Origin of the sequence: Methylocystis sp., assembly GCF_051061225.1 — a bacterium.
Classification (GTDB): domain Bacteria; phylum Pseudomonadota; class Alphaproteobacteria; order Rhizobiales; family Beijerinckiaceae; genus Methylocystis.
Map to the genome: position 1 here is coordinate 1 of NZ_JBPFEB010000153.1, position 41,778 is coordinate 41,778.

Below are 41,778 nucleotides of genomic sequence, written 5' to 3' on the forward strand. Positions count from 1 at the left end.
GCGCAACGCCAATCCGCGTCCCTATAAATGGAAGGCGAAAGGCGAGGCTATCCTCGAAAAAATCCATCGGGCCCGCGCGGCGCTCGACAAAGCCCACGCCGCTTGAGTTTTTGGGCGGCAATTGAGAGTCAGGACACTAGACCTGCGACTAGTGGCGAAGCTTTTTGCCTAGAAAGTGCAATCAGCCAAGGCGCTAACCCTTGTTGTTCCCCAAGCTGGCACGCGCAACCGCAGTCGTTCGAGACCGGGAGCCGAGCTTAATGCTCCGCAGGGGATTAGCTTATGGAGCTTAATGGAGGCGAAATGACTCGGAGACGCAGCACGAAAGAGCCATGATCCATTCCTTTCGAGGAATCCTACGATTTCGAGAGAGTGAAAGGACAATGTCGTCGTGTCGGAGAAACGCCAACACGCGAGGATGGTTCCGTGCAATTTAGGGTAGATAGCGAGTTGGAATTAAGGAGGATTTCACTGTCGAGAGGCCTCACCTCAGTCGATTGGAGGGCCCTTGAGTTCGACGACGTTGCCGTCCGGGTCCTTGACGTAGATCGAAGGACCAACCCCCTCCGCACCATAGCGCATGGTCGTCTCTCCGGCCGCAACCCCATGGGCTACGAGGTAACGCCGGATGGCTTCCTCATCAAAGGGATCGACCCGGAAGCAGAAGTGATCGAGGTTCCTGCCTTCCTTCCCCGGCGCGGCGCCTCCGGCTTGGCCTAGCTCTCCATCCACCGGCACAAGGTCGAGAAGCGAGCGGCCAGCCCGTAGCTGAATCAACCCGATTTCGTCCAAGCGTCTCTCAATGGCGCAGCCGAGAACGTCGCAATAAAAGGCGAGCATGGCTTCCAGATTGGTCACACGCAAGACGAGGTGATCAAGTTCCCGGATGTGGATCATGATGGTCTTTCTGCTGGTTCGCGAGCCTTCGGGCTTTATGCTCGACACACCCCGCTTCTCGGGCGCATTCATGAACGGCCAATCGCTGTCACGGTGAGCATCGTATAAAGAGCGACATGGTCTTTGCGCGAGCGGCCACTTCAGGCGCATCAAGGTGTGTCTTTGAGGGGCTGCCAACCGCATAAGGGACTCCGTTGGCGTCCAAGAAATTGGCGAGCAGAGACGCCTTTATCGCGAAGTTCACGTTTTGCGCGATGTCGTCGGTGGCTTGTGCAACCCGGAGAACATTGAGCTTTGCGACAACGACGCCGACCACGTTGCCATCTTGATCCAGCAGAGGACCCCCGCTGTTCCCGGGCTGAACGGGCGCAGTGATTTGCAGATAACGCGTGTCGTCGCCCAAGCCTGCGGCGGCAGCAACCGTTCCTGTCGTGAAGTTCCCCCCGGTTGCAAGAATGCCAGATAGGGGGAAGCCGAATACCGAGACGCTTTCACCAACCCGCACACCGCTGCGAAGGGATGCAGGGATATTCGTCTTAACGGCTGTTTTCAACAACGCCAGATCGTTCGCCGTGTCTCTGGCAATAACGGAAGCCGCTTCCTGTCGAGAAAGGCTTGGCGTCACCTGAACAGTGGAGCACCCCTCGACAACGTGCGCGTTGGTGACTGCGAAGCCTTCAGAAACGAAGAAGCCTGTTCCGGTGGATTCGCGAGCCTCTGGCCTCTGAATGGATGCTCCCGGTGTCGGCTCCTTGGGTTCGGTGGTCGCGACCGGGGGTGATGGTGGCGCATGCGCCTCAAGGAGATATGGGTCCATCGCGAAGAAACGAAGATTGCCGGTTCCCTGCTGGTCGAAACTTGCCGCCCAGACAAAGCCCTTGCCACCGGCAACCCTATAGACCGGCAAGTTCAGGCGCGCCGACCGGTGAAAGTCGCCAAGCAGATCGACGAGGATACCCGCATGGGGCGCGCCACCATGCGCAAGGATGTTCAAATCACTCCTGCTCAGAGGTTGGAGTTGAATGTCCTTCCATGTCGCAATGAGGGCCATTACCCCGTCGCGTCCATCTGTGAGCTTCTTGATCTGCGGAGAGACCTCGAACCGACCCGAGAGGCGAGAAAGCTCCTGCTCGATATCACGCACAGAGAAGTGGGCGGGTTTGATCGATTGGTTGATATAGGCAACCACCCCATCGGCAGAATGAAGAATCGAGGTTGTAACATCAACCTTCTCCCCCCGAAGCGCCTTGCTCTCGTGCCTCACGCATCGAGTGAACCCGGGATAATCCTCGCTGGCTCTGCATTTATACGCCCTGTAGGCGCTTGACTGGGGAGCGACCAATCCCCCAACGGCGAGGCCGTCTACCGCAAACCGTTTGTCAGGGTTGACTGTGATCCCGAACTGTTCGGCGCGCGCGACAGTTGGGGACGCCATAAGAACGCAAATGGCGAGACAGAAGGGAACGACGCGCACCACAGCACCCCCGGAAATCCAATCACTGATGATGCTAACGATACGCGCCCGGGGGTCAATGACATTCCAACGTCAGCGTAAGCGTTCGCCCCCGTCTCCGCTTGGGCGTTCACCTTCCTACAGCTATCGAGGAATGGGGTTACCCTACAAGAGCAACTCCGGCACCTCCGGACGCTGAGGTTGCTCAGTCTTTCGCGGTTGCCCAGTTCGGTCCGGTGTGCGCGCTCCCAAGGCCGAGCGTCGGCACGTCTGGCAGCAAGGCGGAAGCCGCCGCAGAATCTTCGCCCCGACCATGCGGATCCGCGGCCCTGAGAATCGCTCACGACGCTCTGAGCGGGCAACTCGGGGAACTCGGGCAACTTTCCAGCCGCTTCATGCCTCCGCACAACAAATCTGCAGGACGATCCGAACTCGCCTTCCGGTCGGTTGCGTTATTGCTTTCGTCTCTGGGCTGGAAACACACGGTGTGCTTGCAGTCTTTGAGCATCGACCTCGGGAAAAATATCTTGCCCTCCGCGTATGACGGGCTGAGAAGTTCCCCGAGTCGCCCGAGTTGCCATCCGCAGAGGCTTCAACGCCATGCTGGTGACAGGGAACCTTCGCAACTGGCTTTCATTGCCGACGTGTCGAGCGCCACGGACGGGCCACCAGCTATGCCACCGTAAACATGGCCGTAAAAGCAAGGAGGGCCGGTTGCCTCGCTGGTCGAATCATTAGAAGATTCGGCCCGGAAATGGGACGCTCGCGAAGCGGCATGTCTGGCCCTACCCAACTCGTGAACCGAACGGGATTTCACAACTCAATGGCGCTGAAAAAATCCGATCTCTATTCCTCGCTCTGGGCATCCTGCGACGAGTTGCGCGGCGGGATGGATGCAAGCCAGTATAAAGACTACGTCCTCTTTATGCTCTTCATCAAATATATCACAGACAAGTACGGAGACAGTGACACCTTCGCGCCGCCGGTGACGATCCCCAAAGGGGCAAGCTTCAAGGACATGATCGCCCTGAAGGGCAAAAGCGACATTGGCGATAAGATCAACACACAGATCATCCAGCCTCTGACCGACGCCAACGCTCGACTTTCCAGAAGCGACTTCCCTGACTTCAACGATCCCAACAAGCTTGGCGAAGGTCAGGCGATGGTGGATCGTCTGACCAACTTGATTGGCATATTCCAGAAGCCAGAGCTTGACTTTTCGCAGAACCGCGCCGAGCATGATGATATACTCGGCGACGCCTACGAGTATCTCATGCGGCTCTTCGCTACCGAGAGCGGCAAGAGTAAGGGGCAGTTCTATACCCCGTCTGAGGTCAGCCGTGTGATCGCAAAGGTGATTGGTATCTCGGTGTCGAGCACGAAGGCGTCAACAACCGCCTACGATCCGACCTGCGGCTCGGGATCGTTGTTGCTTAAAGTCGCGGCCGAGACGGGCAAGCACATCACTCTCGAAGGGCAGGAAATGGACGTGACCACCGCAGGTCTCGCCCGGATGAACATGATCCTGCACGACTTCCCGACTGCCAACATTCAGACCGGCAATACACTTGCAGCCCCCAAATTCAAGGACGGTGAGCAACTCAGGACCTACGACTACGTCGTCGCCAATCCCCCATTCTCGGTTAAGACATGGAGCGTCGGGCTGACCCCGGCGAACGACCCGTATCAACGTTTCGCTTGGGGGGAACCGCCTGCAAAGCAGGGAGATTACGCTTTTCTGCTGCACATCATCCGTTCCTTGAAAGGCACGGGGAAAGGCGCGTGTATCCTGCCACACGGCGTGCTCTTCCGGGGTGGCGCTGAGGCGGTCATTCGCCAGAAGTTGGTTCGCTCTGGCTATCTGAAGGGCATCATCGGCCTGCCGCCTAATCTCTTCTACGGAACCGGCATACCTGCCTGTATTGTCGTCCTCGACAAGGAGAACGCCACCGCCCGCAAAGGCGTGTTCATGATCGATGCATCCAAGGGCTTCATCAAAGACGGGAACAAGAACCGCCTTCGCGAACAAGACATACACCGTATCGTAGATACCTTCGCCAAGCAGGCCGAGGTCCCGCGCTACGCGCGTATGGTCTCTCTCTCGGAAATCTCAGACCCGAAGAACGACTACAACCTCAACCTCCCGCGCTACATCGACAGCACGGAACCTGAAGACCTTCAGGATATCGAGGGGCATCTGCGTGGCGGCATCCCAAGTCGGGACATCGACGCTCTGGTGGAATATTGGGCGGCGCTGCCTAGTGTTCGTGTGGCGCTCTTCGAGTCGGCAGGGCGGCCCGCCTACGAACAGTTAAAGATACCGGTCGCAGACGTGAAGCCAACAATCCTTGGTCACCCCGAGTTCGCAGAGTTTCAGAAGACAGCCACAAAGCCCTTCGATGAATGGAGGAAGGCGACCACCGCCTTGATCAACAAGTTCGGGAAGGATAGCCATCCCAAAGCGCTGATCGAGACCGTCGCCGAAGACCTTCTCGCAGTCTACAATCAAACGCCACTGCTAGACGCCTACGACATCTACCAGCATTTGATGGATTACTGGGCCGAGACGATGCAGGATGACTGCTACCTGATCGCTGCAGACGGTTGGGTCGCCAAACCGGCTCGTATCGTAGAGATCGATAAGAAGGGCAGGAGCAAGGATAGGGGTTGGATCTGTGACCTAATCCCAAAGTCACTCATCGTCGCGCGTTACTTCGCCAAAGAGCACGCCGCCATCGACACCAAACAGACGGAACTGGAAGCGGCGATCGCCAGCCTTGCCGAGTTGGAGGAAGAGAACGGTGGCGAAGAGGGTTACCTCGGTGCGCTCGACAAGATCGCCAAGGGCGAGATTAACGCCCGTCTCAAAGAGATCAAGAGTGACAAGGATGCAAAGGACGAAGCGTTCGTTCTGAAGCGCTGGCTGGAACTCTCTGAGACCGAATCTTCTCTGAAGCGCGCCATCAAGGATGCGGAAGCCGCCCTCGACACCCTCGCATACGAAAAATACCCAAAACTCACAGACAATGAAATCAGGTCCTTGGTGGTGGACGACAAGTGGATGGATAGCTTCAAGACCACCGTGCAAAGAGAATTGGACCGCGTCTCACAGACCCTCACCAGCCGCATTCGTGAGTTGGCGGAACGCTACGCCACCCCACTGCCGGAGCTTTCCAAGGAAGTGGAGGCCTTAGCGGCCCGCGTGAATGACCACCTTACAAAAATGGGTGCGTCATGGAGCTGAAGCCCGGTTACAAGAAGACGGAAGTGGGTGTCATCCCAGCGGAGTGGGTATGCGAACCTCTTTTCGCCTTTTTCTCTTTCATCTCTTACGGGTTCACCAACCCCATGCCGACTGTGCGGGATGGTGTCTTCATGATCACGGCAGCAGATATAAATGACGGACGCCTTCAACTAGAGACTGCGCGGAGAACATCAAAAACAGCTTACCAAACATTACTCACCGCAAAAAGCAAACCGCGCAGTAACGACATACTCCTCACCAAGGATGGAACTCTGGGAAGACTCGCTGTCGTCGGCGACGAAACTATTTGTATCAATCAATCTGTCGCAGTCATTCGTCCAAACGAGCGAGTCGACCCACAATTCCTGAAGATGTTGCTGGAGAGTCCTTTTTATCAAAAGAGAATGCTTGAGGATGCCGGTGGCTCAACGATAAAACACATCTACATTACAATTGTCGACAAGATGCCAGTAGGCCTTCCACTCGACAAGTTAGAACAACTTGCCATCTCACAGGCACTAGGTGATGTCGATGCCCTTCTCTGTAGGCTAGACAAGCTTATCGCCAAGAAGCGCGACCTCAAACAGGCCGCCATGCAGAAACTCCTGACTCGCGAGACCCGCCTTCCCGGCTTCAGCGGAGAGTGGGAGGCAAAACCACTTGGACATGCCGGAAGTTGTCTGCGAGGGGTGAGTTACCGCGGCGCAAGTGATCTTTCACAATACGACACACCAGACACAACGCGCCTGCTAAGATCAAGCAATGTGCAACAAGCGGTTGTTGTAATCGATGAAATTCAGTTCGTGAATTCTGCACGAGTGTCTCCTGATCAGATCCTCCAATCAAATGACATTTTAATCTGCATGGCAAACGGCAGCAAAGCGCTTGTTGGAAAAGCAGGTGTTTTCACTATCCATGATAGCTATAAATACACTTTTGGGGCCTTTATGAGCTGCTTTCGCACTGATCCAAAGATCGCGCACCCACAATTTATTTTTCATCTTTTCCAGACAGGAAGATATCGGGACTACATAAATAACATACTTGCCGGCTCAAGTATCAATAATCTCCGACCGGGTAGCGTAGAATCACTTGAGTTTGATTTCCCAAAACTCAGAGAACAAATTGCCATCGCAAGCGTCCTCTCTGATATGGATGCCGAATTGAAGGCGCTAAAGGCGCGCCGCGATAAGACCCGCGCCCTGAAGTTGAGTATGGTGCAGGAACTACTTACGGGCAGGACACGGCTAGTTTCCTCTGGAGGCGCGCATGCCTGAGCAACCCCGTTCTGAACGCAAGACGCAGAACCGTGTCGTCGCCCTTTTCACCGACCCGACCCTATCCGATTGCCTCGGCTATCGTTACCTTGGGGAATGGAACAAGCGCGAGAACAACCGCCCAATCGAGGCCGCGATCCTTCGCGATAATCTTGCCGCTCGTGGCTACTCTAGCACCCATATCTCTGCGGCACTACAGAAACTTGAGACTGCCGCCGACTCCACCGGTATCACGCTCTATCAAGCCAATCTGCGCACCTACCAGATTCTCCGGTACGGCGCGCCGGTTCAGATCGCTGCGGGTGCATCCCACGAAACCGTTCACCTGATCGACTGGGAAAATCCAGAGAAGAATGACTTCGCTTTGGCCGAGGAAGTGACGCTGAAAGGCGGCTACCAACGCAGACCAGACCTCGTCATCTACATCAACGGTCTCGCTGTCGGCGTGATCGAACTCAAGCGCAGTTCGGTCGAGGTGGCCGAGGGTGTTCGTCAACTCATCACAAATCAGGAAAAGATTTTCAACAAGGGTTTCTTTAGCACCGTTCAACTCGTCTTTGCAGGTAGCGACTCGCAGGGGCTGCGCTATGGCACTACCGGCACGCCGGAACAGTTTTTCGTCGAGTGGAAGGATGAGCAGCCCGGTGCGGCAGCTTCCTCTGCTGGTGCGCTGCTGGACCGACCGTTGTCTCAGATGTGCAGCAAGAGCCGGTTGCTCGATTTTATTCGGAACTTCATCATCTTTGACGTCGGTCAGAAAAAAGTGCCACGGCCGCATCAGTTCTTCGGCGTCAAGGCCGCACAGGAGCGGATGGCGAAGCAGGAAGGGGGCGTCATCTGGCACACCCAAGGCAGCGGCAAGAGCATCCTCATGGTGCTCATCGCCAAGTGGTTGCTGGAGCACGATCCCGACGCGCGCATTCTGGTTGTCACGGATCGGGACGAACTGGACAAGCAGATTGAAGGAGTGATGAAGAATGCTGGCGTCATCGGCCCGGATTCGGCGTCCCCCCGTATCACTTCCCGCGCCGACTTCGTCCAAAAACTCGGAGCAACGACGCCACGGCTCCTCTGCGCCCTGATCCAAAAGTTCGACATCGCCGACCTCAAAGTGCCACCACCGGCAGTCCACGGACGCTTCTATGTATTCATAGACGAATGTCATCGCTCGCAAGGCGGCGACATGAACAAGCAGATGAAACGTTGGCTAGAGGGAGCGATCTTTATCGGATTCACCGGCACCCCGCTCCTGCGCAAAGACAAGCTGATGACGCGGGACGTATTCGGCACCTACATCCATACCTACAAGTTCCATCAGGCGGTGGCCGACAAGGTCGTGTTGGACTTGAAGTATGAGGCCCGAGATGTTCCGCAGCGGCTGACTTCGCCAGTGGCTATCGATAAATGGTTCGAGCAAAAAACCAAGAATCTAAATAACTTCCAAAAGGCCCTTTTGCGGAAGCGGTGGGCGACCATGGAAGAGTTGATGAGTGCGGGCGAACGAAAGCAGAGAATTGTCGCGAACATCATTGAGGATTTCAGCCTCAAGCCGAGACTGAATAATGACAGGGGGACCGCAATACTCGTTGCGGCTTCGATCTACGACGCCTGTCACTATTTCAGGCTATTTGAGAACACCAATTTTGGTGCGTTCTGCGGGATCATCACATCTTACGAGCCGAACCACAATGCGATTTCAAGGGAGCCAGCGAATAGTGACGAACGCTACAAGTTCGATACCTATACAAAGTATGTGTTGAAGAACAACCAAACAACCAAACAATACGAAGATGAGACCAAGCGCCGGTTCATTCAGGAACCAGCGAATATGAAGCTGCTGGTCGTGGTCAGCAAGCTCTTGACTGGCTTTGACGCGCCAAGCTGCACCTACATCTATCTCGACAACGAACTGCGGGATCACAACCTGTTCCAAGCCATCTGCCGCACCAACCGACTTGATGGCGACGACAAGGACTATGGGCATATCGTCGATTACAAGGAGCTGTTTGGCAGCGTCCAGCAGGCGATTGCCGTCTACAGTTCGGACGAACTCGATATCGATGATGGTGGCGATTTTGAGAACAACGTACACCTGAAAGATTGGCTGGGAGAGGGAAGGAAAAAGCTCGACGAGGCGCGCGAAGCCCTGCACTACCTATGTGAGCCGGTAGCGCCGCCGAGGGACGTTGAACAGTTCCTTCATTATTTTTGTGGCGATGCTTCCAACGCAAACGCGCTGAATGAGACGGAAGCCCTGCGGATTTCTTTCTACAAGGCGGTTGCGGTTTTCGTCCGTGCCTTCGCGGATATAGCGCAAAATCTCACCGATGCGGGTTACACCGATGCTGAGGCGGATACCCTCCAGAAGGAGGTCGAGTTTTATTCTGAGATGCGCGCAGCGATCAAACGGAACGCCGGGGAGGAACTAGACATTAAGCCATATGAAGCGGATATGCGACATCTGATCAACACCTACATTCAGGCCGATCCGGCGGCGGATTTGGGTGAGCTGGGTGAGATGTCCTTGACAGAACTCATTATCGAAACAGGAGTTCATGACGCAATCGCCCGCAAGCTAAACGAGAAGGGCAAGCTATCGAGGAACGCAATCGCTGAAGGCGTCATCAACAATCTGCGAAAGACAATCATTCGCCAACAACTTGCCGACCCTCGCTTCTATGTGGAGATGTCAGAGCTTCTGGACGATCTTATAAAGCAGAGCCGGGAAGATGCGGCAGCGTATGAAGAATTTCTCCGCAAGGCAGAGGCACTGGCAAAAAAGATGAGCGGCAAGGAGGCTGCTGCTGGAGTGCCTGCGATACTGCACGGGAACCCTAAGGCGACTGCGCTCTACAACAATCTCGGTAGCATCAGCGCAACGAGTTTTAGGTGTCCCACTTCTGATGACGACAAGGCCGCGTTAGCTTTGCAGATCGACTCCGCCGTCCGCGAATCGGCGCCAGCGGGCTGGAAGGGTGACCAAGCGCGTGAGGCGCAGTTGCTGAATGCGTTGTTCCCCCTGCTGAACCGAGACCGAGAGGCCACGCAGGCGCTCTTCGAGATCATCAAGAACCAGCCGGGGTATTGATGGCTGAGGCGATCAAGATCGGCGACATCACCATCGCGGTGACGCGCAAGGACATCAAAAACGTCCACCTCTCGGTGCACCCCCCGGACGGTCGAGTGACGCTTGCGGCTCCAACATCTACTCGTCTTGATGTGGCGCGCGCTTACGCGATCACGCGCCTAGGTTGGATACGAGCTCAGCAGGAAAAGCTTACCAGTCAGGCGCGTGAGGAGCCGCGGAAATATGTCACCCGCGAGAGCCACTATCTTTGGGGCCATCGGTACCTCTTGAACGTCGTCCATCGAGATGGGAAGCCATCCGTAGAGCTTGAACGCAAGCAGATCACCTTGAGCGTCCGCCAAGGAAGCGATATAGCCAAACGCGCCAAAGTTATGCACGACTGGCACAAGAAACTTCTGCACGAGACAATTCCGCCATTGATCGAGAAGTGGGAGCGGAAGCTAAGAGTTAAGGTTCAAGGATATTTCTTGCAGCGGATGAAGACAAAGTGGGGAAGCTGCAACCACCATCGCGGGAATATTCGGCTCAACACTGAGCTAGTCAAGAAACCCCGAGAGCTTCTTGAATATGTCGTCGTCCACGAGATGGCGCATCTTATCGAGCCGAACCACAGTGAGCGCTTCGTCACCATCCTCGACAAATATTTTCCCTCGTGGCTTGAAGCCAGAGCGGAACTCAACGCGTTACCTTTGGGTGCCGAGAAGTGGAGTGAATGAAGTCAGCCTTGCCGTCGTGTGAGATGGCTTTTACGCTTAGCGCGGCGCAGATATGAAAGAAATTATCGCTTTCTGATGGATCGGGGGCCAAAAAAGCTGCCTGACTCACCCGAGTTGCCCACCAAGGATATTAGTCTGGAGCGCTAAATTAGCCAATTTTTCTGGCGACTCGGGGAACTCGGGGAACTTTTCAAGCGTGAATGATGCTGACCAGAATTATTTTCCGGCTCGCAAAATGCTCTCGCAATTCCGAGCGCATCGCGCATTTCTGGCGATCACACGTGCCGCCCTCTCTGCCATTTTCATTGCTGCAAGCGCAGCGTCGACCCTCGCAGGATGCGGCTCACACGGTGGCCCCGGCTTCCGAGGCCTGAACGGACGTTGTGTAGGCTGGTCTACCCTCGGGGTCGTTTGTGGCGATCCACCAACAACCCGTTGCAAAAACGAGGGTGGCAAGCCGCCAGTGTCGCAAGCGCAGTCCGGGCTGCCTTCCTCCGGCCTCAGGAGGGGCGTGCCCCGCATCCGTCTACCCGTGAGCCCAGAAAGCGGCAATACTCTACCGCTCAACCCAGATGTAACCCAAGCAACCATCGGGCAAACGATCTGCGTCAGGGGATGGACTTCAATTATTCGACCACCGCAGTCCTACACGAACCGCGTCAAGGTGCGTCTCCTTCGGGAGCAGGGCCTGCCGCTTGAATTGGTCGGCGACTTCCAGCTTGATCACAGAATTCCTCTTGCGCTTGGTGGAGTGTCATCAGACCCACGGAACCTCCGGTTGGAAGACGCCAGAAGGACGATGTTGGAAGATGCCTCTCTCGTGCAGTATGCGCTGGAAAAATCAGTTGCGATGAGGCCCGACAGCGAATCTGGAACGACTGGCGAGAGGCCGCGAGCGCCTGCCACTGAAGTAGCTCTTTACTGCCGTGGACGCTGAAAAAGGGCGTTGGGAGTGTCGACATCGGTCATCGTCGCGACAGGCGTCACCCCTGCGGCCTTCGTGTCTGATCCAGTTTGCGCATTGGGAGTGGATGTGGGACCCGTCGGGAATTTGAGGTTCCCCACGATGCTCTGATCGAAAAGTCTCCTGAGTTGCCCGAGTTGCCGGTTCCGGCCTCCGCTGGCGTGAAGCGACCCCACGGCTTAGCCTTGGGCTTTAACCATTCCCCACTTGAAGGGGATCTCGGGGAAATTCCACAACTTTTCCGGCATGAACGCCGCTGATCGCGTTGTTTCTCGGCTCATGATAGCTTTGCGCCAGCGCTGCTGACGCGATGCCTAGCCGGAGAAGTGCTGCAATCTGCGAAGGGCATGGGTTTGAGGAGATGAAATGAGCCGTTCGCCAGAGCAACGCAATATTGACCGTCTCGATCCGGAAAAGGTGGCCTACTGGTATTTTCGATTGAACGGCTTCCTCCAGATCGAAAACTTCGTAGTTCATCCCGAGCGGCGCGGCGGCCAGCGAACGGACGCTGATCTGTTGGCAGTTCGCTTTCCCTACCGAGCCGAACGCTTGTTCGATAACCCACAGGATATCATGGCTGACGACGAGCAACGCCTCGCATTATCCAACGTTCTGATCGACGTGGTCATTGCAGAGGTGAAGACGAACCAACCTTGTACCTTGAACGGGCCGTGGACCCGGTCGGATCAAAAAAACGTCCATCGCGTTCTCGCTGCGATTGGCTGCCTTCCCCCTGACTGTATCGAGCGTGCAGCGGAAAATATCTATAGGGCCGGTATCCATGCAGGAGACGGCCAGCTTCGTGTTCGCTTGGTGGCAGTCGGACGCAACCAAAGCGAGGAGTTGGCGGCTGCTTATCCTGAGGTAAAGCAGTTGATCTGGTCAGAAGTACTTTCGTTCATCTGGGACCGACTTCACCGCTATCGCTCGCAAAAGACGCAAGTTGATCAATGGGACCTCCCGGGACGAGCGATCAAACACCTCGCCGATGCTTCGCCAAACACCGAGGCGTTTATCGACGAAGCCTTGCATCTTATGGGAGTTGAGACACGCCACTCACCGCAGTGATTTGGCTGATCGTAAAAGAAAATAACCGCAAACTTCACTAGAACAGCCGCACCGCGGCGGTCGGCAGCCGGTTGGATCGGGTGTGGACGGAACATTATGTCCCTGAACGCATTATCAAGCGTGCGGGAAAGAGCCGCACACGCGGCCCCCCGCGTGTCCAGTTATTGTAAACCGCGCGCCGCGGTAGTTGGAGGCGGCCAAAAACATAACCAGAAGCTTCCCGGCGATTCTGCTCGCCACATTCGGGTTGACACAGCCCGCCAGCGCCCGAGTTCACATCCATGTCGATATTGCAACCCAGACCATGCATGTCTCGTCGGCGGAGGGGAGCTATACTTGGCCGGTCTCGACGGCCCGGGCCGGGTATGTGACGCCGCGCGGCAATTTCTCCGCGACGGGGCTGCAGCGAATGCATTATTCGCGCAAATACGACATGTCGCCAATGCCGCATTCGATCTTCTTCCACGGCGGATATGCCATCCACGGCTCCTACGCGACCGGATCGCTCGGGCGACCGGCCTCGCACGGCTGTGTGAGGCTCGCGCCGGGAAACGCGGCGACACTCTATCAGATGGTTCAGGCTGAGGGAGCCAGCATCTCGATCACCGGCTCGAGGCCGGGACATGCAGAGCATTACGCGAGCAGCAGATACCTCTCCCATGCGAGCTACACGCCCCGGTACGAGCGATATCTGAATCCGTTTGCTGCGCTCTTTGGGGATTGAGAGACCGCTTGGAGCGCGAGAAGCTATCGAAATCCAAAGGGCGCTTTCCGCGCGACTCGCATGAAGTCGGCCGTGGCTGTCGCCTTCACGCCGTGCTAGGCCTTTGCGCCTCTTATGGGGCCGTCCGATGGGAGCCTCAGCAAGGTGCCGGAGAGATTTTAACGTTTGACCACGAGCCGACCAAAAAGTTGCCCGAGCTCCCCGCGTTGCCGTTTAACAAGGTCCAGAGCACGCGGCCTCTCTTCTCTCCACAAGTTCGAGCAGCCGGCTTCTAGCAAAGGCGCACGGGATGCCGGGCAACTCGGGAAACTTGGGGAACTTTTCAGGCGTGATGAGGCAAACAAAGCATTTTTTTCTGCTCATGAAAGGCTCGCGCCATCTCAATCGAGGTCCAGACGATCACCCTTTCAGCTCAGCCCAGTTGCGGCCCACCCCGACATCTACGAGGCCGGTTTGTAGCGCATGAGGAAACAAGGCCCCGAACCCTTCCCGCATACCCGCCTCCAAAGCCGCTGAGGCAGCAGCGACGCAGGTGGGTTCATCGTCCGCTTCGAGCAGGAACTCGTCATGCACCTGCGCGATGAGGCGCGCCTGTGGGATGTCGCGCAGGGCCTTTTCGATGCGGATAATCGCCTCCAGCGCCACTTCCGCCGCAGCGCCCTGAATCGGAAAGTTCAGCGCCTGCTGCCGCGAGATTTCGCCGAGAGGTTCGTAAGCCGCTGGGTAGATGCGGCCTCCCGCCGTACGGATGCACTTATAACGGTTCGCGTCGGAAGCCGCGTTTTCCATCCAGTCCGCGGCACCCTCATATGTGTTGAGGAACTGCGCCATTGCATGAGCCGCTTCCGCCTGCGTCATAGAGACGCCGTAGGCGTCGCGTGCGAACTCGGCCAGACCGGTGGCGCCGCAGCCATAGATGATTCCGAAGTTCACAGCCTTCGCCGAGGCGCGCGCGGCCTTGTGGATCGGATTGTCGATATCGAACTCCTCCGGCGCGATCCGCAACATCCCACAGGCCGTGATGGCGTGGAGGTCCTGCCCGTTTGCGAAAGCGGCGTTCATCGCGGGGTCGCCTGAGACAGCGGCCAGAACACGGAGCTCAAGCTGGCTGTAATCCGCGCCGATCAGAACACATCCGGGGGGCGCCACAAAAATCGAGCGCATGAATGCGCCTTGCTCGCCACGCGAAGGGATCTGCTGGAGATTCGGATCGGAGCAACTGAACCTCCCCGTCTTGGCGCCACTGATCTTCAGATTGCAATGCAGGCGCCCCGTCGCTGGGTTGATCTTCTTGAGCAGCGAGTGGCCAAAGCTGCTCGCCATTTTTGCGACTTTCGCCCGCCTTACGAGTAACTGGATCGCTTCGTGATGCTCCACGGCGCGTCGCAAAAGCTTCCCTTCAGTGGAGAGAGCTCCGCCCGAAGTTCTCGGCCACACCGCAAAAACCTCTGGCGGTAGAGCGCTCTCAAGCCATTTTCCGACGCACATTGGAGAGTTTGGACGTTCAGGCCCACCAACGGCACGAATCCGCCCGGTGAGATCTTCGATTTCTTTGGCCCATGCGTTCGCCGCCTTCTCAAGCGCGGTTGGGTCAATCGCCATCCCCGCAAGCTCTAGGTGGGCAACCGCTAAGGTCGCAGCGGAAGCCCGCAGGACGCATGCTTTCGATGGTTCATCTGGCAAGTTGTTCCATGACTTTGGGATCAAGAGGGCGAGGAGCGCGACATCGAGCGCGGCGTAGGTCAATTGCTCGCGCGACAAGGTCTCCCTGCTCCAGTCCGAGACCTGACCCGATTTCGGCAGATCGACGCCCAACACCGTTTCGGCGTATTTCGCGAGGGAGGGCCGTGATGGCGCCGGTAGATTGCCGTTGGGCTCGCAGCGGTGCACCATGCCAGCAAGGAGCATTGTATCAACGATTTCGGCGCGGCTCAGGTCAACGCCCGCTGCGATGAAATGTTTCACATCGAAGGCAGCGTTGTGAATCCAGAGCTTCGAGCGCCAGATCGGGAGTAATGCCTCGTCGGTAGCGGGGATCAAATCGGTGTCGATGATCAGCACCCGGTTCCGGATGTCCTTGCGCCTCCGCCCCGCAATCTGAATGAGGCGGATGCGCGAGCGGTGAGGATCAAGCGCGGCTTCCAGCGCATATCGAGGCTGATGATCCGCCACTGAGCCATCAGCCCTGAAGACCAGCGGGGGGCGAGCAATTTTCCAAGGGGGCAAGGTCGCCGTCTCGACATCCAGCACGAGGCCGAAATCCCCTGACGAAGCGATCAATTCCAAGACGAGGGTTTTGGCCTGCTCGGAGTTGGACGGCACGGTCACCTCTACGCCAAGCGCGCGCATGAGCTTATCTGCCCGCTGGCGTTCGGCAGGCGGGAACTCCGGCAATTCGTCAGCGAGGTAAGACTCAATCTTCGCGACACCCTCTCCATAAAGGTCAAGACCTTCCTGACGCTCCGGGGTTGTTCCTCCGAAGGAGATTTCGCTCTCGTAACCATCCCACGTTACGTTTGCTCCGACGCTTTTCAGGCGCCGGAGGATATCGATGGCTTCCTTGTGGTCCCGTCTAGGCGCGCGGGAATATTTGTTTTCCTGCGAATCGGCGGTCGAAAAGTTGCCCGAGTTCCCCGAGTCGCCCGCAGGCTGGGAGCGAGCGAAGAACCGTGACGCCGCACTGGGGCTCGGCGCGATGGGAGACAGGTTTCCGGTGGCTTCTGGGGAACTCGGGCGACTCGGGGAACTTTCCAGCCGGTCCGGCTCGCAATTGGGAACTTTTTCCAGTGGAGGCTCCGAACATGGAGCCTCCGACTGTTTCGTCTCGACGCTCTGCGTCGGTTTCTTTCGGAAGAGGTCCATGGCGCGGGACATTTTAGACCTCCTCCAGCCGGTAAGTGCGGCCCGCATGACCCGCGTGCACCACGCGCAGCCGCACAGTCTTCCCGTCAATGCAAACGGGACGGCCTACGGCCTTGCCGAGGATTTGACCGACGCGCTGATTCGGCAACGGCCCGGGAGGCAGCGGAACATCATGGATCGCCTGTAACGCCTCACGCAGCGCCTCGGCCTGCTCATGCGCGGCCTTCCGGGCCGCCTGCTCAGCCGGGCTGCCGAATGGGGTCGCCGCGGGACCGGAGTCGAGCAAGGCCGCGAAATCCTTCACGGCAAAAACTCGATCCGCGAACCGTTTGTTAATGGCGTCGCAGATCGTCGCGACGGAATCAACTTCTTCGTCGCCGAATTCATTCGCCGCGAACATCGCGCCGAAATCGACAGGCTCGCCGATCAGCGCTGTCACACCTTCAATCGGCGCCCCGACCGAGGCCCACCACGTCTTGAACCGCGTCTTGGCTTCGACGCGTTCATCAGCAGGCATGCGCAGATAGGGGTTCCAGAGCAGCAGTGTATACAGGCTCTTCATCAGCTTCATGCGGTTTTTGGCGGTCCACCGCAGAGGGTCAGGATGCTTGAAGGATCTGTTCTCAGGATCAGTTCTCGTAACGTCGATGGAGCACACCAGCGACCGAGACGCCATGTCGCCAGTCGGAGCGATATTGTTCCCCGTAAACAGCATCACCGTGAGCGACGGGACCGTCAGTTGCTCGGAAACGCCGAGAACCCGATCCGTATACTCAGCAGAGGTGAGCGCCCGCTCCATATGGGGGCACCTGATCGAAGCGCCGCGTGGGATGTTATCCCAGACGATGGCGGCGGCGCCCATCCGTAGGTAGCTTAGGAGCGCCTTGCGACGCTCCTCTTCGCTCGGGGCCCAAGCCGCCGCCGCCGGCGCACGCCCGAGAGCCGCCATAGTGATCATTGACGCAAGCGTCGTCTTTCCACCGCCCCTCTGCGCTGCCACGATAAAGAACGCAGGTCGCTGATTCAGCGCGATGCGCTGGATGATAGTAAGCACGGCAGCAATTACGGTGGCCTTCCCGTTTGCGTCAGTGGTCACATCGATCAGCCATTTGTTTGCAAGATATTTATAGGCTTCGATTGCCATCTCATCTGTAATCGAATCCGGGTCCGGCACGCAGTTCCTCAACTTGGAGGCGATTGCGTAGAAGACGCCCCTACGCCGATCCAGACCATCCCCCATGATCGCGTCGCATGAGTGCGGTGATATCACGGGAGCAGTAGAAATAGCCGCGCATACCGGCAACTTCGAAGCATGCAGAGACCTGTATGCCGCCACGAAAGAGGCAGGCAATCGGACGCTCTTAGTCAATCCGAACTTGTCGGTAGATGTGAACTCTATGTGCCGTTCGATTTCCATCGTTGCCTCAGCAATCGACAGCTCATGGATCAATGGCTCTTTTGGGGCCGGAGGCTTTTCATCATTTCCCTGTGCGGCGTCAGCCCCTTCGCTGGTAAGCATGTGAAGCCCGTGAGGCGCCTCGCTTCGAATGGCGACGAGACTGCCGGATAGGTTGCGCATCGGCGGCTGTGTGCCCCCAACCTTGCTCAACACCGCGTCGAGAAGCTGCACGACGGGAGTGATCTCCGCATCGGCTGCTGGCGCTGGATATACGGGACGCCCCGAAGACGGCCGTGCCGCTTCCATGGCCGCGAGCTTTTCGTGCTTGCGACGAGCGCGTTCCTGCTTAAGGCGTTGGATGATCGGCCGCTTACCCACGCCGCTGATTTGCGCGACCAAATCGATCAGCGTGGTCTCGTCGTCGGCCTCCAGATCAGACTGGTCGGCCTTTGCGACGAAGATGTCCACAATATGCTCCGGCTTTGACTCGCGGAGCACTATTTCAAGCAACTGCCGATCATACCGAAGGTCATAGCAGATTCCGCCGTGGGCGAAGCTTTTAACAAAAATATCGCCGTTGGCGCGATCATGCATGATCATCGCCTTGCAACGGCCATAGGAGGGCCCTTCCAGCGGATCGGCCAGCGTCTCCCCAACGAACCTTTCAGGATTTTTGAGAACGTCGGCGACCGTCACAGTGCCTAGTTCATCATCGTCCATGACGAGCGGCATTTCCGGCAGGAGAATGCGTTGATGACGTTTCCTGACCCGACGGATCACGGGTTCAAATGGAACCCCCTCCCGTTCTGCGATCTCCTGTGCGAGCCTTTCGTCGCTGGCCCTCCGGGCGGCATAAATTTTGGGGTTCATGACACGGCGTTCAGCCGCGATCATTCCAAGAAGATGTTCGCGTTCCGCTTCTGCCAGCGGCTTGATCGCGCTCCGCGTGTCCACAACCAACCCGGGTTTGGCGAGGGCACGGCGAGCTTCGTGGTCCTGCACGAGAGGCGGCTCGACAATCGGCGCGCCTTCGAAAACCAACCGCTCGGGGGAGCCGACAGAGGCGTCAACGAAGGTCCGGATCAGCGCCTGTCCCGAGAAGGTGACGTGAATCCACCCATATCCTTTCAGCCAGAGCCGCTTATTCAGATCGTTGAGCGCCCGCGCGATATCAGAACCATCCTCTACCGCGATGTAGATATGCAAGCCGCCCGAGCCGGGGAAAGTCTGGCCGGTCGCCGCGTTGGAGATGCCAGCAGAGGTCGAAGCGCGCACGACACGCTCTCCCGTCATCAAATCAGGAAACAACTCCGAGAGAACAGCTTCGATACCTCCCGCTTCCTCGATCCGATTCTTGATTTTCTGCGGCATGCCCTTGACGTCGATATCAAGCAGCATGAAGGCAGGCGCGCCAAGCATAAACTTCAGAAACGCCTGCGAGCGCGCGATAGTGCCCTTGAGCGCCGACTTCAGACACCGGACCGTAGTGACGGGAGCCGTGTCGCCGACGCCTTCGACAAGCTGCCCTAGGGCCAGCGCCTCGTTTGGAGCCATGTTGTTGATCAGAGCGGCCAGCGACTCGACGCCAGACAGCGGCATGCGCATCGCTGTTCCCGACGACATCCGACATTCGCTGGCGTCAGAGACGGGGGAACCGTCTTCGGCAGCCCTGATCGTCTTCGAGAGGATGCCTTCGTCTTTGCTGAAGACGGTGATTTCGATGGAGGCGTTCCTATCGATGGGCATATCTTTGGAGTTTTCAGGAAGTGTTGATGTTACGCGGTCGCTCATAAGAGCATCTCCTCACAACTCGGGTAGTTCCGAAGTGAGGTGATGATGACGAGGGATGGACTGAGGGGTAAGGCTTTGAGCCGGTTGGAGGAGTATTTCAGCCGGCTGATGGTGACTCAGTTTTGCTCGGTCCCGCTCGCGGTTGCCTTTTTTCGCTCCCTCAACAGTGTTCTTATGTAAACTCTGACTGTATCGAATTCGGGCAAGGTAGCTGGCAATTCAGTTTTCCACCTCTTCTTACGCTCAATTTTTTCCGCGCTTACCCCTCCTTCTTTCTTTTGCGACTCGTCTTGATTTTGTTGTCTCTCCTCCTCGATTTTTTGGGAAAGTTGCGTGCCGCTCAAGTTTGGGTTCACAGCCAACCTTGCGTCGACACGCTCCTTCACCGCTTCCTGCCATCCATGTTTTTTTTCGGTGAGGGCTTCTCCGCGCTTCTGTCCCTTCATTCGCTGTGATTCACTCTTATGAAAAGCCTTTGCGCTTTCCGTCAGCGTTGCGAAGACGCCGACGTCGAATACAGCTTCCAGCAGCTCCCGAAGTTGTTCATGGCCTTCGGCTGTGCGCTCTGGATTTTCTTGTTCGGTGATAAAACCCATCGCGAAGGGTACGAAGACTTTCTTAAGCTTTTTGCGCGCGTTCTCTAGCGCTTTCTTGTCGGGGTCCTTTAATCTTCCCGATTCAAGTGCGTTGTCACAGGTTTCTTCAACCAACCAGATGAAGCGCGCTAACTCCGAGATAGGATGGAGTTTGTGCTCGGTGGTCATGTCGTCGTCCGTATCCATGATCCAGAATCCGAAAGAGAGATCGGTCTATCCTGATGCGCGCGACATCGAGGAATCCTCGCCGATCTTCTTTCGTTCGGCGACACCCATTTGAACTTGCTTTCTCGACGAGTTCAATGCCACCAATTATTCAAAGCGACACGCCCGGCGATGGGTGACGGCGCGACAGAAGCCACTTCTCAAGATCAGCTTCCATAATTCCGCGACGGCGCGCCGTGATATGGACTATGGCTGGGCCTTCGCCTTTAGCAATCAGCCTCTCAAGTGATCTGCGTGCAATGCCTATCCGCTTCGCCGCTTCGCCATAAGTTAGAACACGCATACCTAGTCCCCGGTGGCGTTGTTTGCCGGGAGGAGGTAGCGAAAGGGCCTGATGTTCACGAGGTCCCCAGCCGGCTTTCGAACTTCTGGCAGCCGGGTGACGAGGTCACTGCATTCGCAGCGACGCCTGTCGTAATGCTTTGGATTAAAACCAATAAGCTGTTTTCAATTAGAACTTGATGAGCGCCTTCACATGCTCGCCCCATGCCGCCAGCGCCGCGCGCTTCTCCTCGGCGAAATCGTGCCGCTGGTAGACGCCGACGATGCCTGCGCGGCTGCCGGAGACGTGGTTGAGGATTTGCTCCGTCACCTCAAGGCGCACGCCGAGGCGCTGAAGTCCGGTCGCCATGGTGCGGCGCAGATCGTGCAGGCGCCAATCTCTGACGCCCGAGCGCGCGTCCAAGGCCGCCTTCGCCTTCGACCACCCGCTGAACGCGCCGCGCAGGCCGGGGAAGACCAGATCGCCGGTTGGAGCGGCGGCGCGCAACAATTCCTGCGCGGGGGCCGATAGCGGCACGATGTGGGCGACGCCGTTCTTGGCCCGGCTCGCCGGGATGGTCCACGTCGAGAGGTCCTCTGAAAGCTCGGCCCAAGCCATGGCGCCCACTTCCTCGCGTCGTTGGCCGGTGAGGATGAGCATCTGGACGATGCGGCTAAAGGCGCCTGCGCCCTCGCTTGCTCGCCAGACAGCCGCGAGTTCGCCGTCCGACATGACCCGGTCCCGTTCTACGGGAGGCGGAAGCGGCAGGTTCGCGAAGGGGTTGGCCGGGACGGCGCCCCGCTTCATCGCCCAACTGTAGGCCGCCTTTCCATACGCCGCCGTTCTCGCCGCCATCGCGCCGTTGCCACGAAGCGCCATGGCGTCCAAGATTTTCACAACGTGGTTTCGGTGCAGGTCGGCGGCGGGCAATTCGAGGTGGTGGCGAAAGGCAAGGCGTAGCGCTCGCCCCGCTTCAGCGGCGTAGCGCTCACGCTTGCTGGCGAGGTGCAGCGAACGCCAGTGTTCAAGCAGAGCCTCAAGCGTTAGCGCATCACGAGCCGCTCTCTGGCGCGCTTCGGCGGTAGCTCGCTGCCGCTCGGCTGCCGGATCAATTCCTCGCGCAACATCTCCCATGATCGCGCGCACGGCGTCGCGCGCCTTCGCCAGCGAGATGGCGTTGCACGACCCAAGCGGGATGCGCCGCTTCTGACCATGGAACGTGTATTGGGCGAGAAACGTCTTGCCGCCGCTCGCTGTGACGCGCACACCGAGGCCGCGCTGCTCATCATCGAAGACCAGTATGTCGCGCTTCTCGGGCGGGCACTGCAAGCTATCAATACGTGCTAACGTGAGCTTCACTTGCAACCCCCGCGACAACTCCTGAGGACCCCCAGCGGACCCGGCGGAAGGCAGCTTTCTGGCTGCTTGTGTCATCTTAAGTCAGGAGGTAAGCACCACATCAGACATAATGCAAGGGATAGCGTCGGGTCCGCTGTATCTCCTGTCGCGTCTTGACGGGGTTGACGCGCTTACTCTTAATCAGCGGGTCCTAGGTTCGAGCCCTAGTGCGCCCACCAATCAATCAACGGATGACGTTGGTTCTTGGCCGCTGACGATCCTGAAAGACTGGCTTCATGGCGGACCCGGGGTGCGGACCATGTCGGCCGACCGCGGGCGGCTTCTCCACTTCGTTACGATCGCGCGCGCGGCGGACAAAACCGATGCAGTCGTATCTCCCCATGACGTCTTCGAGCGTGGTGGGGGAAATGAAGGCGGACTCCTCGCCGGCGACAAAGACGAAGTAGCCGCCGACTTCCCGATAGGGCCTGAAAGAGCCAAATTCAAAACGGTCGGGCTCTACCTCATCACCTTCGAGAAGCGACGCCGCAATCTTGCAAAAATGCTCGAGCGGCGCGTTCAGGCCGGAAGGCTGGATGAGATAATTGCATCGCACCAGCTCACTCTCGTTATCAACCAGAATAAGCCGCATCCGTAAGTCCTCCTCTTCTCACGAAAGACTGAGCCGGGAACGCGTCCCGTCGCGGGTGTGTTCCATGCCGGTCTCGGGGTCGCAGCTTGGCGGGCGCGGTTCAAGCCGGCTTCTCGGGCGCCGCAATTCCTCCACTCGCCTCCTCCTGCGCCCCCAATTGTTCCAGCAGCGCGACAAACTGATCTGGCAAAGGCTCATTCAGCGTGTCTTCGTAGGCGCAGCGCAGCGCGCTGGCGATCTGGCTTTGGATGACGGCCTTGTCTTCGGGCGAAGGATCGATTTTGGGCATTCGGGGGTGGTTGCCCGCGTTGTGTGTTCATCTCTAACAAAAACGCTCTCGTGGCTGATCCACGCCTTTTCACAATATCGCGTGCGTGCCTGGCGCTTGATTTTGCTGATCGGGCGCGCGTTCAGGAAGAGTCCGAGGGCGACATCGAGGCGATATCCATGCGTCGTCTCGTGAAAATGATCGTGCTCAGTCGAAATGGACGCGCTGGCTCTCGGCCTCAAAGAAATCGCCTTCTGGCACAAGCTCTGCGTCGATCGACCCGAGCAAAACCAGGGGTGGTGCGGGGACGTGGGTAAAAGCAGCGAAAACGAAGACATGCGATGCGATGACTGCCGCCGCAGCAGGCGGCGGGAAGCGCTCTGGGAGTTTGCGCGGTTCGTTCCGGCTCTGCTTCAGAAGCGGGAGTCGAGCCGAGACGCCAGCGTTTCAGCTTGGGCGTGAGAACGCGTTTTCGCGTGAACGGCAAGTCTGGGGGATGTCGAACTGCATGCGGGCAAAAATGCAGCAGCTCCCGTCGAGACCATCAACAAGACGACATGCGCGGCGACCAGTATGCGCGCGCTCGTCGGTGCGTGATTGCATCGATCGGTCGCAGCCCCTCGAAGGCTTTGATCGTGATCAGCGGCGAGCGCCTTGCCGCGAGAAAGCTTAAACAGTGCTTTTATGCCGCGCGTCACAGCTCAGCGTCGCGGGGCCGCAGGGAAGATCAGAGAGGCGCTGCATGAGCGGCGCCTCCACAGACGTCGCCTTTGGCTATGCTGGAAGCATGACCACCTTCGTCTTCACCGGCGTCCGTGAATAGAGATCGAGCATGTCCTGACTGAGAAGGCCGGTGCAGCCGCTGGTGATGCCGGAGCCGATCGTGTCGGGGTCGCTGGTGCTGTAGATCGTATAGACCGTGTAGGCGCCGTTCTTGTAGAGATAGAGCACGCGGGCGCCGAGCGGATTGTCGAGGCCTCCGGGCATGCCGCGAGCATATTGACGCGCCTCTGGCTGGCGCTGGATCATCTCCTTGGGCGGCGTCCAGACCGGCCATTCAGCCTTGCGGCCAACATAAACTTCACCGCTCCACAGGAATCCGGGGCGGCTGACATTGGCGCCGTAGCGGGTGGCGTTTCCGTCGCCTTCAATGCGGTAAACAAAGTAGTTTCGGGGATCGACGATGATCGTGCCGGGCGCTTCCCTGGTCTCGTAGCGCACGGTCTGGCGAAAGAATTTCGGATCGAGCTTGCCGATATCGACCGCCGGAATCGGGAATCTCTCGCTGGGCACAGCCGCGTAGAATTTCGCCGCCTCGGCGCGGCCCATGTCGTCGGACGTCACGCAGCCGGTAAGTCCCAGCGCGCCGAGACCGGCGGCAGAGCCGCAGAGAAACGACCTGCGGTCGAGACCGCGCGACCGTAGCCCGAGCGGGCCTCCCTCGCACCTTTCGACGGCGTCGTCCAATCGATCGCCCTTGATGAGGATTTCTGAGTATTTCATGTTCTGCTGCCCAATCAGACCAGACTGTGGCGTAAAAACGCTAAAAAGTCTTTGCTGGGGCCGAAATTGCCATCACAGGGCGCGATTGGCAAGCTCGAGGCTTCGCTGCGGTTCTGGTGATGCGCCAAATTTGGCGACCCGTCGCCACATGGAAGGTGGGCGCAGAGAGAAACGCCACCGCTCAAGATGACGCCCCGGCCGCGACTTGCGGCGGGGGCGTCGTCCGTTCAGGCGATCGCGATCATTGCGCTTGTTCGAGATGGGTCAAAGCTTCCTCGGCGTGGCCGGTGGCGGCCTCGGCGTTCTTCTTCTTGCCTTCCGCGATCGAGGCTTTCAGATGCGTGATCCCTTCTTTCGTATGCGGATTGGCTTTCGCTTTCTCCGCCGCCTCAGCATGTTTGAGGGCCGCTTTGGCGTGAGTCGTCAGCACATCGGCATGGCCTTGCTTGCCATGGTCAATCGCTTCCTTCGTGTGGCTGATCGCCTCAGCCAAATGATCTTCGGCAAACGCCAGGCGAGGCGTAAGCGCGCCAGCGACGCCAAGCGCAATGACAAGGGCGAAGGCTCTACGGTTCATTGTTCCTCTCCAACTGCTTGATTTTGAAAAGCCGCAACCTCCAAAACGATACTGTATGGACTGAAAGAGTCCATAACAAACCGCAAATCATTCGGCGCGTTTTGAGAAAAGCACGCCAAACGCAACTGCAAAATCCAGGTTTATGTGCCGGCGGCGACGATCTGATCCGTTGCGCCACTGGCGGAAACCCTCGCCTAGGCTGTGCCGGCAAACAAGGCAAGCAAGCCGACGTTGATGATGAAGCCGGCCAGCGCCAGCCCCGCCGCGAGCGGCAGGGAGTCATCCAGAACTCCCAGCGCCAGGGCCGGAACAGTCAGCCAGAGAAAAACAAGATCGAACGGCAAAAGCCCATTCCGCATGAACCCGATCGTGAGCGACCAGAACAAAGCCTGCGCCATACCGGCGGCGAGCACGATCATCCGCAGGAGCGGGAATGCCCGGCCGCTGGCCATGCATCCACGGAGGTCCTGATCGTTGGCGCGAGCCCTATCTTTTCTGACTCTCATCGAAGACCCCGCCATCGGCGTAGAATTTCTTGTGCGCAGCGCGCCATCCGCCGAATTGCTGATCAACCGTCACCAGATCGCGCTTTGGAAACGGCCCGGCTCACAGTCCTTCGAACAGCGCGGTCGAGAGATAGCGCTCGGCGAAGGACGGAATGATCACGACGATCGTCTTGCCCTCCGTTTCCGGCCGCGCGCCAATTTCCAGGGCGGCGGCAAGCGCGGCGCCGGACGAGACGCCGATGGGCGCACCCTCGAGCCGGGCGGCGAGACGCGCCGTGTCAAAGGCCGTCTGATTGCCGATAGTGACGATTTCGTCGATGACGCCGCGGTCGAGAATCGCCGGCACGAAGCCGGCGCCAACGCCCTGAATCTTGTGTGGTCCTGGCGGGCGGCCGGAGAGAACGGCGGAGTCCTCCGGCTCCACGGCGACGACGCGGAGCGAGGGGCGGCGCGGCTTCAGCGCCTGTCCTACGCCGGTGATGGTCCCGCCGGTGCCGACGCCAGCGACGAAATAGTCGATCTCGCCGTTCGTATCGTTCCAGATTTCCTCCGCCGTGGTGAGCCGGTGGATTTCCGGATTGGCCGGGTTTTCGAACTGCTGCGGAATGACGGCGTCGGGGTTCCTGGCGACGAGCTCATCAGCCTTGGCGAGCGCGCCTTTCATCCCGTGAGAGGCCGGCGTCAGCACGAGTTCGGCGCCGAGCAGCGCAAGCATCTTGCGCCGTTCGAGCGACATCGATTCCGGCATGACGAGAATGAGCCTGTATCCCCGCGCGGCGGCGACGAAGGCGAGCGCAATGCCGGTATTGCCGGAGGTCGGCTCGATCAGGACGGTGCGCCCCGGGGCGATTCGGCCTTCGGCTTCCAGCCTGTCGATCATGGCGACGCCAATGCGGTCCTTGACGCTGGAAATCGGATTGAAGAATTCAAGCTTGGCAAGGATGTGCGCTTTCACTCCTTTGGCCTGTGCGATCCGGTCGAGCCGGACCAGCGGCGTGTCGCCGATGGTCTGGGTGATGGAGTCATAGATGCGTCCGCGTCCTGGTCGGGCGGCGGGTGTAAAGCGCGCACTGTGTATCGTCATGGGTCGCGTTCCTTTCCGGGAGTCGCTTGGGTCCGCCGCCGGCGCGCTTCAGATGCCTGCGCCATGGTCGAAGAATTCGACATGCGCCTTCGCCTGGGTGATGTTGCTGCCGGGCGGCACGCTGTGGGTGAGCCACACATTGCCGCCGATCGAAGAGCCGCGTCCGATCGTGATGCGCCCGAGCACGGTCGCTCCTGCGTAGATGACGACCTCGTCCTCGATGATCGGATGGCGCGGCTTGCCTTTCTCGAGCGCTCCGTTCTCGTCGACGCTGAATCGCTTCGCGCCGAGAGTCACCGCCTGATAGAGCCGCACGTTCTTGCCGATGATTGTGGTCTCGCCGATCACGACGCCAGTCCCATGATCGATGAAGAAACCCTCGTCGATCGTAGCTCCCGGATGGATGTCGATTCCGGTCTGCGAATGCGCGATCTCCGAAATGATGCGCGCGATCATCGGCGCGCCGAGCCTGTAGAGACGATGCGCGAGACGATGGTTGATGAGGGCGAGAACGCCGGGGTAGCAGAAAATCACCTCGTCGATGCTCTTGGCGGCGGGATCGCCGAGATAGGCGGCGTTGACGTCGGCGTCGAGCAGCGCGCGAACGCGCGGCAGGCCCTGGACGAATTCCTCGGCGATCTCTGTCGCGCGCCGATCGACCGCCTCTTCCGATGCGTCCGCCACAAACAGCTTCACTTCCCGGCGAATTTGTTCGCGGATCGCGAGGAAGAGCCGATCGAGTTGCCGCGCCAGATAATGTTCCGGCGCATGAAGCTGCTCCTCTGGCGGTCCGAAATGGCGCGGATAGAGAATCGCCGCGAGGTCGGTCAGGAGTTTCGCGATGACGGAGCGGGACGGGAGCTCCGGCGGAAAGACGCCGTTTCCGTAGCGGCGCGCCCGGGAGGCTTTCCGCAGGGCCGCGAGGTCCGACACAACTCCATGAAATCGTGGGCGTTCCGGCGCCAGTGCGTCACTTTCCAGCGTCCCCGTCATCTGTTCCGACCTTCTCGTGAAAATTCCCGCGCCACAGCTTCTGGCGTATTTACTTCATAAGATAGATAGACTAAACGGACTAAATCAACCGCTATTTTGGCGCGGGGGGAATTTTCGCCGCCAGCCGTCTTTGCAAGGAGAGTGCATGACCACAGAACCGGAAGTCCGCCGGACGTTGAGCGAGGCGGCCGCGCGCCAGCTCGCCAACGCCACCAAAACGCGCCCGCAATGGTCGGGCATTACGCCGAGGTGGCTCGTTTCGTTTCTGCCGTGGGTGCCGGTCGAGGCCGGCATTTACCGGTTGAACCGCGTCAAGGAATCCTCCGCGCTGACCGACGCGGACGTGCAATGCAGCCCGGCGCGCGACCGCGACGCCGATCTGCCGGAGACCTTCGTCGATTACGAGGACGCGCCGCGCGAATATTCCATGAACGCGGTGACGACGGTGCTCGACGTGCAGACCCGCGTCTCAGACCTCTACAACCATCCTTACGATCAGATTCAGGAGCAGGTGCGTCTCCTCACCGAAAAGGTGAAGGAGAAGCAGGAGGCCGAGCTCATCAACAATGCGGAATATGGCTTTCTCGCCAATGCGCATGCGTCGATGCGGATCAAGACCCGCAAGGGGCCGCCGACGCCCGATGATCTCGACGAGCTGATTTCGAAAGTCTGGAAAGAGCCGGCGTTCTTTCTGGCGCATCCGCGCGCCATCGCAGCCTTCGGGCGCGAATGCACGCGCCGCGGCGTGCCGCCGCCAACCGTCACGCTGTTCGGTTCGCCCTTCATCACCTGGCGCGGCCTGCCGCTCGTGCCGAGCGACAAGCTCTATATCGACGAGAACGGCAAGACCAACATCCTGCTGCTGCGCACGGGCGAAAAGAAGCAGGGCGTGATCGGTCTCTTCCAGCCAGGCGTTCCTGGCGAGGTGGCGCCGAGCCTGTCGGTCCGCTTCATGGGCATCAACCGCAAGGCGATCGCCTCCTATCTCATCTCGCTCTACTGCTCGGCCGCCGTGCTGACGCATGACGCGCTCGGCGTGCTCGAGGACGTCGATGTGAGCAAATTCCACGAATATGACGACAAGCGCGTCTGACGCGCGTCGCCCTGAAGAATGCCGGCGGCGCCGCCGCCGCCGGCTTTTGTCAATCTGAGAAAGTCCGCGCCCATGTCGTCCGCCAAACCCGCCGCGCCCGCCTCCGCCGATTTGCCGCTCGACGCCGTTCCGACGCAGGACGTTGGCGATCATGCGCGGCCGGTCCTCGATCCGGATTTGATCGCACGGCTCGCCAACGCCTTCTTCCAGCAGCCGCCGGTTGCGTTGTCGCCCGCGCCGCTGCCCTTCGGCCCGCCGGCGCATACGCCGAGCCTGCCCGACGCGCCAGCGCCCTCTGTCGTCACCACGGTTGCGCCCCATGCGCCGGCGCGCGCGCCTTTCGGCCCGCCGGACATTCCGCAGACGACGATCCCCTCCGTCGTGCCGACGCCCAACATCCCGGCGCCGGCCGCGCCGACCGGCCTCCAAGCACCGACGCGCCCGCTCGGGCTCGACCAGATTCCGCAGCCCGGCGCGTCGGGCGCGAGCGGCTTTCCTGCGGAAGTGGATTACAGTCTGATTCCACGCCTCCTCGCGGGCACGCAACTCAACGAGCTGGCGCTCGTGCCCGCGAACCATTTTCCGCCGTCCACTCTCGGGCTAACGGAGACGGGCGTTCCTGGCGGCGGCGCGCCGGCGCAAGTCGATAATCTCTACTTCCTGCACGAGCGCAGCATTTCTACACCGGCGCCCATGGCCGCGCCCGCGTCCTTTGCGCCGCATACGCCGGGCGTGGCGCCGCAGCCCGAGCTCGGTCACCCGGATATTCAGGTCTCGGCTCCGAGCGCGCCTGCGTTGGCGGAGGCGACCGCGACGCCCGCGCCGGAGAGCTTTGTCATCCCGACGCCTTCCGAAGCCGATCCGCATCGCCTCTCCGACGCAGCCTCGCTCGCGACGCCGCCCGTCGGCGGCGAGCAAGTGTCGAGCGGCTTCGACAGCTTTCCCTCGCCCGGCCAGAGTGGGCCGGCTGCGAGCGACGCGTTGTATTTTGTCAGCCACAGCGGCGGCCATTCGTCCCCCGCCGCGGCGCCAGCCGCGCCCGAGGGCTATGCGCCGCAGCTTTCCGCGGGCTCGGCGCAGACGCGGGGCGTCTTCGACCCCTATCGCGTCAAGCGCGACTTCCCGATCCTCCAGCAGCAGGTGCATGGCAAACCGTTCATCTGGTTCGACAACGCCGCGACGACGCAGAAGCCGCAATCGGTGATCGACCGGCTGTCGCATTTCTACGAGTACGAGAACTCCAACATCCACCGCGCCGCCCATGCGCTCGCCGCGCGCTCGACCGACGCTTATGAAGCCGCGCGCGAGAAGGTGCGCCGCTTTCTGAAGGCGCCGAGCGTCAAGGACATCGTCTTCGTGCGCGGCGCGACGGAGGGGATCAATCTCGTCTCCCAGGCCTGGGGCCGGCGCAATGTGCGCGAGGGCGACGAGATCGTCGTCTCGCATCTCGAACATCACGCCAATATCGTGCCTTGGCAGATGCTCTGCGCCGAAAAGGGCGCGCGGCTGCGCGTCGCCCCGGTGGACGATCGCGGCCAGATCATTCTGGAAGAATATGAGAAGCTCATCAATCCACGCACGCGCATCGTCGCGGTCGCGCAGGTGTCCAATGCCCTCGGCACGGTGACGCCCGTGCATGAGATCACGTCGATCGCGCATCGCCACGGCGCCTGCGTGCTGATCGATGGCGCCCAATCCGTCTCTCACATGCCGGTCGACGTGCAGTCGATCGACTGCGACTTCTTCGTCTTTTCGGGCCACAAGGTCTTCGGCCCGACCGGCATTGGCGTGGTCTACGGTAAGGACGCGGTGCTCGAACATACGCCGCCGTGGCAGGGCGGCGGCAATATGATCGCCGACGTCACCTTCGAGAAGACGATTTACCAGGACGCGCCCGAGCGGTTCGAAGCGGGCACGGGCAATATCGCCGACGCCGTCGGCCTCGGCGCGGCGATCGACTATATCGAGAGCATTGGCATGGAGGTGATCGCGCGCTACGAGCACAATCTCCTCGTTTACGCCACTGAGAAGATGCGGCTCGTGCCGGGGCTGACCTTCATCGGCACGGCGGCCGAAAAGGCGTCTGTCCTCTCCTTCATTCTCGACGGGCACAGCCCGCCCGAGGTCGGCAAGGCGCTGGATCGCGAGGGCATCGCCGTGCGCGCCGGGCACCATTGCGCGCAGCCGATCCTGCGCCGCTTCGGCCTCGAAGCCACCGTGCGTCCCTCGCTCGCCTTCTACAATACTTGCGCCGACGTCGACACGCTGGTCGCGGCGCTCCTCAAACTGCAGGCGGGCAGAGGGCGGATTTAGGGGGCGCCATGCTGACCAAGAAAGGGAAATACGGGCTCAAGGCCATGGTGCATCTCGCCAGCGCGGAATATGGCCAGCCGGTTCCGGTGCTCGAGATCGCCGAGCGCCAGCAAATCCCCAAGAAGTTTCTGGACGGTATTCTCTGTGAGTTGCGCAACGCAGGTTTCGTGCATTCGAAGATGGGAAAGGGCGGCGGCTATCTGCTCGCCCGCCCGGCGCGAGAGATCATGATCGGCGACATCGTCCGAACGATCGACGGGCCGCTCGCGCCCGTGCCCTGCGCCAGCAAGACCCGCTATCGGCGCTGCGACGACTGCATCGACGAAAACATATGCGCCGTTCGCCGCGTCATGCAGAGGGCGCAACAGGCCCTCTCCGACGTTCTCGACAATTGCTCGCTGGAACGCATGCGGAGCCTCGCGGGCATGGACGGCCACTGGACCGTGTAGGCTCGTCGGGCCATCCCATGGTGCGCAGGAGGCGCTTCGCGACGGCGCTCGTCTCAACCCCGATTGGTCGTTTGATCAATGTCTTCGGACGGCGAGCGCGGTGCAGGAAATTCGTCGGAAAGCGGGTCAGTGGACGCCCGTCCAGCGCCATCGCCGCCCGTCGCCGCGATCATCACGAGGGATTGATTGATGGCCTGTCGGCTCCCGGAAATCAGGCTGTCTGTCTCGGATCGAAGGTCGGTCGCACGGCGCTGGAAAGCAGTCAATTCCTGCGCGCAAATATAAAGCCGTTCAAGGATCCGCGTCATGGCGCGCTCCGGTTCGCATCGTAAGCGGGAGCGCGTGGGATCTCTCGGCCGTCGACGCCTACTGAATCGGATTGCCGACGATCCTCCTTAAATGGCGCTCATGACCTCAAAAGCGAGCTTCGTGGAGATCCTCCGCGCGCACCAGACCGCGATTTGCGTTCCACAAGTGGTTCGCGTAGATTTTTCGAAGGCGCGACGAACGCCCTGGCGGCAGATGCGCCAGCAGGGAGTCCTGCATTTTCTGATTCAGGCCGCACGAGGGCGTGGTTGTAACCGTGGCTTGGATAGACCCATACTGGAGTGTGGGTGGAGCCAGAGGAGAGAAATCATGTTTCGCAAAATTGCAACCACAGTGGCGGTCATCATGGCGATCGCCCTACCTGCAACAGAAGCATTGGCGTGGTATCGCGGCGGGTATCGAGGCGGTTACGGCTATCGAGGGGGATACGCGTATCGCGGCGGCTACGGCTATCGCGGCGGCTATTATCGACCCGGCTACGGCGCCGGCGCGGTCGCGGCTGGGGCCGCATTGGGATTAGGAGCGGCGGCGGCGGGTGCGGCCGCGGCGGGGGCCTATGGCGGCAATTCATGCTACGTCTGGAACGGCTACAATTGGGTTTGGGCGTGTTGATCTGGGCCGATTGGATCCAAATCAGGAGCTGACAGGAAGCGCCCCGACCGAGGATGTATCGGCGGGGCGTCTTGCCGGTTGAGCGGCGCCGGGGGCGCAGGGGCTGCCCTCCTTCGTCATCGCTTGACCGGACCCGCGTGCATGAGGCCGGCGTCGCGCGGTCCATCAACGATCAGAACACCCTCAAGGCCTTTTTCGATTCGCGAAAGGGCGTGGTCAACCAGACTGTAATGCCCCACGCCTCTCGTCTTGAGTTCGAATGTCGCCGCGTCCCCCGGGGCGATGGAAACCGTTTGCTCATCTGCGAGCGGCGCGCCTCCACCCTTCCGCACGCGGTCGAACATTTCGCCAACAATATGAAAGGCCGAAGGGAAATTCGGACCTCCCACCCCAAAGAAAATGCGGATGGTCTCCCCCAGGCGCGCCCGCAGCGGATGTTCCCTCGCGAAGGCGACCGCGCCGTTGAAGAGAAAATAATCCGGGGCTTCCGAAATGAGCTTTTCGTAGTTCATCTCCTGCTCGCCCTGCGAGCCGAAGGGCTTGGTCGTATAGAGTTCCCCCTGCATGACGTAAAATTCCCGGTCAACCTCCGGCAACCCGCCTTCAGGCTCGACGAGCAGCAGCCCATACATGCCATTGGAGATGTGTTGGGCAATGCTTGGCGTGGCGCAATGATAGACAAAGAGACCCGGAACAACCGCCTTGAAGTTGAAGACCTTTTCCTCCCCCGGCAGGGCCTGGGTGAATTGTGATCCTCCACCCGGGCCGATCGCGCCGTGGAAATCCACCGAATGCGCGAGGATGCTGGCCGGGTCATTCTTCAGATGAATTTCGAGCGTGTCGCCGAGGCGCGCCCGGATGAACGGGCCTGGCACTTTTCCGCCGAACGTCCAGAACTGATAGGTTGTCTTTTCGTCGAGCTGGCCCTTCACTTCGATCGTCGTGAGGTTCACCCGCACAATCCTTGGCGTTCCGGCATGCACTGGCGGCGGAAGATCCGCCGGGTCACGCGATATTTCGGTCGCAAGCGGCGCCGCGCCCCTCCGTGGGCCGGGCTCGACCCTCATGACGCCCTGCATACCAGCTTCCCGATGCCCTGGAACGGCGCAGTAATAGGCAAAGACGCCAATCTTGTCGGCGATGAAGGAGATCGTGGCGCTTGCGCCCTTGCCGACGACCCGATTGGAGCGGACGCCGTAAAGATCGACGACGATGTCGTGTTCGGCGCCCTCGCCGTTAATGATGTTGATCTGCGCCCTTTCGCCCTGGTGCAGCACAAGTGGCGGGTTGACCTTGCCGTCGATGTCTCCGCCAACGCCAAGAAAAACCATCCGCCCTTCGGCAATCCCCGACCGTAGCGTAAACGTAACAGAGGTGTGGCGGGCGACAGGATTGGCGGCGTCTCCCGCCCGCACGGGCGCGACTTGCGACCAGAGCGGCAACAGCGTCATGACGAGACGGACGACGACAGCTAAGGCTTTGTTTGAATTCATCATGTGGCCTGTGGATGGCGCCGGGTCCGCCCGCTTGCGGAAATGACCGCAAATCTAGGCGCGACCCCGATGAAGAAAAGTGGCGCGAGATCCCTCGCGCTGGGACTCGAGTCTCACCGGCAGAGGCGCGGCCGACGTCGTTGTTACGCCGCGTCGACCGTGCGCCGGCCTTCGTCGCCATCCGGCGCCCGGGTCGACTCTGACGAGCTGGCGGCGTTTCAGCGCGTGGCGATCAGCTCTTGGCGCAGATGTCACGCGGCCCGCGCAAAGCGCTCGCTCGGGTAGCTTTTGGCTAAGTGCTTGAAAAAATAACATAAGATAGAAGGAGCGGACGAGGGCGCGCAACCCGCGTCAGGAAAAGTTGTGACAAAAACAGCACATAATTTCCTGAAAATGGATAACGAAACCTTTTGTCACTAGACCCGATCAAGACTGATCGGTCTATTGGGGTCATGGATGGCTGGCGCAAATGGCCGTCCGTTACATCCTGTGAAAAGACGATCTTCTAAGGGATCCTGTCATGAAAAAGCTCTCTCTTGTTGCGATTGCCACGATTCTCGCCGCTCCCGCCTTCGCCGGCGACGTCGGCGTCCAGGTTGGCCCGAACATGTCTCAGGCCAACGGCGTGAACGTCGGCAGCGTCACCAACATCGGCGTGAACAACCTCGGCGCGGTCGTGCAGAACGCCGGCTTCGTCAACGGCGGCGTCGTTCACCTCGACCACGAAGCCATCAACCAGGAGCGTGCGCGCGTCGACATCGATCCGGGCGCCTTCACGATCGGCAGCATCGTCGCCTCGGGCAACGGCGGCAACGGCGGTCACGTTGACGTGATTGCGGTGAACGCGGCTGTGGCTCTGTCCCGCAATGACGTCGACCAGCGCGGCCTCGCCGTCGCCGCCGCCATTCCGGTGGCGATCGCCGGTCAGGGCGTCGCCGCCCAGGACGCGGACGTCAACCTGATCCCGATCAACGTCGGCGTGGGCGTCGGCCGCAACGAGGCCGAGGCTGGCGCGAAGGTCGGCGCGGCGCAGGCGAACCTCGCCTCGCAGAAGTCCTTCACCGGCGCCGTCGCTGCTCAGGACGGCGTTGGCAACCGCATCGACGCCAATGGCGGCAATGGCGCGGCGTTCATCGTCACGATCGGCTCGAACAACACCCACATCGACAACACCTCGGTCTCCAAGATCGATCTCAGCTCGAAGATCAACATCGCCGACAAGGGTGGCGTCGCTGGCGGCACGCTGGTCAAGGATTCGCACAATTCGCTCTCCTTCACCAACGTCGACGTGACCAAGATCAACGACTCCTTCAACGGCAACGCCATTGCGGTCGATGACTCCTTCGCCGGCGCGCTGACCGCCAACGGCAACAAGGTCGGCCACTGATCGAAAACGCGGGGTCGCCGTTTCGCTTCACTGGCGGAATGGCGCCCCCTTCGACGGTATGCGGTGGGGAGCTTGTCGGTGGGGCATCAGAGCATCGTCTTGCTGGGAAGAGTGGAGATCGCCGCGAAGGCCTGAAGAGACCCCCCTGGCTTTCCGGATCACGCGCGCAAGCGCCCCGCCGCCGTATTCCGAAACTCAGGATCCTGAGTGTGTAAGAGTGGAAACCCCCAGCTGCGCCGCTGGGGGTTTCTTGTTTCACCGTCCGCATAAATTGCTCACAAGCGTCCAAAGGCGAGGCGGCTCGTCGCTGCGCCAGCAAGTTCTGATGCCGACCTGCGCGATCAACTCCGACTCCCCGGCGCTAGATTTGTCGACGGCGCAGGTCGAGCATCTTCAGAAGCGGGCTCGGGAATTGCCGCCTCCTCGTCACGGCGTAGAATGCCTCTTTGATTTTCGGGAAGGTCCAATGTTCCTTGAGGGTTCCGTTCGCCAATTCGTCAAGCACGACGACGGGCGGCACGAGAACAAGGCAGAATCCCTCACGCGCAATCAACCGCAGCATCGCCATGTCGTCGATCTCGGCCACGAATGCCGGGCGGACCCCTTCAGCCTCGAGCAGCTCGTCGAAAGCATTCCGAATCCCGCTGCCACGATTGGGCGCCGCGACCCCTATGCTGGCCAGATCTTGAGGAAACCGGAATTTCCGCCGCTTTAGCCCCGGCGCCCCGATGAGGCTCACAGATTGCTCGGCGATCAGCGTGCTCTGCCAGTCTTCGTCCTGATCCTGCATCGCCGGCTGGTTGGCGAGAACAATATCCAGCCTGTGGTCACGAAGCCTGGACAGCAGTTCGAGAAAGGTTCCCGACTGAATGATGACCTCCACGTCGGCGCGTCCGAACAAGGGTCGCAGCAGTTCGATCTGGAAGTTGCGGGAAAGGGTGGAGACGGCCCCAACGCGCAGCGTCTGGCGCGCGTCTGGCCGCAGCCCTTCCAATGTGCTGACGAACTCGTCTCCCAGTTTGAAAAGCGCATCGGCATAGCCCAGCGCAATGCGACCCGCCTCCGTGAGTTGCAGAGAACGCCCATGACGCTCGAACAAGGCTTGGCCCAGTTGCTCCTCCAGGGTCTTGAGCTGAATGGACAATGAGGAGGGCGAAACGTTCAGGCGGCGCGCCGCGCGCGTGAGGCTTCCCTCATTCGCGATCATCCAGAAATAGCGCAAATGATGATAGTTCAGAACGGCCATGCGGCTGTTCTATTTTATAGAACAGAAATTTTCAATATTTGAATTTTGCAAATAAAGCAGCCCGCCCTAGTCTCTGTCTCCATCGACACCCGGAGACTTCGCATGCACTCTCTTGCCTGGTCGGCCCTCCTTGCCCCGGCCGCACTTGTCGCCGTCAGCCTGACGCCGAGCGGCGCCGCAAATGCTTCTCCTCGCGCCATGGCCGCCGCAGGTCTGAGCGCTGGCGTCGTGGCCTTTCTCGTAACGCTCGGCGTTGACGCCGCGGTGATTCTCCATGGGCCCTTCCAGACCGGCGCGGTCGGCGGCGCAGGGGTCGGCGTCGGCCTTTACTTCGACGCGCTCTCCGCCGCCATGGCGACGCTCGTCTCCTTCATCGGCGTGATCGTCCTGCTCTACAGCCGCAACTATCTGGACGGCGATCCCCGGCAGGGACTCTTTTTCAAGAGGCTGTCCTTTACGCTCGCCGCTGTGCTGAGCCTCATTGGCGCCGGCAATCTCGCCTTCCTGATCTTTGCCTGGATTGCGACCAGCGCCGGTCTCAACTCCTTGCTGCTGTTCTATCCCGAGCGCCCCGCCGCACAACTCGCCGCGAAAAAGAAGTTTGTCGCGAGCCGGCTCGGCGATCTCTGCCTGATCGCGGCCGCGGCCAGTCTCTGGTCGAGTTTCGGCACGCTTTCCTTTCCCGAGCTGTTTGCAGCCGGCCGGTCGGCCGCCTCTGCGGGCCAGACAGACTCTCTGACCTTCCCGGCGATGCTGATCGTTCTCGCTGCGCTTCTGAAGTCCGCGCAGCTTCCCTTCCACGGCTGGCTTGTGGAAGTGATGGAGACGCCGACTCCGGTCTCCGCGCTGCTCCATGCGGGCGTGATCAATGCGGGCGGCTTCCTCGTGCTGCGTCTCGCGGATGTTGTCGCGCCTTCGGAAGGCGCGCTGCACATGCTCTCCCTGGTCGGAGGCGCGACGGCGCTCTTTGGCTCCATCGTCATGCTGACCCAGACCTCGATCAAGGCCTGTCTCGCCTATTCGACGATCGCCCAGATGGGTTTCATGATGCTCGAATGCGGCCTTGGCGCCTTCGCGGCGGCCCTGCTGCACATCCTCGCCCACTCGCTCTACAAGGCGCATGCCTTTCTGAGCTCCGGCAGCATCATCGACCTCGCGCGCGCCTCCTGGACGCCGAGCCCCGGCGGCCAGCCGCATCCGGCCCGCTTCGCGCTGGCGCTCGCCGCGTCCCTGCCGATGGCCTTCGCGGTGGGCGGCATGTTCCACGCAGGCGTCATCGACAATCCGGGGGCGGCGACGCTCGCAACCATCCTCCTCATGAGCCTCGCGCATCTCATTGCGAATGCGCTCGACGAACGCACCAAGGCCTATGTGCTCGGCAAGGCGCTCGCGATGTCCGCCATCGTCGCAGTCGTCTTCTTCACGCTGCATGCGACCGTCGAGCGGCTCTTCGCATCGAGCCTGCCGACCGCCGCCCCGTTGCGTGGTCCGGAGGACCTTGCGCTGGTACTCGTCATCATTGGTTCCTTTGGCGCCGTGATCCTGTTCCAAAGCGTCATGGCGCGCCATGCGACCTCCCCCTTCTGGCAGGCCGTCTACGTCCATCTCTCGCAGGGGCTCTATCTCAACACGCTCGCCAATCGCGCCATGCTCCGCATCTGGCCGCATCGCTCAGCATCCTCCTCGCTTTGATTGCATGATGAAGGACTCGAAAATGAACGCTCACGTGCAGCTTCGCTCGAATTCCTCTGGCTTCCCGGCTACCCTCGAACGGCAGGAGATCGCGGACGCCATAAAGAACGCCTGCGGGCGCATCGCTCCGCTGTGGCCCCTGAAACACTTCGTCGCGGTGAATCCATTCCTGGGCTTTTCCGGGCAGCCCTTCGCCGCGACGGCCGCCGCGTTGAAGCGCGTCGCCAAAGTCGACATGTTGATGCCGCGCGGATTTTATCGCACGGCCCTCGCGAACGGCGAAATCGACGACGCTGCGCTCGAAGAAGCGCTTACGCGGGCGCCTCTGGAGATGAATCGGCCGGCTGATGTCGCGGCGCTGAAGCGCGCCGTCGCACGGGACTCAACGGTGAAGGGCGTTCCCCCCGCCGCCGTCTCCACTGTCGCGGAGGTTCTTGACGCGCTCTCGGACGGTGATCGGCAGGCCTCGCTCGTCGGCTTCATGATCGAGGAGATCTCGAAGTGGTGCGCGGCCTATTTCGACGAGGGGCAGGCGAGCTGGCGCATGCCGCAGCGCGCTCTGGCGCCCTATGCGGCGTGGCGCCGGACAGCACGCTATGATTTGAGCGCGGAGGCGATGGGCGTGGCGCGCTTTCGGGAGACCGTCCTTTCGCTCCCCGAAGATCCTGTTGAAACAATCGACGTTGTCATCGCAAGGCTGGGCATCCCCGCGAGCGCCGTTGAGGACTATTTGCTGCGGACCCTCCTCGATATCGGGGGCTGGGCGGCTTATGCGCGTTATCTTGTCTGGAACGCCGAGCTGAACGGCGAGACAAATGACACGCTGATCCAGCTCCTCGCGATCCGGGTCGCCTATGGCTACGGCCTCTTCGAGGCGCGCACCGACATGGCGTTCCGGAGCGCGTGGCGTGAGGCTATGGCCACGGCGGCGTTGACGCCGCTCGATCATCGCCTCAACGACGATCCCGATCTCAGGATCGATCTCATCCTCCATGAAGCCTATGAGATCGTGTTTCAGAAAAAGCTCTATGGGCGCTTGTCGTCCCACGTCGGCGCCTCGCGGGGGCGGACCGGCGCCGCGCGGCCGGCCGCGCAGGCGGCCTTCTGCATCGATGTGCGCTCGGAAGTCTTCCGGCGGTCGCTCGAAACGGTTTGGCCGCAGGCGCAGACCGTCGGCTTCGCCGGCTTCTTTGGCTTCCCCATCGAATATGTGCCGATCGGCCATGTGCGCGGCGGCGCCCAGTGCCCCGTATTGCTCAAACCCGCCTTCACCATCTGCGAGGCCGTCGAGGACGTTTCCTCTGCGGAAGAGACGCGAATCCTCGACCTTCGGCAGCTGCGCCGGCGCGCCGCCAAAGCCTGGAAGGCATTCAAGCTCTCGGCGGTCTCATCTTTCGCCTATGTCGAGACGGCGGGTCTGGGCTTTGCGTTGAAAATCGTCTCCGACAGTCTCGCCCTCACCCGCACGGTTCCAGACCCCAATCTCGATGGGCTGGACGCGGACATCATCGGCCGTGTCGGTCCTCGGCTCGATGCGCGCCCCTTCGGCGGGAGGGCGACGGGTCTGACAGCCGACCAGCGTCTGGCGATGGCGGAGGCCGTGTTGAAAGCCATGTCGATGACCGATGGCTTCGCGCGCCTCGTTCTTCTCGCGGGACATGGCTCCACGACGGTGAACAATCCACATGGCTCGGGCCTGGATTGCGGCGCCTGCGGCGGCCATACCGGCGAAGCCAATGCGCGCGTCGCGGCCGCGGTTTTGAATGACCCGGACGTCCACGTCGGCCTGCGCGGCAAGGGCATTGTCATCCCGGAAGACACATGGTTCCTCGCCGCGCTGCATGACACGACGACGGACGAAGTCAGGATCTTCGACGAAGCCGCAGCGCCCGCCTCTCATCGCGCGGAAATCGCGACGCTGAAGAAACGCCTCGCCGCAGCGGGGGATCTTGCGCGCCTCGAACGCGCGGCCTTGCTCGGAATCGAGAAGGGCTCCGGGACGAGCCGGAAAGTTCTGGCGCGCAGCCGGGATTGGTCGCAGGTGCGGCCTGAATGGGGACTCGCCGGAAACGCCGCCTTCATTGCGGCGCCCCGCGCCCGCACGGCGGGGCTTGACCTCGGCGGCCGCGCATTCCTCCACAGTTATGAGCCTGAGAAAGACGAGGGCTTCCGCGTGCTCGAACTGATCATGACGGCGCCGATGGTGGTCGCAAGCTGGATCAATCTGCAGTATTTCGGCTCAACGACAAACAATAGGGTCTTTGGCAGCGGCAACAAGACGCTGCACAATGTCGTGGGGCAGATCGGCGTGCTCGAGGGCAACGGTGGGGATCTGCGCACGGGCTTGCCGCTGCAGTCGGTTCATGACGGGAAGCGTTTCGTGCATGAGCCGCTACGCCTCAATGTCTTTATCGAGGCGCCCGAGACCGCCATGGAGGATGTGCTCCGCAAGAACGAGAGCGTGCGCGCGCTCGTCGAGAATGGCTGGCTGCATCTCCACGCGCTACAGAGCGACGGCCGCATCCGCCGGTTCGTGGCGCTGGGCGATTGGCGCGACGTCGCCACGCCGCCCGGCCACCTCAAGCGACATGAAGGAGCGCCAGCCCTGTGACGGGCGGCGCGCGGCGATCGGCGCGATGCACGCGCGAAAGAGCGAGTGATCGCGCCTGTCCTTTCTCGTTGCCCTGGATATGGCTGGCGGAATGAGCGGTCTGAAAAGCGACAACAGATTTGTCGCCTGCTCAAGCATATGAGTGGTGAGAGAGAGCGCCTCTGCGTGACGCTCTCTTGAAGGTCCGAACCTGAATTATCGGTTGGCGTCCGCTGTTCCGTCGCTTGCAGACTGGTTCGCTGACGATTTGTCGCCAGCCGAGCCGACCGTAAACATCGCAACCGAATTCGGTCCGATCACCATAGTGACAGGGTCGCCATCTCTATCCTTGGCGGTGACGATGAATCCTTCAGGCACAACCTTGATGTCGGTGAAGCCCTGATCCTTCAGCTTTTTCTGGATCCGCATTGGCAGGGGCTGTTGTGTGGCCCCCGTATTTCCCTGGCTCGGCATGTTGGACGAGGGCCCAGTGTTGGTCTGCGCGAATGCCGACCCGCATAACATGACAGTGGCCACGAACGCTGCGATGCGAAACATTTCCGTGGCTCATCCGGACGCCCTGCCGCGAAACCGGCGGCCAATCCGGTTGTGCCAAGCCCGTCCACCCGGATTGAGTCGATGCTCCCATTGGCGTCGCGCACAAGAATCCGGGCCGCCCTGGCCCGCTTTCTCCCGGAAGCAATGTCGCCCGGCCAAGCGAGTCGCGCACGTAGAGCTTCTTGATGAGCACAAAGAGGGAAACGGTGATCGGCGCGGCGAAGATCGTTCCCGCCAGGCCGAAAAGCGACCCAATCGCTGCGATTCCGAACAGTATCACTGCGGGTGGGATATAAACCATCTGTCTTTGAATCAGAGGCGTGAGAAGATGCCCTTCAGTCTGATGGATCAGCAGATACGCTCCGAGCGTCCAGGCCATCGCCGGAGCCCCTAGTGTCCTGTCTCTCAAATATCGACTATTATCGAGTTGCAATGGATTTGCATGATGGAGGGCTGCCATGGCGCGGCCAATCAAGCGGCTCGAGACGGAGCCCGCGGTAGCGGAAGAGTTACGGCGTCGGTTGCGTTCGC

31 protein-coding genes, 1 tRNA gene and 1 pseudogene are annotated in these 41,778 nt (G+C 60.2%); 15 read left to right on the forward strand and 18 right to left on the reverse strand.

What is annotated here, in order from left to right:
* Window positions 1-489: 489 nt before the first annotated feature.
* Window positions 490-969 carry a VOC family protein gene (locus tag ACR652_RS26715; protein WP_434509516.1) on the reverse strand — a complete coding sequence of 160 codons (480 nt, stop codon included), beginning with the start codon at window positions 967-969 and terminating at the stop codon, window positions 490-492.
* Window positions 970-985: 16 nt separating this feature from the next.
* Window positions 986-2,161: a S1C family serine protease gene (locus tag ACR652_RS26720; protein ID WP_434509517.1), complete on the reverse strand. Its 1,176-nt coding sequence runs from the start codon at window positions 2,159-2,161 to the stop codon at window positions 986-988.
* A gap of 1,012 nt (window positions 2,162-3,173) precedes the next feature.
* Between ACR652_RS26720 and ACR652_RS26725 the strand changes: the two genes are divergently transcribed.
* The 6 genes from ACR652_RS26725 to ACR652_RS26750 all read left to right on the forward strand — a co-directional run bounded on the left by ACR652_RS26725 (window position 3,174) and on the right by ACR652_RS26750 (window position 13,431).
* Window positions 3,174-5,594, forward strand: coding sequence for an N-6 DNA methylase (locus ACR652_RS26725; RefSeq protein ID WP_434509518.1), 2,421 nt, complete (start codon window positions 3,174-3,176; stop codon window positions 5,592-5,594).
* The gene (locus ACR652_RS26730; RefSeq protein WP_434509519.1) at window positions 5,585-6,871 is read left to right on the forward strand and encodes a restriction endonuclease subunit S; all 1,287 of its coding nucleotides are present in this window, start codon (window positions 5,585-5,587) and stop codon (window positions 6,869-6,871) included. Before ACR652_RS26725 ends, ACR652_RS26730 begins: the two co-directional genes overlap by 10 nt.
* Complete coding sequence (locus ACR652_RS26735; protein ID WP_434509520.1) at window positions 6,864-9,959, forward strand: type I restriction endonuclease subunit R; 3,096 nt, start codon at window positions 6,864-6,866, stop codon at window positions 9,957-9,959. Before ACR652_RS26730 ends, ACR652_RS26735 begins: the two co-directional genes overlap by 8 nt.
* Window positions 9,959-10,675, forward strand: a complete 717-nt coding sequence (locus ACR652_RS26740; RefSeq protein WP_434509521.1) for a M48 family metallopeptidase — start codon at window positions 9,959-9,961, stop codon at window positions 10,673-10,675. Before ACR652_RS26735 ends, ACR652_RS26740 begins: the two co-directional genes overlap by 1 nt.
* Window positions 10,676-12,005: 1,330 nt before the next feature.
* Window positions 12,006-12,707, forward strand: a complete 702-nt coding sequence (locus tag ACR652_RS26745; RefSeq protein WP_434509522.1) for a hypothetical protein — start codon at window positions 12,006-12,008, stop codon at window positions 12,705-12,707.
* Between the two features lie 205 nt (window positions 12,708-12,912).
* Window positions 12,913-13,431: a L,D-transpeptidase gene (locus ACR652_RS26750; RefSeq protein ID WP_434509546.1), complete on the forward strand. Its 519-nt coding sequence runs from the start codon at window positions 12,913-12,915 to the stop codon at window positions 13,429-13,431.
* Between the two features lie 399 nt (window positions 13,432-13,830).
* Here the strand turns inward: ACR652_RS26750 and ACR652_RS26755 are convergent, their stop codons facing one another.
* The 5 genes from ACR652_RS26755 to ACR652_RS26775 all read right to left on the reverse strand — a co-directional run bounded on the left by ACR652_RS26755 (window position 13,831) and on the right by ACR652_RS26775 (window position 21,925).
* The gene (locus tag ACR652_RS26755) at window positions 13,831-16,305 is read right to left on the reverse strand and encodes a DNA polymerase (RefSeq protein WP_434509523.1); all 2,475 of its coding nucleotides are present in this window, start codon (window positions 16,303-16,305) and stop codon (window positions 13,831-13,833) included.
* 1 nt (window position 16,306) lies between these two features.
* Window positions 16,307-19,483 carry a hypothetical protein gene (locus ACR652_RS26760; RefSeq protein WP_434509524.1) on the reverse strand — a complete coding sequence of 1,059 codons (3,177 nt, stop codon included), beginning with the start codon at window positions 19,481-19,483 and terminating at the stop codon, window positions 16,307-16,309.
* A gap of 116 nt (window positions 19,484-19,599) precedes the next feature.
* Window positions 19,600-20,265, reverse strand: coding sequence for a hypothetical protein (locus ACR652_RS26765; protein ID WP_434509525.1), 666 nt, complete (start codon window positions 20,263-20,265; stop codon window positions 19,600-19,602).
* Between the two features lie 130 nt (window positions 20,266-20,395).
* Window positions 20,396-20,587 (reverse strand): helix-turn-helix transcriptional regulator, encoded by a 192-nt coding sequence (locus ACR652_RS26770; RefSeq protein ID WP_434509526.1) that lies wholly within the window; start codon window positions 20,585-20,587, stop codon window positions 20,396-20,398.
* Between the two features lie 168 nt (window positions 20,588-20,755).
* Window positions 20,756-21,925 carry a tyrosine-type recombinase/integrase gene (locus ACR652_RS26775; protein ID WP_434509527.1) on the reverse strand — a complete coding sequence of 390 codons (1,170 nt, stop codon included), beginning with the start codon at window positions 21,923-21,925 and terminating at the stop codon, window positions 20,756-20,758.
* Between the two features lie 115 nt (window positions 21,926-22,040).
* Here ACR652_RS26775 and ACR652_RS26780 point away from each other — a divergent pair.
* Together ACR652_RS26780 and ACR652_RS26785 are read left to right on the forward strand one after the other, a co-directional pair.
* Window positions 22,041-22,143: transfer RNA gene (locus ACR652_RS26780), tRNA-Lys, on the forward strand.
* A gap of 80 nt (window positions 22,144-22,223) precedes the next feature.
* On the forward strand, window positions 22,224-22,562 hold the full coding sequence (locus ACR652_RS26785) for a hypothetical protein (protein ID WP_434509528.1): 339 nt from the start codon (window positions 22,224-22,226) through the stop codon (window positions 22,560-22,562).
* 94 nt (window positions 22,563-22,656) lie between these two features.
* On the opposite strand, the gene ACR652_RS26790 is transcribed toward ACR652_RS26785, so the two are convergent.
* The 6 genes from ACR652_RS26790 to epsC all read right to left on the reverse strand — a co-directional run bounded on the left by ACR652_RS26790 (window position 22,657) and on the right by epsC (window position 27,487).
* Window positions 22,657-22,845 carry a NepR family anti-sigma factor gene (locus ACR652_RS26790; RefSeq protein WP_434509529.1) on the reverse strand — a complete coding sequence of 63 codons (189 nt, stop codon included), beginning with the start codon at window positions 22,843-22,845 and terminating at the stop codon, window positions 22,657-22,659.
* Window positions 22,846-23,598: 753 nt separating this feature from the next.
* Window positions 23,599-24,327 (reverse strand): L,D-transpeptidase, encoded by a 729-nt coding sequence (locus ACR652_RS26795; protein ID WP_434509530.1) that lies wholly within the window; start codon window positions 24,325-24,327, stop codon window positions 23,599-23,601.
* Between the two features lie 241 nt (window positions 24,328-24,568).
* Window positions 24,569-24,904, reverse strand: coding sequence for a small metal-binding protein SmbP (smbP, locus tag ACR652_RS26800; protein ID WP_434509532.1), 336 nt, complete (start codon window positions 24,902-24,904; stop codon window positions 24,569-24,571).
* A 194-nt stretch (window positions 24,905-25,098) separates the two neighbouring features.
* A complete protein-coding gene (locus ACR652_RS26805; RefSeq protein WP_434509533.1) occupies window positions 25,099-25,356 on the reverse strand; it encodes a hypothetical protein in 258 nt (85 codons plus the stop codon).
* A 154-nt stretch (window positions 25,357-25,510) separates the two neighbouring features.
* Window positions 25,511-26,494, reverse strand: a complete 984-nt coding sequence (gene cysK, locus ACR652_RS26810) for a cysteine synthase A (RefSeq protein WP_434509534.1) — start codon at window positions 26,492-26,494, stop codon at window positions 25,511-25,513.
* A gap of 48 nt (window positions 26,495-26,542) precedes the next feature.
* Window positions 26,543-27,487: a serine O-acetyltransferase EpsC gene (gene epsC, locus ACR652_RS26815; protein ID WP_434509535.1), complete on the reverse strand. Its 945-nt coding sequence runs from the start codon at window positions 27,485-27,487 to the stop codon at window positions 26,543-26,545.
* 145 nt (window positions 27,488-27,632) lie between these two features.
* Here epsC and ACR652_RS26820 point away from each other — a divergent pair, with 145 nt between their 5' ends.
* From ACR652_RS26820 to ACR652_RS26830, 3 genes are all read left to right on the forward strand, one after another.
* Window positions 27,633-28,580 (forward strand): family 2A encapsulin nanocompartment shell protein, encoded by a 948-nt coding sequence (locus tag ACR652_RS26820; RefSeq protein WP_434509536.1) that lies wholly within the window; start codon window positions 27,633-27,635, stop codon window positions 28,578-28,580.
* 72 nt (window positions 28,581-28,652) lie between these two features.
* A complete protein-coding gene (locus tag ACR652_RS26825) occupies window positions 28,653-30,893 on the forward strand; it encodes a family 2A encapsulin nanocompartment cargo protein cysteine desulfurase (RefSeq protein ID WP_434509537.1) in 2,241 nt (746 codons plus the stop codon).
* An 8-nt stretch (window positions 30,894-30,901) separates the two neighbouring features.
* Window positions 30,902-31,342 carry an RrF2 family transcriptional regulator gene (locus ACR652_RS26830; protein ID WP_434509538.1) on the forward strand — a complete coding sequence of 147 codons (441 nt, stop codon included), beginning with the start codon at window positions 30,902-30,904 and terminating at the stop codon, window positions 31,340-31,342.
* A gap of 53 nt (window positions 31,343-31,395) precedes the next feature.
* On the opposite strand, the gene ACR652_RS26835 is transcribed toward ACR652_RS26830, so the two are convergent.
* Complete coding sequence (locus ACR652_RS26835; RefSeq protein ID WP_434509539.1) at window positions 31,396-31,650, reverse strand: hypothetical protein; 255 nt, start codon at window positions 31,648-31,650, stop codon at window positions 31,396-31,398.
* A 328-nt stretch (window positions 31,651-31,978) separates the two neighbouring features.
* Between ACR652_RS26835 and ACR652_RS26840 the strand changes: the two genes are divergently transcribed.
* Window positions 31,979-32,281: a hypothetical protein gene (locus ACR652_RS26840; protein WP_434509540.1), complete on the forward strand. Its 303-nt coding sequence runs from the start codon at window positions 31,979-31,981 to the stop codon at window positions 32,279-32,281.
* A gap of 116 nt (window positions 32,282-32,397) precedes the next feature.
* Here ACR652_RS26840 and ACR652_RS26845 read toward each other — a convergent pair whose 3' ends face one another.
* Entirely contained in the window at window positions 32,398-33,777 is a 1,380-nt protein-coding gene (locus tag ACR652_RS26845) for a multicopper oxidase domain-containing protein (protein ID WP_434509541.1), read from the reverse strand.
* Between the two features lie 517 nt (window positions 33,778-34,294).
* On the opposite strand from ACR652_RS26845, the gene ACR652_RS26850 reads away from it, so the two are divergent.
* Window positions 34,295-35,161, forward strand: a complete 867-nt coding sequence (locus tag ACR652_RS26850; protein WP_434509542.1) for a hypothetical protein — start codon at window positions 34,295-34,297, stop codon at window positions 35,159-35,161.
* Between the two features lie 361 nt (window positions 35,162-35,522).
* Here ACR652_RS26850 and ACR652_RS26855 read toward each other — a convergent pair whose 3' ends face one another.
* Entirely contained in the window at window positions 35,523-36,407 is an 885-nt protein-coding gene (locus ACR652_RS26855; protein WP_434509543.1) for a LysR family transcriptional regulator, read from the reverse strand.
* 102 nt (window positions 36,408-36,509) lie between these two features.
* Between ACR652_RS26855 and ACR652_RS26860 the strand changes: the two genes are divergently transcribed.
* Together ACR652_RS26860 and ACR652_RS26865 are read left to right on the forward strand one after the other, a co-directional pair.
* On the forward strand, window positions 36,510-38,099 hold the full coding sequence (locus ACR652_RS26860; protein WP_434509544.1) for an NADH-quinone oxidoreductase subunit L: 1,590 nt from the start codon (window positions 36,510-36,512) through the stop codon (window positions 38,097-38,099).
* A gap of 22 nt (window positions 38,100-38,121) precedes the next feature.
* On the forward strand, window positions 38,122-40,710 hold the full coding sequence (locus ACR652_RS26865; protein ID WP_434509545.1) for a YbcC family protein: 2,589 nt from the start codon (window positions 38,122-38,124) through the stop codon (window positions 40,708-40,710).
* Between the two features lie 195 nt (window positions 40,711-40,905).
* Here ACR652_RS26865 and ACR652_RS26870 read toward each other — a convergent pair whose 3' ends face one another.
* Both ACR652_RS26870 and ACR652_RS26875 read right to left on the reverse strand, forming a co-directional pair.
* Window positions 40,906-41,247: a hypothetical protein gene (locus ACR652_RS26870; RefSeq protein ID WP_434509547.1), complete on the reverse strand. Its 342-nt coding sequence runs from the start codon at window positions 41,245-41,247 to the stop codon at window positions 40,906-40,908.
* 190 nt (window positions 41,248-41,437) lie between these two features.
* A pseudogene (locus tag ACR652_RS26875) lies at window positions 41,438-41,707 on the reverse strand (AI-2E family transporter); the annotation flags it as partial.
* Window positions 41,708-41,778 lie beyond the last annotated feature (71 nt).

Bases quoted from the DNA above. Each gene is read 5' to 3' on its own strand.
- ACR652_RS26715 (WP_434509516.1), bottom strand. From the start codon at position 969: ATGAATGCGCCCGAGAAGCGGGGTGTGTCGAGCATAAAGCCCGAAGGC.
- ACR652_RS26725 (WP_434509518.1), top strand. From the start codon at position 3,174: ATGGCGCTGAAAAAATCCGATCTCTATTCCTCGCTCTGGGCATCCTGC.
- ACR652_RS26730 (WP_434509519.1), top strand. From the start codon at position 5,585: ATGGAGCTGAAGCCCGGTTACAAGAAGACGGAAGTGGGTGTCATCCCA.
- ACR652_RS26735 (WP_434509520.1), top strand. From the start codon at position 6,864: ATGCCTGAGCAACCCCGTTCTGAACGCAAGACGCAGAACCGTGTCGTC.
- ACR652_RS26740 (WP_434509521.1), top strand. From the start codon at position 9,959: ATGGCTGAGGCGATCAAGATCGGCGACATCACCATCGCGGTGACGCGC.
- ACR652_RS26745 (WP_434509522.1), top strand. From the start codon at position 12,006: ATGAGCCGTTCGCCAGAGCAACGCAATATTGACCGTCTCGATCCGGAA.
- ACR652_RS26755 (WP_434509523.1), bottom strand. From the start codon at position 16,305: ATGTCCCGCGCCATGGACCTCTTCCGAAAGAAACCGACGCAGAGCGTC.
- ACR652_RS26760 (WP_434509524.1), bottom strand. From the start codon at position 19,483: ATGAGCGACCGCGTAACATCAACACTTCCTGAAAACTCCAAAGATATG.
- ACR652_RS26765 (WP_434509525.1), bottom strand. From the start codon at position 20,265: ATGGATACGGACGACGACATGACCACCGAGCACAAACTCCATCCTATC.
- ACR652_RS26770 (WP_434509526.1), bottom strand. From the start codon at position 20,587: ATGCGTGTTCTAACTTATGGCGAAGCGGCGAAGCGGATAGGCATTGCA.
- ACR652_RS26785 (WP_434509528.1), top strand. From the start codon at position 22,224: ATGTCGGCCGACCGCGGGCGGCTTCTCCACTTCGTTACGATCGCGCGC.
- ACR652_RS26790 (WP_434509529.1), bottom strand. From the start codon at position 22,845: ATGCCCAAAATCGATCCTTCGCCCGAAGACAAGGCCGTCATCCAAAGC.
- ACR652_RS26795 (WP_434509530.1), bottom strand. From the start codon at position 24,327: ATGAAATACTCAGAAATCCTCATCAAGGGCGATCGATTGGACGACGCC.
- smbP (WP_434509532.1), bottom strand. From the start codon at position 24,904: ATGAACCGTAGAGCCTTCGCCCTTGTCATTGCGCTTGGCGTCGCTGGC.
- ACR652_RS26805 (WP_434509533.1), bottom strand. From the start codon at position 25,356: ATGGCCAGCGGCCGGGCATTCCCGCTCCTGCGGATGATCGTGCTCGCC.
- cysK (WP_434509534.1), bottom strand. From the start codon at position 26,494: ATGACGATACACAGTGCGCGCTTTACACCCGCCGCCCGACCAGGACGC.
- epsC (WP_434509535.1), bottom strand. From the start codon at position 27,487: ATGACGGGGACGCTGGAAAGTGACGCACTGGCGCCGGAACGCCCACGA.
- ACR652_RS26820 (WP_434509536.1), top strand. From the start codon at position 27,633: ATGACCACAGAACCGGAAGTCCGCCGGACGTTGAGCGAGGCGGCCGCG.
- ACR652_RS26825 (WP_434509537.1), top strand. From the start codon at position 28,653: ATGTCGTCCGCCAAACCCGCCGCGCCCGCCTCCGCCGATTTGCCGCTC.
- ACR652_RS26830 (WP_434509538.1), top strand. From the start codon at position 30,902: ATGCTGACCAAGAAAGGGAAATACGGGCTCAAGGCCATGGTGCATCTC.
- ACR652_RS26835 (WP_434509539.1), bottom strand. From the start codon at position 31,650: ATGACGCGGATCCTTGAACGGCTTTATATTTGCGCGCAGGAATTGACT.
- ACR652_RS26840 (WP_434509540.1), top strand. From the start codon at position 31,979: ATGTTTCGCAAAATTGCAACCACAGTGGCGGTCATCATGGCGATCGCC.
- ACR652_RS26845 (WP_434509541.1), bottom strand. From the start codon at position 33,777: ATGATGAATTCAAACAAAGCCTTAGCTGTCGTCGTCCGTCTCGTCATG.
- ACR652_RS26850 (WP_434509542.1), top strand. From the start codon at position 34,295: ATGAAAAAGCTCTCTCTTGTTGCGATTGCCACGATTCTCGCCGCTCCC.
- ACR652_RS26855 (WP_434509543.1), bottom strand. From the start codon at position 36,407: ATGGCCGTTCTGAACTATCATCATTTGCGCTATTTCTGGATGATCGCG.
- ACR652_RS26860 (WP_434509544.1), top strand. From the start codon at position 36,510: ATGCACTCTCTTGCCTGGTCGGCCCTCCTTGCCCCGGCCGCACTTGTC.
- ACR652_RS26865 (WP_434509545.1), top strand. From the start codon at position 38,122: ATGAACGCTCACGTGCAGCTTCGCTCGAATTCCTCTGGCTTCCCGGCT.
- ACR652_RS26870 (WP_434509547.1), bottom strand. From the start codon at position 41,247: ATGTTTCGCATCGCAGCGTTCGTGGCCACTGTCATGTTATGCGGGTCG.